The organism is Oryzibacillus soli (assembly GCF_051594765.1).
GTDB lineage: Bacteria > Bacillota > Bacilli > Paenibacillales > NBRC-103111 > Paenibacillus_AR.
Window position 1 is genome coordinate 113,208 of record NZ_JBPPGJ010000014.1, and the last position, 57,671, is coordinate 170,878.

The window sequence follows — 57,671 nt, forward strand, 5'->3', positions numbered from 1 at the left end:
CAGGCCGAATTCTGCTGTCAAGCGCAGCAAGCCCAGGGCCAGCGGCCACCCCACCATCACGATCCCGGCGCAAGCGAGCCAGATCGACCGGGAGGATACCTGCGTCCCGAATTCGAATCCGGAATTCCGGATGATGGAGAAGAAGGCCCCCCATCCGCTCATACTTGGAGCAAACCAAAGTATGGTATAGAGTCCCAGAAGCGCCAGCCACCCCTTGCCGTTGCGGAAGAAGACCGTGGTGAACAGGCTTGCGGCCGCCAGTACGGGAATGGCGGCGGCGCTGATGGCCGCCAGTCCCGCCAGAGAGAGCCCGTTCTCGACCTGGGGAGCACTGCCGGATCCGGTCCACGGGCTGATGCCCCAGGCACTGCCGACACCTGCCCAGCCCACCGCCAGCAGCAGATACCCGAGCCGGCAGTGGCTGCGGAACCGGGCCCATGCCAGCCGGAGCCTGGAAGCCGGAAGCTGCAGCCACCAGATCCGGTTCGGGTCGGCCCGAAGCGTATATTCCGACAGAAACAGGAGGAAGCCCAAGGTTCCGTATATAAACAGCATGGCGGCGGCGAATGCGGATTCCACGGAAACCGGCTCCAAGCGGAAGCAGAAATTCCACACCATGGCCGCGAGAAACAATCCGTACAGGAGAAGAACCGCCGCCGCACCACCCTTCCAGCCGGGCACATAGCTGCGGTACCGGGACCATTCATAACGGACCAGCGCATCGGTTCGCATCCTGTTCATCGCTGGAACACCTCCCGGTATCGTCCCTCCACCGATCGGCCCTCCTGGCGCAGGCGCTCCACATCCTCCTGTCCGACGAGGCGTCCGCCATCGATGAACAGGAGCCGGTCGAAGAGGTTCTCCATCTCCCGGATGTCATGGGTGGCGATGAGAAAGGTCCGGTCCCCGTCCGCCAGAGAGCGGACGACCGAGGAGGCGATCCTCTCCCGGGACAGGAGATCCACCCCGGTGAAGGGCTCGTCGAGGATGACCAGCGGCGCTCTACGGGCCAGACAGGTCAAGAGCTGCAGGCGGGCCTCCTCTCCGCGGGACATGGAAGCGATCTTCGCGGTCCGGTTGATGCCGAGGCTGATCTGAAGCTCCTCGGACGCTGCCGGATCCCAGTCAGGGTAGAGCCCTTCGGCCAGCACCAGCCATTCGCCGGCAGTCAGCCAGCCCGGGAGGCTTCCCCGGTCGGGCAGGGCCGCGATGCGGATCAGCTGCTCCGGACCGGCAGGCTGTCCGAAGACGGACACGCTGCCTGCATCCGGCGGGACCAGACCGCTGATCAGCCGGAACAAGGTGGACTTGCCCGCGCCGTTCGGACCGAGCAAGCCGGTCAGGCTGCCTGCGGGCACCCCGAAGGTAATTCCGTCCAATATGGTTTTCTTCTTGGCCTTCATCGTTACATTGCGGCATTCGATCGCCCATTCCGCCATCCTTCATTCCTCCCATTCCGCGAGCTCCAACAGCCCGCGCACGCTTAACCCGAGGGATTCGGCCACTTCATGAAGCTCTCGGACGGCAGCTTGCGCTATTGCCTTGCGCGCCGCCGCTATCTGCGCCGTATCCCGTGTGACATAAGTGCCTTGACCCCGGAAGGTCTCCAGTAAATGATCCCGCTCCAGCTCCTGGTAGGTCCGGGCGGCGGTGGTCGGATTGATCCGCATCACCGCCGCAAAATCGCGGACCGACGGCAGCCGGGTGCCCGGAAGCAGCTGCCTGCAAGCGATCCGGGCCCGGATCTGCTCCACATACTGCTCGTATAGGGGCCGGGACGGATCAATACGGAACGACTCCGGGTGAAAGACCTGAGAGTCCGATTCGTTCATGAGAACCTCCCTTGCTTCTGTACTGCGTGTATGGATATACGCCATACAGTTTTAATGACTGAAGTGTACCATTCGCCACCATACAATGTCAACAGGCGATTTACATTTTATCCCTGAGCCAGCCCCACCAAATAAAAAGCACCCGCAGCTCCGAAGCCGCAAGTGCCGTTCCCGGCCTTAGGACCGGTCGTCTTCTATTGGATGATCTTCATGAACGTTCCTGCCCTGCACCGGATTCTAACCGAAGAAGCCTCGTGGCCGATACCATCCCTGCGCTTTCCAGCGTCCGTTTGGAAGCGCGGTTGGAATACCCGCAGCCGCAGATCGGCGTCACCCCTATTCCGTAGCAGTGGGCCTTCAGCCTTAGAATAATGTCCCTGCCGACTCCTGCCCTTCGGTACGCTTCCCCGACGAACATGCCGATGCTGGCGACACCGGGCTGCAGGATACTATCCTCCTTCACGCCTATGCCAAGGAGCCGGCCGCCTCTCCGGTAGACAAAAAGCTCCCCTGCCGCAATCCGTTCCCCGTGCCGGTCGATGAAATCTCCCGAGAGCTCCACGAGCTCCGGAATCTCCTCCTCCCGCGCCTCCCGGAACTCCCCGTCCGCCAGCGCCCCATCCGGTTCCATAACCGCCAAGCTGTCCTGGAAGAAGTAAGCCTGCTTACGCACCGTCCACTCCCGGTCCAGAGCCATGCTCAGGAACAATTCGTCGCTGGTCGGAACGAACATCGCGTCAACCCCCGTATTCTCCAGCACTCTCGAGAACAAGGCTTCCGCCTGCCGGCGGTAGGCCCGCCTGACATAGAATTGAGTCAGCAGCTTCCCCCCGTAGACCGCGTAATACCCCGCCTCCTGCTCCTCCACGCGCAGCACGCTGACCTCCGATTGGAGGATGTGTTCCTCCAGGAACGAATCGATCGGCGACGACAAGCTCCCGACATACTCCCGCACCATAGGCTCCACTTGCTCCAGACGACGGAATGATTCTAACATCCGATCCCTCCTCTTTCATGGTCCTCCCTATTGTACGGTCACCCCCCTGAACACCACACGAGAAAAAATGGGTTGTAGCCAAAATCCCCTCCCCGGAGGAGCCCGCCTCCGGGAAGCAACGGCCAAGAAGCCCTGCAGGATCTCTCCTGCAGGGCTTTCATAGCTGCCATAGCCGCATGGCGGTATCGAAGGGATGCGCAGAAGCGGCGGCGGCCAGGCTGCAGCGATGTTCATCCGGGGGATGATCTCCCCGGCGCCTTCGCCAGACTGGCCCGCCGGACGAAGGACATGGGCAGGCGTTCTCCCGTTCGGGGCTCTCCTCCCATCATCCCCACCAGCTTCTCGATAGCCGCGTATGCGGCCTCCACCCGGGGATACTCCAGCGCCGCAATGGGCGGATGGGTCTCCGACACCATCAGGATGTTCTCCGAGCCGATGATGGAGAGCCGACCCGGCACACTCCATCCCCGTTCCCGGCAGGCGGATACTGCCCCGATTGCCGTAAGGTCGTTGACGCACACCAGTGCGGTGAAGATCGGCTCGCCAGGCAGCGCCATGACGGCTTCACGGGCGGACTCGTAGCGGCCGCCCCCCTCCAGGAAGTCGCAGCGGATGGCTTGGAAGCGCTCCTCCGAACGCAGCGCCCGGTCGAAGGCCATCCTCCGAGGGTGCAGCGGATCGGACGGATTCCCATGGCCGATGTAGGCAATATGCCGGTGGCCCAGATGGCAGAGCTCCCCGATAACCTCCCGGTAGCCCGCTTCCCAGTCCACATCGACGGCAACCACCGTTTCCTGAGGCAGGGACGACGCCATGACGGACACCAGCGGAACCTTCCGTTTCTCGAAGAACTCCACCGTTCCTGCCTCCAGGCTCTGCCCCAGAAGCACGATGCCGTCCACCCGGCCGGCCAGAAGAGTCTTCAGCTCGTGCTCCCGATCGGGATGATAGCTGCGGTACGTGACCATATACCCGCTCCTGCGGGCCGCTTCCTCCAGGTGCAGAAGAATCCCCGCCTCGAAGGGGTTCCCGATGAAATTGGTCAGCACCGCAAGCTGGTTGCTCTTCTTGGTCTTCAGACTGCGTGCGGTCAGGTTGGGCAGATACCCCAGCTCCTCCACCGCCTCCAGAACCTTCTTGCGGGTCTCCTCCTTGACGATGCTCTTATTGTTCAATACGTATGAGACGACTGCGACGGAAACCCCCGCGCGCCGGGCTACCTCGTTGCGTGTAACCATATTCGGTCTCCTGACTATGCCATTTATCCCATCCCGCATTTGCAGGCGTATATCCCAAGTCTATCCGTTTTGGGTAAAAATGCAATCGGCGGACCCCGCCGCACAGGAGCTTGCAAGCCCGCCGCCTATTGTCTTCCCGACTCTATACGCTTGTCCGAAAGCAAAAACGGCAGCCCGGACGGATCCCTCCCGTCTGAACTGCCGCTTGTCTATTCACGATGGACTACGCCCGGAGGGCGCGTACGGCTACCAGCTCCGCATGGCGGCTGCCGTTGGTGGACTCGGCCACCACCCGGATGGCGTCGGTGCTGACGGGCTGCGCCAGCTTATGGCTGATCTTGCGCTTGCGGTTGCCGGTGCCGCTTGCAAGGACGATCCATTCGCCTTCGGCCTTGGCCTCTACCCGATAGTCCTTCACCAGCTCCGGCATGATATCGAACGGCGTTCTGTGGTGGTGAAGGTTGATCAGGTCCTCGTTCACATCGTCGTTCCAGATCAGCTCCACCTCGCCGATGTCCGCTTTGTCCGTCCAAGCCAGCTCCAGGTACTCCGCACGGCCCGCTTCCATCGGAGCGGAGAGCCACATGTGTGGTCCGCCGTAAGGTCGCAGGTATCCGTCCACCGCCTTGGCAGGATGATAGACCGTAGAAGCGGCGCCTTCTGCCGCTTGGGAGCGGAAGCAGAAGGGCTTGCGCACCAATCCGCGCATGCTCCACTGTACAACAGGCTGCTCCGGCTGCTGCTCCTCCATGTTGGAGGAAACCCGCGGCTTCTCGCCCTTGGAGAAGGTCAACACGCCGGAGAGCGTATGCTCCGACAGGTGCAGCTTCACGTCCGGGTTGGCCTTCACGACGACAAAAGCGTTCCGTGCCCGCTCCGGCGTCCACTCCAGCCCGAAGGCCGCCCACTGGCGCTCGCCGGCCTCCACTCTGACGCTCTTCGTGTCCAGCAGGTTGGCCGGCACATAGTTCTCGTCCAAGCCGGTATCCCACAGCTCCACCGTAACCTCCGTTGCCTTGGCGGCATCCACCAGGAGCTCGAGGCTTCCGAGGGACGGCTCCACCGGGAACAGCAAGCCGGCGTCACGCTCCAGCGCATAGGTCCCCGCCGAGGTCTCCAGCGCGGGCCGCTGCATGCAGCTGGAGGCGGTAACTGCAGCCAGCGGCGCCAAGTCCCGCGCGTCCGTATGCTTCAGGCCGATGACGGAGGCGTCCTGCTTCAAGAGGGTCATCTGCAGATCCTGCAGATAGTCGGTATACAGCTCCCGCGGCGTCACGCCCTTCTCCACCGCCAGCGCCGCGCCGGTGCCCGCCGCTTCGCCCATGACCGCACAGGTAGCCATGACCCGGATGGTGCCGAAGGCCACGTGGGTGGCGCTGACGTTCCGGCCGGCGAACATCAGGTTGGAGCAGTTGGCCGAGTACAGAGAGCGGAACGGAATGTGGTAGACACCGTCCGAATACAGGTGCTTGGAGCCGCTCTCCGTGGAGTACATGCCTTGCGGCGGGTGCAAGTCGATGGACCAGCCTCCGAAGGCAACCCGGTCCTCGAATGCCTTCTGGGTCACCACGTCCTCCTGCGTCAGCACATAGTCGCCGATGAACCGGCGGTATTCCCGCTTGCCCGGCATGGAGCCCACCCACTCCAGGGCCATGTTGTCCGCGTCGAATTGTCCGGAGTTCTTGATGAAATCCCAGATCCCATAGATGGCGGACCACAGCTCGTCACGGATGCGCTCGTTCTCGTGGACGGTGTCCAGCTCGCCGCCCCACTCGATCCACCAATAATGGCAGCCGGAGTCGCCGCTGCGGATGACCCGCTTCATCGGGATGGTCGTCTTCGTGATGTCCTTGGCGAAGCTGGGAGGAACGAACTTCACCGGTGCGCCCGTGTCCTTCGTATAGAAGAGCAGGGTGCTGCCCAAGGTGATGTCGTCCGCCACCTCGGGGGCCCAGTCCTCGTTGAATTCGTGCCGGGCTTCGCGGCCGATCCGGTATTTGGCTCCCGCCAGGAAACCCACAAGTCCGTCGCCCGTACAGTCCAGGAACATCTTGCTCTCGAAGGTGATCCGGCGCTCGGAGCCCATCATCCAGCCGGTCACCGATTGGATGCTGCGGTTGTCGGCATCCCCTTCGGCCGCCACTTCATGCACGTCCGTATTCAGGAAGAGCCGGATGTTCGGCTCAGCCCGCACGGTTTCCAGCAGGGTCAGATCCCACAGGTACGGGTTCCCCTCAGGGTTGCGGTATTGGTTCTCGACGAACATTTCCCCCATGACACCAGTTTCACGGGCAAACCGATGCGTGCCGTGAGCCGTCGCTCCGCATACCCATACTCGGACCTCACTGCTGGAGTTGCCGCCCAGAACCCCACGGTTATGGACCAGCGATACGGTACGCCCCAGCCGCGCCGCCGATACCGCCGCACAGATTCCGGCCAGACCGCCTCCAATAACCGTCACGTCGGATTGCACCAATTCGTATTTCATCTCATCCACCTCGGTTGTAGGTTTCTTATCCTTGGTTTCATCATAATCCTTGTGAGAATCTTTTTACATGCACCATTTTGACGGATTGCATATCTTTTATTTCACAAAAAAAGACGAGGGAGCCAAGCGGGGACAAACCGCCGCATAGCTCCTTCGTTTCGTGAATTATAATAGCTCCGGAGGCTTCCGGTGGCGGGTCGCCTGCTCATAGCCATAGGCCAACCGAAGCAGAACGGGCTCGCTGTAGGCGGTGCCTACGAAGGTAAAACCTTGGGGTCCCTTGGTGGGGTAGCCCCATCTGCTCGTGCCGCCGGTTTCCGCATAGCCCGCCGGAACGGTAATGACCGGGTAGCCTGCCCGTGCCGCCAGATCTGTGCCCCCCTCCGTGCCCAGGAACACCAAGGCGTCCAACCCGTGCACCTCCAGCGCGTGATCGATGCCCTTCTGCCGGCTCAGCTCCAGGTTCCTGCGTTTGCTGGCCAGGTACGTCTCGTCATTCATGTCGCCGCTTACGGCCTCGCTGTCCATCATCCGGGCCTGTCCGTATTTCAGCGCCCGGTCTGCGTGGCGTTCGTTGAAGGCAATGACCTCCTTCAAGGAGTGAACCGGCACCGATTCGGGCAGCCGGGACAGGTAATCATTCAGATCCTTCTTGAAGTCGTACCTCATCACGATGGGGTCCCACTCGGTGCCTTCGCAGGGGAGCGACACCGGGTCCACGACTTCGGCCCCCGCCTCCCGCAGTACCCGGACGGCTTCCTCGAACATCGCCTGCCGCTCTTCGTCCAGCCCGCTCAGCAATCCTCGCGCAATGCCGATGCGGGCCCCCCGCAGGCCATCCTCCCGGAGGAAGACGGTGTAATCCGGATGGGTCCGGCCCGCGGATGCGGCCGTATCCGCATCCCGCTCATCCGCCCCCGCCAGGGCGCCCAGCAGGATGGCGGTGTCCCTTACCGTCCGGGTAATGGGACCGGCGGAATCCTGACTGTGAGAGATGGGGATGATGCCGTAACGGCTGACGAGACCTACGGTCGGCTTCATCCCTACGCACTGATTCTGGCTGGCCGGGCTGATGATGGAGCCGGAGGTTTCAGTACCGATGGCCGCAGCCGCCAGGTTCGCCGCCACGGACGCCGCCGACCCCGAGCTGGAGCCGCCGACGAAGAGCTCGCCGGGGCCGTACGGGTTGAGCACCTGCCCCCCTCGGGAGCTGTAGCCGGCCCACATGTTGTAGGACATGTAGTTGGCCCACTCCGTCATGTTGGCCTTGCCCAACAGCACGGCCCCGGCCTCCCGCAGCTTGGCCGCGACGAAGGAGTCCTCCGGCGCGATGGAGTCCGTCAGGGCGATGGATCCGGCGCTCGTATGCATCCGGTCATGGGTATCGATATTGTCCTTCAACAGAACCGGGATGCCATGGAGCATGCCGCGTCCGCCCCGGTCCCGCCGTTCACGGTCCAGCTCCCGGGCGATGTCCAGGGCATCCGGATTCACCTCCAGCACCGAGTTGATCAGAGGATCCACCCGGCGAATCCTTTCGAGATACGCCTCTACCAGTTCCTCCGCAGTCAGCTCGCCGGCCTCCATCGCCCTCTGCATGGCGGGTATGTCTTTTTCGATAATCCAGATGTCCAGCTTGGTCATGCCATCAACTCCTCCTCCACCAGCTCCGCTGCCCGCCGGATGCAGACCTCGCAATAGCGGGCGCTCATATTCTCCTTCTTGAAGCGCCGCCGTCCCTCCTCGGTCCGCAGGTCGACGCCCAGAATCTCGCTGCACAGGTCGCTGCCGAACCGGATCTTGAACTGGGCCGCCATCTCCTGAACCTTGGCATAGGTTCGCTCCTGGGCTTCCGTGTCGTCTCCGCGGATCTTCCCATACTTCAGCCCCGCCAGCATGTAAGCTCCCGCCAGCGCCCCGCACGTGCCCTGCAGCCGCCCCATTCCGCCGCCGAAGCCTGCCGCCACGCGGAGAGCCGTATGTTCCTCCAGTCCCAGCTCCTGGCTGTAAGCGGCTACAACCGACTGCGAGCAATTGAAGCCTTCTCTGAACCTCCGAATGGCAAGCTCCACCCGTTGTTCCATCGTTCCTTCCCTCCCTGACGTACCATTTGGCTCTATTATACATCCCGGTGGAGGCGGACGGGAGACGGATTCTTGGGGTACGATGTGCAGGCGAGTTTGTGAGACTGTATGTATTTTGACAGTTACATTCAAAATATATTGACAATTACTTTCACTTTATATAGACTGTCTTTATCAATCCAATATCACTTCTATCAAAAGGTGGTTCGCCGTATGATCCGTTCCGAAAACCGCAAATGGTGGGTGCTCTTCTCTCTGACCTTCGGGCTGCTTGCCGTCGGGCTCGACATGACGGTGCTGAATGTGGCTCTTCCGACGCTGGCTACCGACCTGTCGGCCAGCATCGGCCAGCTCCAATGGATCGTGGACTCCTACAACCTGGTGCTGGCCGCCATGCTTCTGCCTGCCGGCATGCTGGGGGACCGCTTCGGCCGCAAAAAATTCCTGCTCTCCGCCCTCGTCCTCTTCGGCGCCGCTTCGGCGGCTTGTGCCTACTCCGGCATCCCGGCCATGCTGACCGGGATGCGCGCGCTCCTGGGACTGGGAGCGGCCTTCCTGATTCCGCTGTCCATGTCCGTGCTGCCGGTACTGTTCACCGGAGCCGAGCGGACCAAGGCCATGATGATCTGGGCCACCGCCAACATGCTGGGCATTCCCCTTGGCCCCATTCTGGGCGGCTGGCTGCTGAAGCACTATTCCTGGGGCTCCGTATTCCTCATCAACCTGCCGCTGGTGGCGGTTGCCCTGATCGCCGTGGGGCTCCTGATGCCCGATTCCCGCAGCGCCCGGCAGCAGCGGTTGGATCTTCCCGGCGTGGCGGCGTCCAGCATAGGCCTTGTCGGCGTCACCTACGGCGTCATCCGCGCAGGGGAGCAGGGCTGGGGCAACGCCGGAGCGCTGGCTTCCTTGGCGGCGGGACTATTGATGCTGACTGGCTTCGTCCTCTGGCAGCGGAAGTCCCGGCACCCGCTCATCGACCTGTCCCTGTTCCGCTCCGCGAGCTTCACCTGGGGCACCCTCCTGGCCACGTCCGTCTCCTTCGCCTTATTCGGCTTGCTGTTTGCGATGCCGCAGTATTTTCAAGCGGTGAACGGAGCGGACAGTCTGGGAACCGGCATCCGGCTGCTCCCGCTGATCGGCGGGCTTCTGGTCGGCGCCAAGTCGGCCCAGAGCCTGCTCCCCAAGCTGGGCGCCAAGTATGTCGCCGCCCTGGGCTGCGGCTTTATGACTGCGGGTCTTGCGGCGGGTACCTTCACCAGCCTTGGCTCCGGCTACGGCTTCGCCGCATTCTGGATCACTGTCACCGGTCTGGGCCTCGGCCTCGTGCTCCCGACGGCTATGGACTCTGCCTTGGGGGAGCTCTCCGCAGAACGCAGCGGCATCGGCTCCGCCCTCATCATGGCGCTGCGCCAAGTCGGCGGAACCATCGGGGTGGCGCTCCTCGGAGCGGCGCTGAACGCCGCTTACCGCAGCGGGCTCGTCCTCGACGGTCTGCCTCCGCAGGCGGCCGCAGCCGCCAGGATCGGCGTCTCCGCCGGAGCCGCCGCAGCGCGCCGGTTAGGGTCTCCGCAGCTGCTCGGGGCGGTGCAGGACGCTTTTGTCAGTGGAATGGGGAGGATGCTCTGGATCTGCGGAGGCATCGCAGCGGTCAGCACGGTGCTGGCGCTGATCTTCCTTCCCCGGCATACCGTCCAGCCGGAGAAGCCGTCCGGGGCCGAGGCCGGAGGGTTCCACTAAATCAAGGGGTTGTCCCCCTCCCCGCAATCAAGGTAAACTAAGAAGACGAAGTGGTGAGTACGAACATCGTCTTCATTAAGGACCTGCCTGGAGGGAATCATGTCGATGGAAGACCGGATCAAGCTCGGATTGCGTGAACGGAAGAAGATCAAGACCAGGGCCAGCATTCAGCAGCAAGCCCTGCGGCTCTTTCGCGAGCAGGGGTATCAAGCCACCACGGTGGAGCAGATCGCCGAGGCGGCCGAGATTTCGCCCAGCACCTTCTTCCGGTACTTCCCGACCAAGGAAGCGGTTGTCCTGGAGGACGACTACGACCCTATGCTGATCGAGGCCTTCCGCGGACAGCCGCCGGAGCTCACCCCGGTTCAGGCCTTCCGGCGGGCCGCCTGGCAGGGATTCGAGAACATTCCGCAGGAGGACCGGCAGGCCGTGTGGGAGCGGATCTCCCTCTCCATGTCCGTTCCGGAGCTGCGGGCTGCCGCCATGTATCAGGTGGCGAACACCGCCAACATGGTGGCGGAGCTGATGGAGGAGCGAACGGGGCGGAGCGCCGGCGAGCTGCCCGTACGCAACCTGGCCGCGGCCATCATCGGTGCGGTCATCGCCGCGCAGCTCTATTATGCCGAGCATCCCGAGAGGGAGTTTGCGGAGGTGCTGGACGAGGCGCTGTCCCATCTGGAGGCGGGCTTCCCGTTGTAAGATGGGGATGTGCAGGTCAACCGGGATGCTCTGCCCTGTCAGCAGAGTTCGAGCAGAAGCACCATGCGGTATGAAATAGCCCCTTTCGGGGTTATTTCTGCATAAGTGCGCTTGTTCCGGGCGTGCTGAACGGAGAAATAGCCCTTTTCGGAGCTACTTTTGCGGGCGGGCCCCCCACGCTGCGTGAAATAGCTCCTTTCGGGGCTATTTCTGCATAAGTGCGCTTGTTCCGGGCGCGCTGAACGGAGAAATAGCCCTTTTCGGAGCTACTTTTGCGGGCGGGCCCCCCACGCTGCGTGAAATAGCCCCTTTCGGGGCTATTTTTGGATAAGTACGCGTGTTCCGGGCGCGCTGAATAAGAAAAGATGCTGTCCCCCTAAGTAGTTGGGACAGCATCTTTTTACTTGATCATACAAAGACCCACTCGATCGCCTCCCGCTCCCGGAGAAGCCCCGCCAGACCGTCCAGATTCAGCACCGCCGGCGCTGTCTGGCCCTGATCCCGGAAGTACGCCGCGAAGATGAGCTGGATGGCGCACATAACCTGGAAAGCCGAACGGCGCTCGTCCTCCGAGAGGGGACTGACCGATTCGTAGCCCTTCCGCAGGGCGGCCAACAGCCGGAGCCACTGTCCGGGATCCCGGTCCGGGGCGTAGTCCAGTATCCACTGGGAGGTGGCGAGATAGCAGAGGTCGAACAGCCGGATTCCCAGCTTCGTGATCTCAAAATCCAGGAAGCCCAACGCGCCCCCGGGCTCCTCCACCATATTCCCCGGATGGGGATCCCGGTGGATGGGCTGCCTCGGCAGAGTGCGGAGGACCGGGTACCAGGAGACCCGCCATTCCTCCGCAAGCCCCGTGATCCATGCCCGCTCCCGCTCCGACCGCGCCGCCGCGCTGGCTCCGGGAATGGCCCAGTTCTCCAGCTCCCGCTCCAGGTCCATCACCGGGTACTCCGGCATTCCCCGCAGAGCCGACAGCCCCCGGTGAAGCCGCGCCAAACCCTGGCCGTAAGCCGGGCCATCCTCCGGGGTCAGCGCCTGCCGGATCGTTCCCTGCAGCGCCTCCGCCAATACATAGGTCCGGCCCTCCCGCTCCGCCGACCTTCCGCCGCTGCGGACCGGCAGGTAGCGCGGCATCCGGACTCCCGCTTGCTCCAAGGCTCCCTCCACAGCCAGATCCAGGAGAAGCTGGGCAGGGCCCCGGAGCCTCTTCAGGTAGCGGACGGTGCCGTCCGACAGCCGAAGCCGCCACACTTTACCCGGGCTGCCGGGCACCTCCTCGAAGCCGTCGATGAACGCCATCGGCCACTGGACCGCCGCCCATTCCTGCAGCCCCAACGGTCTTGCATGTCCGGAGGCTTCTTCCGCCTCCGCAGCCTCCGTAGGCTTACACACGGCGAATACCGCCGCCTCCCGTTCCAGCTGCCACAGCTTCAGATCCGTAAAACCCGCCTCAGCCAACAGCTCCGACTGGGTCCCGGCCGAGAACGGGATATCCACGTGATATTGCTGCGTCTGCCGGGCGCCTCCTTCCTCAGGCAGGCTGCGTTCACCCGGCTCCGACAGCTCTTGCGCCCTCCGCAGCAGTTCCCGTTCCTTCTCCTCCGGAACTATGCAGTCGCCCTCGATGTAGAGCCCGCCGGGCTTCAGTGCGCCGTGCACCGCCGCGTACAGCTTCCGCTTCTCACCGCTCGTCAGATGGTGCATCGTGTACACGGACACGACATAGTCGTAATCCGCGCCCAGCGGAAGCTCCAGATACGAGCCCTGCACCAGCTCCAGCCGTTCCCCCAGCGCCGCATGCTTCATGCGGAGCCGGGCCAGCATCCCCTCCGACACATCGATGCCGGTTATCCTCGCATTCGGGACCCGGCGGAGCAGAGCCGGCAGCTCGTTGCCCGTGCCGATGCCCAGATCCAGAATGCGGACCGGGCGATCCGTCGTCTCGATCCGGCCGGCCACCGCCTCATAGAATCGTTCATAATCCTCGAACATCTCCCGCATGTGGGCATCATACCCCTCCGCGCTGGCGTCAAAAAACGCACTCATTTCCTCAATCATCCGGCTCTCTTGTCCAGACATGGAGTCATTCCTCCCAAGTTAGGGCCTGTAGCTCGAACCACCCGTCCCTTCGAGAGCCTCCCGACAATCGGCCCGCACTATTCCCCCCAAAAAAGCGTCCCTTCCCGCAGGATGGAACGCTTCGAAGGTACAGACGTCTCATAAGCCCCGGTGTGCGCACACCGTATGCCTAATCCCTCTTCCGGGCGGCATTCCTGCAACGGGTATAAGGGCAGAAGGCCCTCTAATATGCTGCTGCGGTGCGATCCCTTACAGGTTGGCCGGCATACGCGATGCTCCCCTCATTTCCAGATAGCACCACCTTACACCCGGGGCCCCGCCCTTGAATAGGACTATAACCAAACTTTCCGCCCCGCCTCCGCCAAAAAGCAGCCGCCTCTCCCTTCTCCATGAGCCGGGCCTCCCGATCCCCGCGGACCTTCACCTCGACGAGTCCTTCTGCGGCCCGCCTGCCGGCTATGACCCGGTACGGAATACCGATGAGATCCGCGTCCTTGAATTTAACCCCAGCCCGTTCCTGCCGGTCATCGAGCAGTGCCTCCACACCGGCGGAGGTCAGCGCCCGGTAGAGCTCCTCCGCCGTCTCCATCTGGACGGCGTCATGGGCTGCGGCCGGGAGGATATGGACCCGGTACGGCGCTATGGATTCAGGCCACAGGATGCCCTCCGCGTCATGATGCTGCTCGACTACGGCGGACAAGAGGCGCGACAGCCCGATGCCGTAGCAGCCCATTAGGAAATGCTGCTCGCGGCCCTCCGGTTCCTTGTATACGGCGCCCAGCTTGGCGCTGTACTTGGTGCCGAGCTCGAACACGTGGCCGAGCTCCATGCCCCGGCGGAAGAGCAGCCGGCCTTCCCCGCATCGGGGACAGCCTTCCCCTTCCTTGACATTGCGGAAATCCCCGGTCTCCTCCAAGCTGAAGTCCCGGCCCGGGCGAACGCCCCGCAGATGGGTATCCGGCCGATTGGCTCCCGTGACGGCGACCGTCAGGCATGCGGCGCGGAGATCTGCAAGCATCGGAACGTCCAAGCCCACAGGCCCCGCGAAGCCCAGCGGCGCGCCTGTCACCTGCTCGGTTAAGGACGCATCCGCAAGCTCCAGCGTATCCGCCTTCAGATAGGCCTTCACCTTGATCTCGTTCACCTCATCGTCGCCCCGGACCAGCACGGCTACGGGACGGCCATCCGCCACATAGAGCAGCGTCTTGATGATCCTGCCGGCCTCCAGTCCATAAGCGGCAGTCAGCTCTCCGATGGTCCGGATACCGGGCGTAAGGAACGCCTCCGGCCGGTCCAAGATGCCGGTTACGTCCGAGTTCGCCTCGTTCGGGACGGCTGTAACCGCCCTGACGCTTTCCTCGCCTGAATCCGCCTCCGTAATCCCAAGGCCGGCTCCGCCCGCGCCCGCTTCGGCGCTATCTTGGACGGGCTCGACGGTCCGGCTCACCGCTTTTTCCAGATTGGCGGCATAACCGCAGCACTCGCAATACACCACCGTGTCCTCTCCGATGTCGGCCAGCGCCATGAACTCGTGGGTTCGGCCCTCGCCGCCGATGGTCCCCGCATCCGCCTCCACCGCCCGGAACTCCAGCCCGCACCGCTGAAAAATCCGCTCGTATGCTTCGTACATCCTCCGGTACGTTTCGCCAAGGCCCTCCCAGCTCGCGTCGAAGGAATAGGCGTCCTTCATCAGGAATTCCCTGCCTCTCAGAAGGCCGAACCGGGGACGCCGCTCATCCCGGAACTTGGTCTGAATCTGGTACAGGGTCAGGGGCAGCTGCCGGTAGGACGAGAGCTCCCCGGCCGCCAAGGCTGTGATGACCTCCTCGTGGGTGGGACCCAGAGCGAACTCCCGGCCATGCCGGTCCTGGAGACGAATAAGCTCAGGACCGTACTGCCCGTACCGTCCCGACCGCTGCCAGAGCTCCGCTGGCTGCAGGGCCGGCAGCAGGAGCTCCTGGGCCCCGACGGCATCCATCTCGGACCGGACGATGCCCGCAATCTTGTTCAGCACTCTCCAGCCCAGCGGAAGATAGCTGTAGATGCCGGAAGCCAATGGCCGGATGTACCCTCCCTTCAGGAGCAGTCTGTGGCTCGCCGCCTCCGCTTCGGACGGGATCTCCCGCAGGGTGGGCAGGAACAGGTGTTGTTGTCTCATCGGCTCATCATCCTTCCAGATCAGATTAGGGGCAAAAATAAAAACGCATCCGTCCGGGACGAATGCGTTCGTGGTACCACCCGTATTCCACCGCAGGCTGCATCCGGGCGTCCATGACGGTTCATGGGCGCACTCAGGCAGGTACGGTGCTTGATTGAGGTAACGGGAGCCGGCTCCCGGCGGCGGGTTAGGCTCCTTGGGAGGGATGCCGTTCTCCGCCGCAGCTCGCAAGAGGGGAAGGACGAGCCGTGCCGGGAAGCCTCGCAGCCTGGAGCTCCCTCTCTGTTGCGGCCGATGCCGGTCCTTATGGTCTTGGTCAACACTGTTGGAATCTTTTGAATTTTCACTACTTTACAACAGGGCGGCAGCAGTGTCAAGAGGGCTCACATTTCGGATGGGTGAAATGCAACATTTTCCCAAATGCCGCGTTTAATGCTTAGATGATGGGAGGGATATGAACATGTTGACGAAACTGCCCGCTCTCTTGGCCGCCGGAATCTTCCTTCTCCCCTTTGGCGGCATGGCCTCAGCTGAGGAGCAAGCCGTGTCCTTCCACGTGACGTTGATGGAGAACACGCCCTTTTACAGCACGCCTGACGGAGAAGCAGCCCCGGACGGAGCCCTTGCGCCTCAGCGGGTGCGCGTGACTCTGGCCGAGGACCGGTACCAACCGTCCGCCTGGTCCCACAATGCGCCGCATTGGTACCGGTTGGATACCTGGCAGGGTGAGCGATGGATCCAGCTGGTGCCTTATCAGACAGGTGACGTGGAGCAAAAGGACATCTGGCTGTGGCTGCCGGACGTCACGCCGCTGCACGAAAGCGCCTACCCCACAAGCGCAGCCTATCTCCAGCTCTCTCCGCAGGTGGTCCATGCCACGGCCTACTACCGCAGCAAGACGATCGACGCCTTCCAGGTGGACACCTGGGAAGGACCCAAATGGATCACCTCGTTAGCCCAGCCCTTCTTCCCAGTCCGGCAGATCCGCGAATCCGTTCAACTCGCGACCACGGCCTCCCTCTTCGAGAGGCCCCTCCTACCCAGCCGTTCCTCCGAGCTTCCGCCCGGCACCTATACGGCCGATCTGCGGGCTGACGGGGACTGGACCCGAATCGTCACTCCGAACGGGGAGAAAGGCTGGATCAACACGAGGTATGTACAGCCCGAGGGAGCCATTTTGGCGGATGAGCCTGTAGAGGTAACCGTACCCACCCCGCTTGCCAAGTATCCGGACAATTACGACGTGTACATGGGAGAGATCGGGCCGCAGTCCGTCCGTTCCTTCCAAAAGTGGATTCCCCCCCAAGGCGAGACCTGGTACCGCATCCGCACTTGGAAGGGCGATGCCTGGATCCGTCCTCTTCCGGGCGGCTATATCACGAAGGAAACGGCTCTCGAGCTGGGCAAGCGGATGGATCCGGACGGGGATGCGGATTGGAGCGTGGCATTCGAGGAGAATTACCGGCTGGAGCCGTCCCAGAAGGGACGTCCCGTATGGGCGGTAACGGCGGTTTACCCGGCCGGCAACAAGATGATCGTCTGGATCGACGCCGTTACCGGCAAGCAGATCAGCCTGACCGAGATCGAAGGCGGCGGGCTGTAGGAACCGTCACGTTATTTCGCCGCTCACAGCGGGAACAATAGTGACATACTATCCAACCTATAAGGAGCGAATCCATGAACGACATACAAGCGGTCAAGTCTCCGGGCTTGATGGCGAACCGGTTTTTCCAGACCATTCTCTTGTCCAACGTATTGCTGCAAATCGGCATCTGGGTGCGCAACTTCGCCATCCTCATGTACGTGGCTGACAAAACCGGGGAAGATCCCGTGTCCATCTCGCTGATCTCCGTGGCGGAATTCCTGCCGATCTTCATCTTCTCGTTCATCGGCGGCACCTTCGCCGACCGCTGGCAGCCCAAGCGGACCATGATCTGGTGCGACCTGCTGTCGTCGGTGTCCGTCTTCGTCGTCCTGCTGTCCATGCAGCTGCAGATCTGGCAGGCGATCTTCTTCGTGACGCTGGTGTCGGCGATCCTCTCCCAGTTCTCCCAACCCTCCGCCATGCGGCTGTTCAAGGTTCACATCCCCGGGGAGCAGCTGCAGCAGGCCATGGCCTTGTTCCAGTCGCTGGTGGCCATCTTCATGGTCATCGGGCCGTCTATGGGCGTCTTCGTCTATCAGCGCTTCGGAATCGGCTGGGCGGTCATCGTCATGGGCGTGGCGTTCCTCCTCTCCGCGATGGTGCTGTTCCGGCTGCCGGCGGATGAGCCCGTCCAACGGGAAGAGGCGGAATCCCGCAAGGGCCGCTTCCGGCAGGAGCTGGCTGTGGGCTTCCGGTACGTGTACCGGAGCCGGGTGCTCCGCTCGCTGGGGCTGACCTTCATCCTGGCGGGTGTCGCCGTCGGCATCTCTCAGACGCTGGGCTTGTTCGTCGTAACGGAACGTCTCGGGAAGCCCAAGGAGTTCCTGCAGTTCCTCATGATCGTCAACGGCTGCGCCATGCTGTTGGGCGGAGGCGTCGTAGCCGTCATCGCCCGCAAAATCACTCCCCAGCAGCTCCTAGCCCTGGGGATGCTGATCGAAGGCGTCTGCACCATCGGCATCGGCTTCTCCCGAAGCCTGCCGCTGACCTTGTGCCTGCAATTCCTGGCAGGCTTCTTCTTCCCGACCATTCATATCGGCATCAGCACCATGATCCTGAAATGGTCGGAGACCTCCATCGTAGGCCGGGTCAACGGCATCCTGAACCCCATGTTCGTCGGCACGATGACCCTCATGATGCTGGCCGCCGGGCCGTTGAAGAAGGTGCTGCCGCTGGAGGCGATTTTTGCCGCGTCCGGGGTGTTCATGCTGGTGGGAATGACCGTGCTGGTTCCACTCTTCCGCTTGAAGCCTCCGGAGACGGCGGACGTTCCGGCGGAACCGGGCGCTGCGGCTGATCTGCTCGAGGGGTAAGCGGGGAAGGCACATGAACAAAGGCGGCCGTGCAGGGAATCCCCCCTGTTTCGACCGCCTTTTTGCATCATAACCGGCTCAGCACCGAAGTTTCTGCATCCCCGTTTGTTCCGCCCAGTCGCGCTTAAGCTCCCTTTAATCGGACTGGCTCACTCTGCCGTCCGCTCCCGGCTTCTCCCGTCAGGGCCGCCCGGCGCGATGGGGAGATACAGGTCGATGGAGCCCAGGTGCTCGAACTCCTCGTTCACGCCCAAGTGCTCCTCCAGCCACAGATGGCTGCCGTGGACATACTTGCTCTCCGACAGCCACAGGCCGAACCGCTTCCACGCCGCAGGCAGCGCCTCTCCGCCTCCCTTGACATTCATTACGGCGTACAGGCCGCCCGGCGAGGTCATGAAGCGGACGCCTTCCCCTCGCTCCACATAGTCCTCCGGAAGCGTGACCCAGACCACATACCCATATTCCTCCTGCCCTTCCTGCGGATTCGGGTTGTTGAACCCGAAGAAGCGCAGGCCGTCCCGCTCCGTATGCAGGCCGCTGTCCTTCTTCAGCCACTTCGCCAGCCCCCTCCACGCCCCCGTCTCCGGGTCCTTGCCATAATAGCGGCAGGCCGCCACCCGCTGAGGAGGCAGCTCCTTCAGCACCTTGATCTCCGGATACTTCTCCGCCAACCCTGCATCCTGTATGCCGATATAACGTTCCACCACATTCGCCCTCCCGAATTCGAACGCCACCCTCCTGCGCTTCGACTCGCTGGGGAGCATCCCCGCCGCCCTGCGGAAAGCCCGGCTGAACGCCTCGCCGCTCTCGAAGCCGTAGCGCAGTGCCGTCTCCAGGATACCGGCCTGCCCGTCCGCCAGCTCATACGAGGCAACACTTAGCCTCCGGCACCGGACATATTCCTTCACGGTATGGCCGGTCAAGGCGAAGAACAGCCGGTAGAGATTGGCCGGCGACATATAAGCCGCACGCGCCACCTCCTCCAGGACGAGGTCCTCCGTCAGCCGCTCCTCCATATAGTCGATCGCTTGCTGGATCCGTTCGTAATAATTCATGAGGCGCCTCCTTGCGTACCGGTACGAGGATCAGTATAGCCTCCCGGCCCACCCTGCTTCCTGATCTTTTTTCTCAAAAATCCAAGGCCCTGGCCAGCCGGGCAACCCCTTCCCGGATCAGCGCCTCGTCCAGATGGCCGTAGCCCAGCAGCAGCCGGGTCCACCCGCCCTCCAAGGCGGCGGCCCACACCCGCTCCCGGCGGAGCCGCTCCTCCCAGTCCCCGGGCAGAGACCGGTCCAGCTCCGCCACCAGATGAAGGCCTGCCGGCTGGCCGCAGAACCGGAGACCCGCTTCGCCCAGCCGCTCCTGCAGACTTGCGGTCAGCGCATCCCTGCGGCTCCGGTACAGCTTCTTCATCCGCCGGACGTGACGGGCCAGCTGCCCGCCGGCGATATAGCGGGCCAGCGCCCGCTGCTCCACTCCGGGCGTCTGGTAATCGGTCAGCCGCTTCAGACCGATGAAGGGGGCCGTCAGCTCCCGGGGCAGCACTGCATAGCCGATCCGCAGAGCCGGGAACAGGATCTTGCTGAATGTGCCGATATAGATCACCCGCTCCGGCGCCAGGCTCTGCAGGGACTGAACCGGGGCCCCGCCGTAGCGGAACTCGCTGTCGTAATCGTCCTCCAGCACATAGCCGCCCGTTCGCGCCGCATAGCCGATCAGGGCAATCCGGCGCTGGATCGGCAGGATGCCGCCCATGGGAAACTGATGGGACGGCGTGACATAGATGCACTTGGGACGGAGCGCCTCCGGGTCCGGCAGGAGCTCCGTCATCATGCCCCCGTCATCCACCGGGATCTGGCTCAGGCTCGCTCCGGTGGAGGCCAGAATCGTCAGCAGGTCCCCGTTAGTGGGCCCTTCCGCCAACACGCGATCCTCCGGACCCAGCAGCAGGCGGGCGGCCAGCTGCAGCGCCTGCACCGCGCCGGCGGTGACCACGATGCGCTCCGGCTCCGCCGCCACCCCGCGGGTCCGCTGCAGATACAACGCCAGCTCCCGCCGGAGCTCCGGATCTCCGGCGGGCGGCCCGTAGCCCAGCTCCAGGTCCGCTTCCTCGAGGCAGACCCGCTGGAGCAGAGCGCCCCATTGGCGGCGGGGAAATCGGTCCAGTGCAGGCACGCCGGAGCGGAAGGAGATGACCCCATCGCCTTCCCCCGGTCCTCCTGCAGAACCGTCGGCTTGCGGACCGAACGTCGGCTCCAGTGCTACTCTGCCGGGATCCGGCAGACTTGCCCCGCCTCCGCTAATGGCCTCCCGACGAACCGCCGAAGCGCCCTCCGGCATGCTTTTCCGCTGCGCCGGCGACATGCCACCCTCTCCCTGGAGCTGGGCTCCCTCCACCACGTAGGTGCCTGAGCCGGCCCGCCCCTCCACGAAGCCTTCCGCCAGGAGCAGCTCATAGGCTTCCAGCACCACGTTGCGGGACACCCGGAGCTCCTCGGCCAGCTCCCGGGTAGACGGGAGCTTGGCGCCCGCAGCCAGCTCGCCGGACAGCATAGCCGTTCGGAGGGCCCCATAGATCTGGCGGAGCATCGGCTCCTTCTGCCCCTTGTCCACAGAAAACCACATATCACCGGTCCCCTCCTCAAGTGGTACTACCCAAATTGGTTTCAAGCGGATCTACAGCCAACCACTTTCTATTTGCTACAGTATACAATAAATCCCAACTCTGAAGGAGGCCCCCCTCATGAAAAACCGTCCGGGCTTCGCCCACCTGGAATTGACCGCATCCGCCCTCTTGATCGGCAGCTCCGTGGTGGCGGGCAAGCTATCGGCCACCCGTCTGCCGGTATTCCTGTTCCAATCCGCCGCACTGGCTTCCGCCCTCCTGCTCCTCCTGCCCCTCATCCTGCTGCGCCGCAGCCCGCCGGCCAAGCTTACGGCGAAGGACCTGCTGCTCCTGCTGCTGCAAGCCTTCCTCGGCATGTTCCTATTCCGGGTGCTGCTGCTCTATGGGCTGAAGACCGTCTCCGCCGCCGAGGCGGGGGTCATCACCAGCCTGACGCCGGCCATGGTGGCCCTCCTCTCCTTCCTCTTCCTGAAGGAACGGCTCAACTGGCGCCTCGCCGGCGGAGTGGCCCTTTCTCTCGCGGGCGTGCTCGTGCTCGAGGCACCGGGCATGTCCGCCTGGCTTGCCCCCGGCAAGAACCCCACCTCCATGGCCGGCAGCCTCCTGATCCTGCTGGCTGTCCTGGGCGAGGCCATGCTGACGGTCCTGCGCCGCATGTCCTCGCCCCGTGTGACGCCCCTGCTCGGCACCGTCTGGGTCACCGGCTTCTCCTTGATCCTGTTCCTTCCCTTCGCCCTGGCTGAGGGACGGCACTTCGACTGGTCCGGCGCCGGGAGCGGCGATCTGGGGCTGGTGCTCTATTACGGCCTGTTCGTCACTGCGGCCGCCTACGTCCTCTGGTTCAGCGGGGTTAGCTGCACCTCCGCAGGCACCGCCGCCGTCTATACCGGCTTCATTCCGGTCAGCACCCTGCTCCTGTCCTGCGGCATGCTGAAGGAGCCGTTCTCCTATTCCCTTGCGGGTGGAGCGGCTTGTGTCATCGCCGGAATGCTGCTGGTGTCCTTCAGCCGGAATCCGCCGGCTCACCCTAGGGACAGCACGGCACTGACGGCGGCCACCGCAAGCACCCCCACCGAGATGGCGCAGCACACATAGGTACCGGCCGAGCGGCGGTCCCGGCCCCTCCAGGCTGCAGTCAGCTGCCGGACGGCAAAATACGCCCCCAGCACGTTGGCGACCCAGACGGCAGCGATCAAAGCCGCAGGCAGCCACCCGTTGGATGAACCCGAGCCGTGGTGATGGTGGTGGGCCATCTCTGTCGCCGTCCCCAAGAGGACGGGCAGAAGCAGCCAGTGAATGCTGTGCAGGATAATCACAGCCGCCGCAGATATCAGGGAGTAGACGGACCACCTGGACCCCTTGGCCATTACGGCCGCATTACGCTCCATACGAGAACCCCCTCCGTTGTTCATAAGATCATTGTATGCCCCCGCGCGGGGCTCGCAGAACCGGGGATGCCGCCAGGCACACCGGCACTTTCGGAGGTGGGAATATTTATACAGAATAACGGCACGATAATGGGGTAAGTCACCTGAGTCTTCGATGGGAGGTGCGCCGCCATGTCCGCCATCCGAGAGCTGCTGCAGGCCTTCGAGCACTGCTCCGATCTGACGCATGAACGAGCTCCGCAGCTGGAGCTCGATTACCTGTACTTCGAGCATTTGACGGGGAGGGAGGAGCTGGCGCGGGGCATCACCGACCCCTTGAACCGGCTCGGGAAGGAAGAATTGGAGGCCCTTCTGGCCCGATCTGCCTACAAGAAGGCGGAGAGTCCCTCCCATGCGGTCGTCCATATCCTGGACGGCCAGGTCGCCCTTGTGTTCCGGGAGCAGATCTATCTCTACGATGCCGCCGCTCCAAAAGAACGCTCCGTGGAATCCTCCGACACGGAGACCACCATAACCGGCCCGAAGGATTCCTTCACCGAATCCATCTCCGTCAACCTGTCCCAGATCCGGCGCCGGATCAGGAGCACCCGGCTGAAGGTCATCCTCCTGGAGCTTGGCGGGACGATGGCCGTCCGAGTCCGCCTGCTCTATCTGGAGGACGAGGCCGATTCCGATACCGTGGAGGCCATTCGGAAACGGATCGAGGAGGTAACCGGCACCGTTACCGATGTGAACGAGCTGGTCCAGCTTCTGGAGGAGCATCCGTACTCCGTCTTCCCCCAGTTCTATACGACAGAGCGGCCGGACCAGGCCGCCGCCCATCTGCTGGAGGGCAAGATTATCGGGCTGTTGGACGGAAGCCCGCGGGCTTTTTGCGCCCCATCGATGTTCTATGACTTCTTCTCCACCCAGGATGACTATTACCAGCGCCGGATACCCGCCGTCGTGCTGCGGCTTCTCCGTTTCGCCGCCCTGCTGGTAACCTTCACCGCCACGCCGCTCTATGTATCGCTGCTCACGTTCCATTACGAGATGATCCCGAGCACCCTGCTCTTCAATCTGATGGAGTCCCGGAACAAGGTGCCGTTCTCCCCGCTGATCGAGGCCATCGTCATGGAGATGACCATCGAGCTCCTCCGGGAGGCCGGCTCCCGGCTCCCTACCAAGATCGGCCAAACCATCGGCATCGTCGGCGGTATCGTCATCGGCCAAGCCGCCGTTCAAGCCGGCATCACCAGCAATATTCTGATTATTGCGGTGGCGGTGTCCGCCGTGTCCTCCTTCGCCGTTCCCAGCTACATGATGAGCACCTCCATCCGGACTGCACGATACGGCATCATCCTGATGGCCGGTCTGTTGGGCAACTTCGGGATCATCATGGGCATCGGCTTCATGGTGGTCCACCTGTGCTCCCTGTCCTCGTTCGGGGTTCCGTATATGTCCACCACCTTCAGCAAGCTCACGCTCCGGAAGAAATAATGGCTCCCCCTTAGGAGGTGGCGACATGGCCAAACCCGGCATAGCCAGCATGGTCTGCTTGACCTACACGCTGCAGAGCGGCGTCTTCATCTTCATTCTGCCCCGGCTCCTGGCCCAGACCCTCGGGACCAATGCCTGGCTCCTGGTCCCGGTCTGCGGTCTGGCGGCAGCCGGCAACATCGGGCTGATCGCACTGGTCCACCGGCTGGCCAGAGGACGTCCGGTTCCCGAGCTTCTGGAGCGGCTCCTTCCCAGAAGGCTCCTGACTGTCCTATACGGGATTCTGGCTCTGTTCTGGGCTACCCTCGCCGAGCTGGTGTGCAGGGAGCACACTCTGACCGTCCAACTGATTTCCTTCCCGGCCACCTATCCCATCGTCCTATTGGTATTCGTGGAGATCGTCGTCCTTTATCTGGTGATCAAGGGCTTCGAGACCATCTGGAGATCTGCGGTGTTCTTTTTTGTCTTCAACTTCTCGGTGGTCTTCCTCGTGACCCCCATCCTGCCCCAGGTGGAATGGGCCCGGTTCACCTCGTTTTGGGGGAAGGAGGGGCATTACAGCCTGATGGGTCTTCTGGATATCTACAGCGGGTTCCTGGGTTATGAGATGTTCCTGTTCCTGTATCCCCATGTCAAAATGGGCAGGCTGTTCACTGCCGTCCAGCTGGGCAACGGCCTGGTGACCTTCGTCTATACCTGTGTCGCATGGGTCTGTATGGGCTTCTACAGCCTGGAGCAGCTGAAGATCATCAAGTACCCCGTTCTGAACCTGATGGCTTACGTGGAGTTCCCCTTCCTCGTGCGGATTGACGACTTTATCTTCAATCTGCTCTTCCTGAAGATCCTGATCTCCACCTCCACGTTCACCTGGGTCGGAGCCTCCCTTCTGAAGCGAACCGTCGGCACGGGCAAACATCGTGTGGAGGCCCTCCTCATTACCGTCTCTACAGCCGGGGTCCTTCTGCTGGTCCCTCCCACCATCCAGGATACGGCTCGGGTGCTCAGCTGGTTCGCGGCTGCCGAGACAGCCGTCGCCTTTTTGCTGCCCCTTGCCGCACTCTTGTGCGTGGGTCTGGTGCGAAGGAAGGAGAGGCGAGACTCCTATGCATAACAAGAGGATTTCCGTTTGCGCTGCCGGAATGCTGCTGCTTGCCGGTTGCGGAGAGCAGCGGAAGCTGGAGGATCTGGGTATGATCCACGCAGTGGCCCTCGACAGGATCTCCCGCGGCACCCTCCAGGTCGGGGTCAGCATCCCGAAGCCTTCGGAGGGAGGCAAGCTTTTTAGCGAATATCAAACGGTCCAGGCAGATTCGGTCAAGGAGGCCCGGACCAAGATCCAGCGGAGAACCGGGGAGATTCTGGTCTCCGGCCAGCTTCGAACCATCCTCATCGGCAAGGACCTGGCAGAAGGCGGGATATGGCGGTATATGGATGCCTACCAGCGAGATCCCATCATCGGGGAACGGACCCTTATCGCGGTGGTGGATGGACCGGCCAATAATATCCTCTCGTCGGACTATCCGGACAGGCCGTCAGCCGGCGATTACGTGAACAAGCTCCTGCTGCGGGACGCCAAGATTCATGAATCCCCGGATGTAACGGTATACAGCTTCGCCCGGGACTTTTACGACGATGGCATTGACCCCATCGCCCCCCTGCTCAAGCTGGAGAGCCGGAATGTCAGCATCAGCGGCATCGCCCTGTTCCACGGCGACTCCTATGCCGGAAGCGTGGCCGCCCAGGATATTATCCGGTTCCTGCTGCTGTACGGCAATGCCCGTCAGGGAGAGATCGCCATGAAGCTGGACGGGAATGAACAGGTCATGATCAGCGGGCTTCTCTCCCACCGTCGGACGAAGGTCATGCACAGCAAAGGCGGGGAACCGGAGGTGGAGATCCAACTGCGGATCCGGGCCTCCGTATTGGAATATATCGGAGAGAGAGATATCGGCAAGGAGGAGGATCAGGAGTGGATCATTCAGCAGATTACGAAGCATCTGGAAGCCTCGATGCAGGATCTGGTGGCCCAACTGCAGGAGAAGAACGCGGATGCTCTGGGCATCGGCAAGCGGGTCCGCAATGCCATGGGATACGATGAATGGAAGGCTTACGACTGGAACAGCCGGTATCCGAAGCTGAAGATCGGCGTCAAGATCCGACTGCTGATTAAGGATTTTGGCATTAAGGAAGGGTAGGCGGAGAGCACAAGGACGGGCTTGGGCCAACGTCAGGTCAGCAGCCGATACACCGTCAGAACGGTGCCTGCCGCGAAGATAGAGGTGAAGATCGTCTTGTTATGCTTGGCGAGCCACTCGGGCAGATAGATGTCGAAGCCTGGGTGCCGTTCGTCGGTATAGCGGTAGGCCCATACGGTCAGCGGGCATCTCCACTTGAAGGCCAGGAGGACCACGCCCTCCAGCACCACCAGACCGATGGCGGCATACACGGTTCCATCGATCCGGTCCACGATGCCCGCATAGACGATGTAGCCGATGACGGTCACAAAGAAGGCCCAGACTACAGTATGGGCGATTTTCAGGGCCAGCAGCTTTTTGGCGTTCATGGCATTCCCTCCTCCTCTTCTAGCACCATTATACCGGATCCTCATGCCAAAAAGACGCCCTCCAACGAGGACGTCTGATTCGGCCGGATCCCTGCCGGCCGCGCGGTTATGTCTGCAAGAGAAGGAGGATAATGGACGAGAGGCTCAGGCACACGCTTAAGAGGCACAGGAAGGCCACCACTTGCTTGGGGTTCAGGCCCATCCGGAGCAGCCGGTAATGGGCTTGTCCCGCATCCGCCTGGTAGATGGGCTTGCCCTGGAGGAAGCGCTTGACCACGACGAACAGGTTGTCGAATATGGGGACGCCCAAGGCCAGCACCGGCACGAAGAGCGACAGGATGGTGGCCTGCTTGAAGGCGCCGTCCAGCGCGATGACGCCCAGGATGAAGCCCAGGAAGGTGGCGCCCGCATCGCCCATGAACACCTTGGCCGGCGGCTTGTTGTACCGGAGGTAGGCCACGGTCACTCCGACGAGGATGATGGCCATCATGGCCGAAGAGCCCTGCCCCTTGGCCAAGGCTACCACGAAGAGGGTGACGCCCGAGATGCCGGCCAAGCCTCCCGCCAGGCCGTCCATCCCGTCGGAGAAATTGATGACCGTCGTCACGCCGAACAGCCACATGATGGTCAGGACAAATTGCAGCCAAGCCGGAAGCACCTGGAACTCTCCGGTCAGCGGATTGTAGAAGCCTTCGAAGACGATGCCCGAGGTATAGACTAGAACGGCGGCGGACACCTGCACCAAGAGCTTCGGCAGGGCGGGAAAATCCTTCCCCCGGGTCTTGTACCAATCATCCACGGTCCCGATGGCCAAGAGGAGCAGAGAGCCCCCGAGGATGGCCAGGGTCGTCTTGGTGAAGCCGCCGGTAAACAGCGGATAGATGGCGGCGAAGCCGATGAAGATCGCGTAGCTGGCCGTGAGCGGAATGGGCTCGCGGTGGATTTTGCGCTCCACGTCCTTGCGGGGCTTGTCCACAAAGTCGATCCGGAATCCCCACCGTCCGAACGGAGGAATCAAGACATAGACGATGCCAAACGACAGCAGAAATGCGAGCATATACAACAAGCGCCATCAACTCCTCGTTAGGTAGGGGCATTGCACCACTCTTATTATAAGGCACGGTGTCGGACCCCGTCGATTGCTATTATCCAAAAATATCCTCGGGCCCGTACAGCCCGTGGTCCCGGCCCACCGCCCATCCGGCCGCCTGCACGGCGCCCCGGGCAAAGGCCGTCCGGCTCTCGATGCTGTGGCTCAAGTTGATCCGCTCGTTCTCCCCGCTGACGAATTGAACGGTGTGCTCGCCCACGATTCCGCCTGCGCGGATGCTGTGAACCGGAATGTCCCTCTCCTGCGAACCGGCCTGCCGCCTCTCCTCCAGGATGATCTCCCGCAGCCGCTTGGCGGTGCCGCTGGGACGGTCCCTCTTCCCCTTGTGGTGGGACTCGAGAATGTCGATGTCCGTCTCCTCCTCCATAAGCCGGGCCGCCAGCCTTACCAGCTTCAGGAACCGGACCACCCCGGCGCTCAAGTTCGGCGCCAGCACCACCGGCACATGCCCGGCCAGCTCCCGGATCCGGCTCTCTCCCTCGCCGCAGAAGCCCGTCGTGGCCAGAACCAGAGGCTTGCCTGCCTCCCGGTAGGCGGCTACATGCTCCAGGAACGCCTCCGCGCAGGTGCAATCGATATAGACATCACAAGCGCCGAAGGTGTCCCGGATGTCGTCCGTGATGAGCCGGCCGGTTTCCCTGCCGCCGGTCAGGACCGCCAGATCCCGCCCTACATACGGATTTCCCTTGCGGGCCACCACCGCCGCAGCCTCCATCTCCCCATCCCCCTCCAGGACGGCGAGGATATCCCTGCCCAGCTTGCCCGTTCCTCCGATGACCGCTGCTCGTATCATGGTCTCTCTCCTTTGGTATGGTGCATGACCTCTTCCATTAGCTTATTCCGTTCCACCGGGGGGACAGCCCTTATGCGCGTGATGTTCCAGCCGGGCATTCTTCAGAAGGCTGTCCACGCCGCTGGTTCTGTTCCCAAACCGGTCACCGGTCAAGGAGCCGGCCGGTCGGCCGCATCCAGCTCCAGGAGCCGCCGGAGCTCCGCCGTTTCCTTCTCCTGGAGCATCGCCCGCTTCCTCCGTCCCTCGATGGCCAGCTCCAGCTTATCGCCCCGCGGCGTGATCCACATCGCATACACCCGGTGCTCGGCGGGCTCCTCCACCCGGAAGCTCAGCCTATAGTCGGGCTTCCGCTCCATCAGGGCTTCCGCGTCTCTCCAGTCCGCATCGTGCAGCAGCTTGTAGAGGGAGGCCAGTCGCTCCCCCTCGAAGGCCCCGATCTCCCGGAGCTCCCGGTAGGTGCCGTCCGGCTGGCGGCGCTGCAGCACCGCAGGCTCATACCGGTAGGCACCCGGACTCCGGGAGGGCACCTCCATCTCCAGCTCGCCGTACCGGTTGTAGGCCTTCATCTGCAGCTTCTCCATCTCCAGGAAAGCGTGCCAGATCCGATGCCACTCCGGAAGCAGGATATTCGCCTCCACCGTCCGTCCTTCGGAGTCCGTCAGCTCGATCCGGTCGATGTCCGGGTCCCGGATGTACCCGTAGACCAGGTAGGGCCGGCTTCCGTCCTCCTGGTCGATGCCCGTCATATCGACGGTGACGGGCATTTCGGCGGCCTTCGCATGGGAGGAAAGCAGCTTCCAGCCCTCCCGTTCGTTGTGCCGGAAGACCGCCAGTCCAAGGCCCTCCTGCCCGTTGTCGAAGGGAGAGCGGTAGAGGGCGAAGGTTTTGTCCCCCGCCTCGCCCCGATGGAGGATGCTCTGTCCCTGGCGCTTGTGGGTCTTGGCGAACTCCTCTTCCAGCGTTGCGCTCTTGCAGCCTGATGCAGCCAGCCAGCAGCACACCGACAGGAGCAGCAGCCCGTATCGTTTCATGGAGGCGCCTCCCTCCTTGGCCCCATATTTTGCTAATTGGACGGCGGAGGTCCGCAAGAAGTTGCAATTCCCGTCGAAAAAAACTCTGATGCCGCCGGTTCGCTCAGGTGCTGCGGTGTAACCAGGCTCCTTCGCTCCATACAAAAGCCTCCATTCCCGCCCCATGGCGGTTGGAGGCTCTTGCTCAGCGACGCTCTATGATCATCAGCATGATAGAAGGCCCGCCTTATGCAATCGACGTCGGCGTGCCGAAGATGGTCGTGTACCCGGGGATGGAAGCGAGAATCGTTTCTGCCTCCTCCGAGGTCATGGACCCGAAGCGCTCCGCCGCATCCACGATCTTGGGGAACAATCGGGTATCCCCTGCGCTGGCAAAGCCGGCGAGCCCCGGGAAGGACAGCACGAAGTGCACGCAGGCGTCGATGACCCGCTGCTCGTCGAAGGGCTCATACCAAGTGGCATAAGGCCGCTCCGCACCGGGCTCCCAGGGAGCCTTGGCGATGGCCTTGATGGCGCGCACCGCCGTCTCCTGCTTGGCCGCCTCCTCCATCAGGGCGTCGAAGGCCTCCCGGTACTCGGGCAGGGAGTACAGGTAATAATTCAACGGGAGGAGGACGGTAGCGAACGGAAACCGGCGGAGCGCCTCCAGATGGACGGCCGGCGTCTCATGTCCATGGCCCGTAATACCGATGGCCTTCACGATTCCCTCGTCCCGGGCCTCAACGGCCGCTTCCAGGGCGCCGTTCTTGGCGGTGCACTGGTCCAGCTCCTCCATGGTGCCTACGGCGTGCAGCTGGAGGAGGTCCACACTGTCGACCTGCATCCGCTCCAGGGAGCGGTAGATCTCGGCCTTGGCCTTCTCCTTCGTGCGCTCCCCCGTCTTCGTCGCCAGAAAAATGTCCTTCCGTACCTTATGGATCATAGGTCCCATGCGGAGCTCCGCATCCCCGTAGCTGGCCGCCGTGTCGAAATGGTTCACTCCATGCTCCAAAGCGTAAGCGATCGAGGCATCCGCCGTCTCCTGCTGCACGTTCCCCAGGCTGGCGGCGCCGAACATGACCACAGAGCCCTCATAGCCCAAGCGTCCGATCTTCCGTTTCAACATCCTCCCGTACCCCTTCCCTGCGTGTAGAGTCGCTGCCTACCTGTAAAGATTTCCCTGCCCATTGTATTCGATACGGCGGGGTCGTATTCCTGCCCTCCGGGCTGGGGGCCGTCACCACCCTCTTCACCTTCGGGGAGAGAAGACTTGCCCGAATAGCACCTGTATAAGATCGACACAAAATCCGCCCCCTTGGGATCTCCAAGAAGGGCGGATGCATCGTCTCTCTTGCGGCTAGAATTGGAAGTATATAAAATTGCTCTGCTCTCCCTGGCTGGCGAGCACCAGAACCGTCAAAGCCAACGTGTAGACCCCTGCCCGCACCGGAGCCGGCACCTGCTCCTGCCACCATGCGGAAATCTTCCCCGCATGGGTGAACAGCAGGTATTCCAAGAGATGCAGCATGGCCAATCCCAGGATGATGAGCCAGAAGTGGTGCACCCAGCCGGGGAATATGAAAGCGCTTGGCATTAGCATCCTGCGGATCAGCACCAGCGCCTCCTTCAGATGCTCCGTCCGGAACAGCACCCAGCCGATGCAGGTCAGGGCGAAGAAGACGGCGACTGCGGCCCCCTTGTAGAGCCAGTGCTCCGTCAGCCGGGTCCAGCCCGCCGCACGCAGTCCGTTGCGGTACAGCTTATGGGCGATCAGAAGCCCGCCCTGGTACATACCCCAGAAGGCAAAGGTCCAGTTGCTGCCGTGCCAGATGCCGGACAGCGTCATGGCGGCGAACAGTCCGCCGTACTGCCGGATAGGTCCGTGCCGGGAGCCGCCCAGCGGAATGTAGATGTAGTCCCGGATCCACGTGGATAAGGTGATGTGCCAGCGCCGCCAGAATTCGGTGGCATTGGCGCTCACGTACGGTGTCCGGAAGTTGGCCGCCAGCTTCAGGCCGAAGAGGAGTCCCAGCCCGACGGCCAGGTCGCTGTACCCGGAGAAGTCCAGATAGATCTGGAAAGCATACAGGGCCGCCCCCGTCCAGCCCTCGGCCCCCGACAGCCAGCCCGGATGGGTGAAGAAGCTGTCGCAGTAAGGCGCGATGGCGTCCGAGAGAACGTTTTTCTTGAAGAGTCCGAGCAGGATCAGCAGGAGGCCCGACCGGATCAGCTCCGGCTGCCACCGGATGGCGGACAGGTTCCGGACCTGGGGCAGGAACTCGTTGCCCCGCATGATGGGCCCCGCAATCATGTGCGGGAAGAACATGATGAACATCCAGAAGCGGAGGAGATGGCGCTCCGGCTCGATTTTGCGCTTGCGGACATCCACCAGGTAGGAGATCAGCTCGAAGGTATAGAAGGAGATGCCCAGCGGCAGCACCAGATGCAGCCAGGTCTGGTCATGGGAGACGAGATGGAGGTTCAGCACCCGCTCCACCGAACGCAGGAAGAAGTCCGTATACTTGAACAGGAACAGGTTCCCCACCGGAACCGCGATGCCGAGCCATAGCAGGAGCCTCCCGTATCGGCCGCCCATACCCAGGGCGCACAGATACACCACGGTGGACACCGCGCCGAACAAGAGCAGATACCCCGCCCCCGCATAGCCGTAAAAAATCACATTCGCCACCGTCAGCATCCACAGCCGCATGCGGGGAAAGGCGTAATAAAGCGCCAGTGTCGGCAGGAGAAACACGGCGAAATCAAGCGTCGTGAACATCATGGCGGCGTGCCCTCCTTGGCCGAATAAGCTTGCCACACCAGCCGGGCCAGCTCGCGGTAGCCCTCCGGCATCAGGTGCGTATGATCCGTATAGAGCCGGTCCGGCAGCAGGCCGTCCACATTCAGGAATCGGGACGGAAGGCCGGACAGATAAGCATTCAGCCGTTCCGAATTGGCGATGAAGCCGGGCTTCGAAACATAATCCTTCATGAGCTCCCGGTTGATGCCGGAGAGAACCACCAGCGTATCGGCATTCGGACTGCGACGGACGATCTTCTCCAGGAAGAAGACGTCCGGGCTCTTGGCCCCCAGCTCGAACGGCTTGTCATTGAACGCGAACCGGATCTCCTCGCTGGCCAGGTATTCGGTCAGATTGCCGTAATCCTTCTCGTACCAGGCTACCGGAATGGCCAACGCGTCGCTCGGGTCCTCCTTGCGGTTCAGCCGCCGCCATTCCCGGCCGATGCCCTTCGTCAAATAATCCTTGTACGCCACCAGATTGTACCGGAACCAGAGCTCATCCCGGAACCAATCCCGGATGCCCTTGCCCAGGGCGGACGGATGGAAGGGAGGGGTATGGTCCTTCAGCTCCTCCGATTCCTTATATGGCATGGAGCGGTATGTAACCGGGTCCAGCCGCTTCAGCTCCCCCATCCACCAGAAGAGGGGCTTGGTCCAATACGGCCTCTCCACGAAGCTGCCGTAACGGAGGTTCAGAATCAGATGCTCGGTCGAAATATGCCGCTCCTTCAGCATGAGGGTCAGGGCATACATATCCCCCACTTGAACCGCAGGCAGGGACAGATTGAAGATGGCCGGCGGCTCGCCCGTTCCGTACCCGGGCCAGTCCTTCTCGATGAAGGCGTTCATGCTCTGTTCGGATCCGCCAGGGCTTCCATAGAAGACAGAGTCCCCCAGAATGATGACGTAGTGCTCCAGACGCCTCCGCTTGATCTCCCGGCTCAGCTGGTCGAGAGCCTGTCCGATGGAGCCGTGCCGGTTCAGCAGAATGTTGTAGTCCAGCCGGTTATGATAGACCTCCCGGAAGGGGACGGCCATCGGAACGAGCAGATGGACCAGAAGAAGATAGACGATCAGATAGGGAGCGGTTTTTCCGGTCCTTCGCAGCAGCGTATGCATCCATTTCACCCCTCTAATAGACGATCATAGCTGGTAAATGTTTCGTTGCCTACCAAAAAATTCTCGAATTTTGGTGTGGGCATCCGCACCGCTCCATAGCAAACAGGGACCGCCCCCGGACCGTATGATACGATCCGGGGGCGGTCCCTTTCTTATTCGTACGCTGCCGTCTAATCCTCCGGCGGCTCCCACAGGACGGGACGCCCCTGCCGCAGGGAGGCCGGCACATCGAGGAGCCGCTGGTTGGCCGAGCCCCGAAACCGCAGCTCCAGGCTCCGCCGCCCCAGCACGAAGGGGCCGTCCACCAGAACATCCGTCTCCTCCAGCAGCTCCCTCCAGCCCGGATTAGCCTCCGCTCCGGCCAAGAGGCGCTCGTAGGTGTAGCCCGTATAGGTCATGACGTGGTGGCCCAGCCCCTTGGCCCGTCGGGCCAGCTCCGCCATGGCCGGCGCTTGGGCGAAGGGCTCGCCGCCGCTCAGCGTGACGCCGTCCAGCAGCGGGTTGGACCGGAGCTTGGCCAGAATATCGTCGATCCGCCAGACTTGTCCGCCGCCCGCCGCGTGGGTCTGCGGGTTGTGGCAGCCCGGACAGAGGTGCGGGCAGCCTTGGGCGAACACCGCCAGCCTGAGACCCGGCCCGTCGACGATGGAATCCTGCACCACGCCGGACAGCCGGAGCAGGCCTGTTGCGGCGGTGCCGAGGGCTGCAGCCTGCGGGCCAGGGCTGGACGGATTTCTGTCAGGTCCGGCGGCAGCCGCAGCCGGCCGCTCCGCCACCCCGACGCCGCCCGGAGACTCTGCCCGCCAGAAGGGTCCGCTGTGTGTGATGCCCCGCTTACAGGTGCTTGACACGGTCCCGCTCCTCCGCCTTCTTGGCATCGTTGAACCGGTCCAGCGTGCCGACCAGGTAGCCGGTGATTCGGCGGATCCGCTCGAACGGCACCGCTCCCGCATCCTCCGTCCGCCCGCAGGACGGGCAGGAATCTCCGATGACGCCGGAATAGCCGCACAGCGGGTCCCGGTCCACCGGATGGTTGATGGAGCCGTAGCCGACGCCGCTTTCCTTCATAGCCCGGACGATCTTCTCGAAGGCCGCCAGGTTCTTGGCCGGATCGCCGTCCAGCTCCACGTAGGTGATGTGCCCTGCATTGGTCATCGCATGATACGGCGCCTCGAGACGGATCTTCTCATACGCATTCAGCTTATGGTAGACCGGCACATGGAAGCTGTTCGTGTAATATTCCCGGTCCGTGATGTCCGGGATGGAGCCGAAGCGCTGGCGGTCCAGCTTCACGAAGCGGCCGGCCGTTCCCTCCGCCGGCGTGGCCAGCAGGGTGAAGTTCAGCCCCGTCCGCTCCGACTCCCGGTCCATCCGCTCCCGCATGCGGGTGACGATCCGGAGTCCCAGCTCCCGGGCCTCCTCCGATTCCCCGTGGTGGCTGCCGATGAGCGCCTTCAGGCACTCCGCCAGACCGATGAAGCCGACGGACAGGCTGCCGTGCCGGAGCACCTCCCGGATCTCGTCCTCAGGGGAGAGTCCGTCCGAATCGATCCATACCCCTTGTCCCATCAGGAAGGGGAAGTTCTTCACCTTCTTGCGCGCTTGAATCTCGTAGCGCTCCATCAGCTGATCGACCGTCAGGCTGATCAGGCGGTCCAGCTCGGCGAAGAAGCCGTCCGGATCCTGGCGGTGGAGCAGCGCGATGCGAGGCAGATTCAAGGTGGTGAAGCTCAGATTGCCCCGGCCGTGAGTGATCTCCCGCGCAGGATCCGCCACGTTCCCGATGACCCGGGTCCGGCAGCCCATATAGGAAATCTCCGTCTCCGGACGGCCCGGATGGTAATACTGCTTGTTGAACGGCGCATCCTGGAACGAGAAGTTGGGGAACAGCCGCTTCGCGCTGACCCGGCACGCCAGCCGGAACAGATCGTAGTTGGGATCGCCGGGGTTGTAGTTCACGCCCTCCAGCACCCGGAAGATCTGGATCGGGAAGATGGGAGTCTCCCCGATGCCGAAGCCCTTCTCCGTGACCAAGAGGATGTTGCGGATCACCATGCGGCCCTCTGGGCTGGTATCCGTTCCGTAATTGATGGAGCTGAACGGGGTCTGGGCCCCTGCCCGGCTGTGCATCGTGTTCAGGTTGTGGATCAAGGCCTCCATGGCCTGGTGGGTGCTCTCCTCCGTCTCGGCCAGAGCCGCTTGCTCCGCCAGCTCCTGGGCCTGCCGCAGGGAGGCCTCGTCCCAGTCTCCGGCGGCTGCCAGAAGCGCGGCCTCCCGCTCCCGCTCTTCCGGCGGGCGGCTCAGGCTGGGCCGGACATAGCCAGCAGTGGCCTCCAAGCCCTCGAGGTCCCCGCGGAGCTTGTCCGCTCCGGCGGCGTCCAGCCGGCACAGCCAGGTATAGGCCTTGACCAGATTCCCCCGGTAATGCCGCACGTAGGTCTTGGCCACGCCCTCGGCCAGCCCGTAGTCGAAGTTGGGGATGCTCTGGCCGCCATGCTGGTCGTTCTGGTTGGACTGGATGGCGATGCAGGCCAGGGCCGCGTAGCTGCGGATGTCATTGGGCTCCCGCACTCGGCCGTGTCCGGTGCCGAAGCCTCCGTGGAACAGCTTCACCAGGTCGATCTGGCAGCAGGTGGTGGTCAGCGTCAGAAAATCAAGATCGTGAATATGGATGTCGCCCTTGCGGTGGGCCTGGGCATGCTCCGGCTTCAGCACGAACAGCTCGTTGAACTGCTTGGCCCCCTCGGAGCCGTACTTCAGCATCATACCCATGGAGGTATCGCAGTCGATGTTGGCATTCTCGCGCTTGATGTCGCTCTCCGAGGCTTCCTGGAACGTGATGCTCTCATAGGTCTTCATCAGGCGGGTACCCCGCTCCCGGATCTTCGTGCGCTCCTCCCGGTACAGGATGTACGCCTTGGCGGTCCGGACCAGCCCTTCCTTCATGAGCACGCGCTCCACCGTGTCCTGGATCTCCTCCACCTGAGGAGCGCTGCCGGCCCCCTCCCGCTCCAGCGTTGCAACAACCTGCATCGCCAAGAGGGAGGCCCGTACGGCCTCCGCTTCATGGGTGGCCTCCAAGGCCCGCTCCAGGGCTTGCTCAATTTTGGCCAATGAGAATGGCGCTTCCCGTCCGTCCCGTTTCCTGATGCACTCGATCATGCGTCCAACAGCTCCCCATCCAAAATAAAAGTGCGCCTTCCACCGCCTGCGAAGACGACAAAAGACGCACGGCCGCCAGCTACCCTCCGTCCATACAGACCGCAACCGGTCCGCACGGGTCTTCCCGCCGGGTATCTGATTATCCGAACCGTATCGAACACGTCCCCCATCTCCGTAGGTGTCATGTGTCCATGAACGGGCAGGTCTCCTGGCTCTGGCGTCGTCGCCCCATAGGGCCTTCCCGGCTCATGCGCCAGTGGTTCCCCCCTAAGGACTCTTCCATTACAGTGGCGGGACCGCGCCGGCATCGCACCGGACTTCCCTATTAAGCCTGACCGGCGGTCGACGCCGACCGGTGCAGACACCCTGTTCATAACTACATATAGTGACAATGTTACGAGAGTACACCAATATATTGATAGTGTCAATGGAGGAACGATGAACAATGACGAAGATGGGGCTTTGGTCCCCCTCGCCTCAAGCCCGTGTAATCTGCACCCATCCTAGGGTTAAATCTGCCGGGCGGCGAGGGCATAGAACGGAATTCCGAGGGGGGGCCGAGGGGGGGCCGAGGGGTTGTTCTCCTGGGCTCTTGAGATATATCAAGCCAGCCTGCCGGTGACACTTCCACTTGCCAATAAGCAGCAAAGACGGCCGGGCGCCATCGCCCGGCCGTCTTGCCTTGAGAACCACTTACTTTTCGTACCAGTAACCCTTCAGGCCCTTCTCCATCCGGAGGAGCGCTTCCAGGTAGTAGTAGTCGCCCCAGATTACATGGTCGTCGGGGGAGGCGCCGCCGCGAACGGAATAGGAGCCCCGCTTCAGGAGTCCCTGCGGCTGCGGATCCGAGCCGGTGGAGTAGTTCTCCACCAAGGAGCGCATGGATTGGGTCACCTGGCCGGCGAAGTAGCCATAGTCCGGGTGGGAGCTCTCCAGGTGCTCCATCAGCTCCAGCGTACCGGCGGCCGCGATGGCGGAGGCGGAGCTGTCGCGCTTCGTCTCTGCGTTCACCGGAGCGCTGAAGTCCCAGTAAGCGACGCGGTCGCGGGGGAGCTGCTCATAGAAGTAGCGGGCCAGGCGTCTCGAAGCCTCGAGGAACTTCACGTTGTTGGTGTAGCGGTATGAGAGGGCGAAGCCGTAGATGCCCCAGGCTTGGCCGCGGGTCCAGGTGGAGCCGTCCTCGTAGCCTTGAGCCGTGCCGCCGCGGATGGCGTTGCCGTTGGCCGGATCGAAGTAGAAGGTGTGGTAGGAGGAATCGTCGCCCCGCACCAGGAAGCGGCGGCTCTTCTCCGCATGGAGGGCGGCCACTTCCTTGTACTTCGGATCGCCGGTCTGCTCATAAGCCCAATACAGAAGCGGCAGGTTCATGAGACAGTCGATGATGATGCGTCCGCCGTTGACCGGATCCCCCTGCGGTCCCCAAGCCTGGATCAGCTTGGCTTCGGGACGCCAGCGCTTCAGAAGCACGTCGGCGGCTTGAAGGGTCAGCTGCCGGGCGGATTCATCCTGCTCGATGATCCACTGGGCCTTGCTCGACAGGGAGTACAGGAAGCCGATGTCGTGGTGGTCCAGATTGATGTTCTTCTCCAGCCGGTTGCGGAAGCTCTCCACGGTCCCGACGGCGGCCTTCTTGTAGGCTTCATCCCCTGTATATTCATAGCTCAGCCACAGCAGGCCGGACCAGAAGCCTTCGGTCCAATCCGTATTGTGTGTCAGCTGGTAATCTCCGCCGTCGATGCCGACATGGGGGAACTGCCCCTTGTACCGGCCGATGTTCACTTTGACTCTGGAGACCGCCTCGTCGATCGCTTGTTTCCACATAACCTGTATCCTCCCCGGGATCATTCTCTTGATTAATCGATGAATGACTTTAGCTTCATCATATTATTTAAACGTTTAAATTGCAAGGGTCAAAATTGCTCTCACGGCACAAAAAGAAACACGCCACCCTTAGGATGGCGTGTCAGAACGGCCCTTCAAGCCGGTGATCATGTAATCGGATTCCCTTATGCTTCCCCAGCCCGCTCGTCCGACAAGCGGGCGGCCAGCCGGTCCAGCTCCACCAGCAGGCCCTTCAGCTCCAGCACCGAGCCCATGACCCGGTCCATGCTGATCTGCTGGCTCTTCGAGGCGCTGCCGATCCGGTCCACCTCCGCCGACACTTCCGCAGCGGCACGGGCCATCTCCTCTACGGAGGCGGCCACCTCCTCGGAGCCGGCGGAGAGCTCTTCCGAGGCGGAGGAGATGTCGTGAATCTGCCCCGCCACCTCCCGGGTGCCGTTCAGGATGGCGGCGAAGGCGCCGCCGGCTTCTTGGGCCGCCCGGCTTCCTTTTTCCGTCTCCTCGACGTTGTCCTTCGTCAGCTTGGCTACCTGGACCATGGATTGCCGGATCTTGTCTACCAGCCCGCCGATCTCCATGGCCGACTCCCCGCATTGCGTCGCCAGCCGGCGCACCTCCGCTGCCACTACCTGGAAGCCCCGTCCGTGCTCACCAGCCCGCGAGGCCTCGATGGCCGCATTCAAAGCCAGAAGATTGGTCTGCCTTGCGATGTCCGAGATGACCGCCGCTATGGTGCCCACCTCTTCGGAGTGCCCCTCCAGCTGCTCCACCGCGCCGGAAATATCCCGGGTCGAGCTCTGCATGCGGACGAGCTGGCTGACCATCGACTGTACAGCTTCCTCTCCCGCCCCGGATTGACGGAGCATTCCGGCGGATTCTTCGGATACCTGTGAAGCCGCCTCTGCAATCTTGCCCAGCCCCACCGCCATCTCGGCCATGGCCCGTGCGCTCTCCGACGCCCCCCGCGTCTGGGAGGCCGTCGCTTCCCGGGCTACCTCTACCGCCCCGTTGACGGAGCTGCTGGCCGCAAGGGTTGCCTGCGCATTCCCGGACAGATCCTCCGCCAGCTCAAGGAGCTTGCCCGAAGCCTCCGCCAGCTGGCTGACCGTATGTCCGATCAGCCCGTTCTTCCGCTGCTTCTCCTCCTCCAGTCTCCCATTCAGCTTGCGGTTGAACAGGATCTGCTGGATGGTCGCCCCCGAGGTCAGAAGCAGGAAGACCGCGTGCGCCAGCACCATGGAGAAGGAATAATGATGGGTGCCGTAGACCAGCGCGGGAAACCACAGGTAGCCCCCAAGATGCTGGACGGCGAATAAGGCCGTAGAGAGAAGGATCATGTCCACCCGCTGGAAGTATGCTAGCGAGGCCACGACCATGAAGATGGAAAAGTGGAATTCCACCATGCCTTGGGCTCCGGCCACGGTCGACATGCTGAAGAAGGTCAGCGAGCAGGTGATGAGCCACGATACGGCTTCATCCCGCTTCCGCAGATGCATATAGAAAGCAGCGGCCCAGGTAAGAGCAGGGAGAAGCAGCAGCACGATAGACTCCGCCTCCAGCCGGGCGGCGCCAGGATCCTCCCCGTGCCCGTAGAGCAGGAAGCCCGCGTGAACCAGCACGGATAAGACGGCGCCGAGCAGAGCGTAGGTGAGCATCAGCCGGTTTTTTTCTCTAAGCATGAATCCAGTTCCCCCCTGATGAATGTTGTGATCTCTCTAATTATATCGTATTTTGTCGAATAATGTCGATAATCTTTCCAGATGTATGCTACCAAAATGAAACTATCTCCCCCGGCCCAACATGGATATAATGGGATTAACAAAATTTGGGAGGTACGCTCGAATGACTCATTATCAGTCCCTCTTGCCCACGGATGACAGCTGGAAATGGCCGGTTGACCCTGCGGTCCCCGCTCCCCTTCGCTCCATTGCATCCAACATCGACCAAGCCAAAATGTATATCCGCCGGGGAGCCGCCGGCCTCCAGGAGGAGCATCTCTGGAAGCGACTGACCGGCACCTCGCTTTCCATCGGCAATCTGCTGCTTCACTTCCGGGGAACCGAGCACCAGTGGATCGGCCAGAAGCTCGGAGGCCTGCCGCTGGACCGAGACCGCGATCTGGAGATGAACGCGGCCGGCGGGTTCTCCTTGGAGGAGCTCCTGGCCGCTCTGGACGAGACGGACCGGCAGAGCCGGGACATTCTGACCCGGTTGACCGAGGACGATCTGGCCCGAACGTATACGGAGCAGCAGCTGTCCGCCGAGTTCATCCTCCACTACACGGCCCAGCACCTGGCCTACCATGCCGGGCAGCTCATCCTGCTCCGCAAGTGCTTTGAGCCGGGGTTCCTGCTGTTCCCCTAAGCGCCACAGCCGATTAGAAGAAAGCCGGAGGCCTAGGCCTCCGGCTTTCCCCTGCACGCGTTTCTTGTATTCGCTGAAGGCCAGGGCAGAATGATCCGCGCGGCATCATAAGAAAAACCGCCGAGCGGGCTCGGTCCCGTTCGGCGGCTGGTGTATGACACGATTCGATTGGTTAGTGGCCCATGGTAGCGGAAGCCGGCTGGATTGCGGGCTCCTCCCCTTCCTTCAGCTTCGGCTTGCGGAGGAAGATGGCGATGCAGGCGCTGCCGACGGCGATCCATGCCGACAGGAAGAAGGTGTCGCCGAAGGCGGCCACCATCGCAGCGCCCTGGTTCCCTTGTGCGGCCGCCATATGGTCGGTGATCCGCGAGGACAGGTAGCCGGTAAGTCCGGCCACGGCGAACGATACGACCACCTGCTGGGCCGCCGTGGTCAGCGGGGTAACCCGGTTGACCAGCTTGCGGGGAGCGGCCTTCAAGATGTGCGTGTTCACCGGCATCATCGACATGCCCATGCCGGCGCCCATCAGCATGAGCGAGCCGATCACATAGAAGGTGCTGGTGGTTAGGCTGATCTGCGACAGAAGGAACAGGCCGGAGGAGATGAAGGTCAGGCCCACGATAGCCAGGTAGCGGGCGCCGATCTTGTCGAACAGCTTGCCTCCGATGGGGATCATCAGGGCGGACATGAAGACCTGAGGCACGCTCATCAGACCCGACTTCAGCGGGCTGAACTCCTTGACGGTCTGCAGGTACATCGGCACCAGCAGGAACGAGCCGAACAGCGCCATCATGGACAGCCAGGAAATGATGATGCCGCGCGTGAAGTCGGAGGAGCCGAAGACCCGCAGCTCCAGGAGCGGCTCCTTGTGCCGCAGCTCCACGAAGATGAAGAGGATCAGGGCGATGCCCCCTACGATCAGGCCGGTAATGGTCTGCGTGGAGCCCCAGTCCTTGCCGCCCTCGCTGACCGCATAAGCCAGCGTGGCGAACGCCACCGGCGCCAGCAGCATGCCGGCTACGTCCAAGGCCGGGACGGTTTTGCGCTCCACGGTGGGCAGGAACTTCATGCCGACCAGGACGGCTACGATGCCGATGGGCAGGTTGATCAGGAAGATCCAGTGCCAGCTGGCATATTCGACGAGGAAGCCCGACAGCGTCGGCCCGATGGCCGGAGCCAGCATCATAGGCACCCCGAGGAAGCCCATGACGGCTCCCTGCTTGCCGGGAGGCGCCAGCCGGAAGATAATGGCCATGCCGATGGGAGATACCATCCCTCCGCCCAGGCCTTGAAGGACCCGGTACAGAACCAGCTGCTCCGGCGTCTGCGCCAGGGAGCACAGGACGGAACCGAGGGTGAACAGCACGATGGTGACGAGAAAGACCTGCTTAGCGCCGTACCGGTCCGTCAGCCATCCCGCCAGCGGAATGACGGCCGACAGCGCCAGCGTGTACGCCGTGATGGACCACTGCATGGTGGATACTGTCGCATGGAAGTAATTCATCATGTTCGGCATAGCCACGTTGACGACGGTGCTGTCCAAAATGACCATAATCATTCCGACGACCACTGCCATCAGGGGGCCCAGAATCGTCTTGATCGAAAAGGGCTGCTCCGGATGGCCGGTTCCTTGATTGGCTGCATGTGACGCCATGTTATCCCTCCGCTCCTTCACTAACATAATTTATAAATTATACCAAGTGATAATAATTATCGTCAACGGAAAGTTATAGGCTCGTCCGGTTGCTCCGGCGTGGCCCCGCTTTAAGGCGCTCCGCAGCCTTATCCGCCCGGACTTCGGCGTCGGGCGGAGTTTAAGGCGGTGCGGCGTCTTATTGCTCTGGCGCTGGCCGGCTGCTCCGGCCGGAGCAGAATCAGCTTATTGTGCTGCAGCAAAAATTCGGCTATGATAGGGATGGGGAACGTTCCCCACTTACGTTGGCATCATGAAAGGGCGTGCTTGGAATCGCTAGCATCCTGGATATTGCGAAGCTCGCCGGCGTATCCAAAACGACGGTATCCAAAGTATTGAACCACCAGTACGGCGTCCACGAGGAAACCCGGAAGAAGGTCTGGGAGGCGGCCGCCGCGCTGCACTACACCCCCAACATCGCTGCCCGGGCGCTGGTCACCAGCAAGACCGGCGTGATCGGGGTCGTCTACGATTCCTTCAAGTCCCCGATCTACTCGGAGATGGCCGGACAGCTGGAGCGGTGGGCCCGCGGGATGGGCTACCATCTGGTATTCTGCAGCTGCAACCAGCAGCAGGAATCCAAGCAGCATTACATCCACTACTTCATGGGCGGGGCGGCGGACGGCGTCATCCTGTACGGCAGCTCGGAGGATGACTATCCCGTGATCGAGCGTCTGATGGCGGTCGGCTTCCCCTTTGTGGTCATCGAGAACCACTACGAAGAGCTCCGCATCCCGAATGTGCTGGTGGACAACGCAGGCGGGGCCGAACAGGCCGTCCGCTACCTGCACGGACTGGGCCACCGGAGAATCCTCCACGTGACGGGCAACCTGAAGCATCGGGTGGCGGTGGACCGCCGCAACGGCTATATACAGGCGATGCGGGAGCTGATCGGAGAGCCTTCGTCGGAGGACTTCATTGAGACGGACGGCTCCATCGGCTGCGGCGAAAAGGCCGCCCGGCTTCTGCTGGAACGGTCGGATCAGACAGCCCGCCCAACGGCTCTGTTCGTCTTCAACGACCTCATCGCCTATGAGATGATGGACACCCTGCATCAGGCGGGCTGGCGGATTCCCGAGGACATCTCGGTGGTCGGCTTCGACCATCTGGTCGGGCTGTTAAGCTTCAAGCCCGGCGTGCTGGAGCTGACCTCCGTCGAGCAGCCGCTCGGAGAAGTGGCGCGTGCCGCCGTCGAGATGGTGGTGTCCGCCGCATCGGGCACATCCCCGGAGCCGGATTCCCGAGCCTTCGCCCCGGTGCTTCGGGAGGGCAACACCTGCAGGCGGATCTAGCCGGAAAGGGGGCCACTGCCCCGATTTCTTCGCAAGCAGACCGCCAAGACAGAGAGAAGAACCTGATCTTCATGTTTCCGATCGAGCGCTAATTGCGTAAGATCTCTTTTTTTAAATCTAATGGGGAACGTTCCCCATCCGAGGAGGAACACTTTTATGCCAACATTCGGCCATTTTTCTCAGGAGGGTTCAGAGTTTGTCTTCACCACCCCCCGCACGCCCCGCCCCATGCTGAATTACCTCTGGAATCCGTATCTCCTGTCCGGCGTGAACCAGACCGGCGGAGGAACGGGAGCGTACGGAGACCGCGCCGCCGCCTACATCGACCAGGAGGGCAAGGGCCGCGCCGTCATCATCAAGAACGGCAACCGCTACTTCTACATCCGAGACGAGGAGACCGGCGAGTTCTGGAACCCCGGCTGGTACCCCGCCAACCGGGAGCTGGACCATTACTCCTGTGTTCACGGGCTCGGGCATTCGACGATCAGCGGGGCGTATGGGGAGATCACGGCGGAGGCCCGGGTCTTCATCAATCAGGAGGATCCGGCCGAGATCTGGACGCTCACCCTTACGAACCAATCCGGGCGTGCCCGGGAGCTGAAGGTCTACTCCTTCGTCGAATTCTCCTTAAGCGGGTATAAGGTCTACAGCAATTATTATTCGAACCTGTTCACGGAATTCGACTCCTCCCACAACCTGATCATGGCCTATAACACGACCCAGGACCGCACTCATGCCTGGTTCAACGGCTTCATTGCCGCAAGCGCTCCCGTCTCGGGCTTCGATTCGTCCCGCAAGGCCTTCGTCGGCACCTACGGCCACCTGAATGCTCCGGCTGCGGTCGTGGCAGGCCGCTGTTCCGGCAGCCTAGCCTCCAACGAGGATATGGTCGGCGTGCTGGAGCATACCATCACCCTGCAGCCGGGCGAATCGTACCGCTACCATATCCTGATCGGCGCAGCCGACACGGCTGACCGCGCCCGCTCCATCGCCGCCAAGCTGTTTGAACCAGGCGCCATCGAGCGCGACTTCGCCGCCCTGCAGGAGTCCCGGCAGGAGCTGAAGGAAACAATCCGGATCACGACGCCTGACAGCAAGGTGAACAACCTGATCAATGCATGGATCAAGCAGCAGGTCCAGCTCTGCGCCGAGGCCGGCCGCGACACCGGCAAAGGGTTCCGCGACCAGCTCCAGGATGCCTGGGCCATTACCTCCTTCAATCCTGCGCTGGCGAAGGACAAAATTCTCGAGACCCTGCGCTACCAATACTCGGACGGCCGCTGCGTCCGAGGCTGGCTGCCTCTCGATCCCCACATCTACTCCGACGGTCCGACGTGGATCGCGCCTACGGTGAATGCTTATCTGAAGGAGACCGGCGATTACGGCTTCCTGAACATCCGGGTTCCTTATCTGGATGAAGGCGAGGCTACGGTGTGGGAGCATATCCTGACGGCGGTTCGCTATTCCTCCGGAGATACCGGCGAACGCGGCCTGGTCCGGGCCCACGACGGGGACTGGAATGACTCCCTGAACGGCATCGGCATCGGCGGGAAAGGCGAGAGCGTCTGGACCTCCATCGCGCTGTACTACGCACTGCACCAGACGGCGGAGATGGCGGCTATGGTCCTGAAGGACGAAGCGGTCGTCAACGAGATGAACGAGCGCGCCGAGATCATCGCCCGCGCCGTCAACGACAAGGGCTGGGACGGGGAATGGTATCTGGCCGGGTACAACGACGCCGGCGACAAAGTGGGCACCCATACGGAGACGGAAGGCAGCATCTATCTCAACAGCCAGACCTGGGCCCTGATGTCGGGACTCGCGGCCGGCGAACGGATCGGACAGTGCCTGAAGGCCATCGATGAGCGCCTGGATTCACCCTACGGCCCGCTGACCCTCTCCCCCACCTACACGAGCTACAAGCCCGAGATCGGCCGCTTGACCGGCTTCGTGCCGGGCATCTGGGAGAACGGCGCCCCCTACTGCCACGGGGGGACCTTCAAGATCGTATCGGACTGCTGTCTGGGCAGAGGCAATGAGGCCTACCAGACCATGCTCAAAATCATGCCGGACAGCCCCACCAATCCGTCCGAGTATTCCGGCTGCGAGCCCTACGTACTGACCAACATGTACTTCGGGCCGGACAATCCGAGAGCCGGACAGACCATGTTCGCCTGGGTCACCGGAACGGCGGGCTGGATCTTCCGTTCGGCCACCCAATACATGCTGGGCTTCCACCCGGGCTATGACTCCTTCAAGCTGGAGCCGGTTCTTCCGGAGGATTGGAAGGAGTGCCGGATCCGCCGCAGCTACCGCGGCGACATCTACGAGGTTCAGATCCTGAACCCGGATGGCGTTCAAGCCGGCGTGCGCAGCATCACCCTCGACGGCATGCCGGTAGAAGGTACCACCTTGCCCATCCAGGGCGATGGCAAGACCCATCATATTGTCGTCCTCATGGGGTAATCCCACAATTTTCCCCAAAAAAGCTCCTGCCCCAATTTCGGGCAGGAGCTTTTTTTGCGGAGCAAATCCGCGATTCGTTCATATAACGCCCCACAATTCAAATCATCCAGTGGAGACCATACTTGGCCCCACTGGATATCTATTACACCTTATACGCCTTCATGGCCTTGCGCAGCTCCTTCAGGCTCGGGCGCTTGCCGTAGAGGAGCACGCCCGTGCGGTAGATCTTGGCGGAGAGCCAGCCCAGCCCTAGTATGGACGCGATCATGATGGCGATGGAGAGCCATACCTCCCACACCGGCGGATCGATTACGCCCAGGCGGAGGAACATGATGAACGGCGTGAAGAATGGAATGTAGGAGGTCACCGTGATGAAGGTGGCGTCCGGCGTTGCCAGGCCGAAGATGGCCAGATAGAACCCGCCCATGGACAGGAAGGTGACCGGCATGACCGCCTGGCCCAGGTCCTCCGTCCGGCTCACGATGGAGCCCACGGCCGCATATACGGTCGCATACAGGAAGTAGCCCAGCAGATAGAAGAGCAGACCGTAGGCCAAGAGCACGGGGTCGATATCCTCCAGGCGGATGTTCATATCCTTCAGCGTGCTGACGTTATGGGGCAGCAGCGCATTGCCCAAGGCCACGGCGACCAGGAGGGCGATCTGGCTGAGTCCCACCAGCAGCATGCCGATGATCTTGCCGAACATCTGAGCCAAGGGGGAGACGCTGGTCACCAGCACCTCCATGACGCGGGAGCTCTTCTCCGCTGTAATCTCCGTGGCGATGAGCTGGCCGGTGATCATGACGCCCATGAACAGCAGGATGATCATCGCATAGACCAGGCCGGTGGAGAGGCCCACCTCCTCAGCTGTCTTGCCGTTGCCGACGGAGCCCGCCCCGCCTTCGGTGGTCGAGATCTGCACGCTCTCGATGGCTACGGGCGCCAGAATACGCTGCAGCGTCTCCTTCGGCAGATCCTTGGCGATGGACTCGTTCTTCAGATATTGGAGCCCGTTCTGCAGCTTGCCCGTCAAGCCAAAATCCATGGTGGACGTCGACTTGTATGTCACCTTGGGGAAGCCGAGCTCCGTGTTGGCGCCGAACTCCAGATAACCCTTGATCTCGCCGCTCGAGAGCTTATCCTTCAGCAGCTTCTCGTTGGCCTCCTTGGAGCCCTGGTCCGGGAACTGCTTGATGATGACGCCCGGCTCCTCTTGGGATGCGAAATACTGCTCCAGCCTGCCCGGCAGATCGCCCGCCGCGGCGCCCACCTGAGCCGGCTTATCGTCGGTGAAGAGGGAGATGAGATAAGGAAGATTGACCGCTACGCTGACCAATACGGCGATGATGACCGATGTGACGATGAAGGACTTGGACCGGAATTTATTCCGCATCGTGAAGCCCATTACCGTAAACATTCCGTTATTCATGGACGTCCCCTCCTACGGCACGGATGAAAATCTCGTTCAAGGTCGGCTCCATAACCTCGAACCGGTGCACGTCGGCCTGCTCCAGAGCCGCGGACAGGATCCGCCGGGCCGCCCCCGGATGGGTGATCCGGAGCTCATAGCCGTTCTCGCCCCGCTTCACCTCCGATACGCCTTCGAGCTCCGCGAGACCCTCCACTTCCTTGGAGACTCCGAGCATAATGCGTTCCTTGGGGAAGGAGCTCTTGATCTCCTTGATATTCCCCTTCAGCACCGTGTTGGACTTGTGTAGGATGGTCATGTTGCGGCACAGCTCCTCCACGTGCTCCATCCGGTGGGTTGAGAACAGAATGCAGGTGCCCTGGTCCCGAAGCTCCTTCACCGTAGTCTTCAAGAGCTCCACGTTCACCGGATCCAGCCCGCTGAACGCTTCGTCCAGGATAAGGATCTCCGGATTGTGAATCACCGCGGCGATGAATTGGATCTTCTGCTGGTTCCCCTTCGAGAGCTCCTCCACCTTCTTGCCGTAATACTCCGGCACGTTGAACCGGTCCAGCCACCGGCGCAGGCTCTCGTCTGCCGCCTTGCGGGACATCCCCTTCAGCCGGGCCAGATACACGAGCTGATCGCTGATCTTAACCTTCGGATAGAGCCCGCGCTCCTCCGGCAGGTAGCCCAGAAGCCGGGATATCTCCTTGGAGTACGGCCTTCCCTTGTAGAGAATCTGCCCCTCATCCGGGTAGATCAGCCCCAGCACCATCCTCATTGTCGTTGTTTTCCCTGCGCCGTTGGCGCCAAGCAGTCCGTAGATCTCCCCCCGGTCGACCTGGAGCTGGATCCCGTTGACCGCCGTTTTGTCCCCATACTGCTTGCTGACGTTTGCCACTTCCAATACGCTCATGGCAAATCTCCTTTCCGATACACTCCCTCTTCATACGGGACAGACCGGAAAAAAGTTCATTCTGATCCAAACTTTTTCTCCATTTACTTCACATTCCCGATAACGATGCTCTCCACCCAGCGTCCGATCGGCAGAAACAGCCATTCATTGGCCGTCTGCGGCGTGAAGGGAGGCATCCCCAGCCGCTTCGAGAGAAACAAATACACGCACCAGCCGAGGAAAAACGTGAAGCCCAGCTTCTCCCGCATCCGCCCATCTTTCTTAAGCGCGCGAAGACCCAACACCCAACAGCCTGCAAAGAACAATAGAATCACCATGGTGCTTCCCCATACGTCCACCCGATCAGTCCTCCATCATCTTCCGGAATGCCTTGTTGCTTAGTCCGATCCGTTCCAGTGTCACCTGAGCCTTGACCGTCAGCTTCATGGACTTCCAGTCCGTCTTCTTCTCCTGCTTCATCCGCTTCCACTCTTTGGGGTTCTTCCGCTGGATGATCGAGGACAGCCCGATCACATCGGCATCCATCCGGTTGACCGCCTCCCAGGCGGACATGGAGGAACGTTCGATCTCCTTGGCGATACTCTCCTCCATCTTCCGGATCACTCCGGGGTCCAGAAGATCCAGGGCACAGTCCGCTTCGTTCAGCCGCCCCTTGGACTTGATCTCCACCTGAATGTCGAAGGACTTCGTATCGGGATTCAGCTTGGGCTTAATCTCCGTCTTGGAACCCGTCAGGAGGTACGTGGCGTCCAGCTTCTTATCGTCTCCGGTGCAGGAGAACGGCATCTGCGTCCCCTCCACCTTATTCTTCAAGAAAGCCGTTCCCAGCGCCTCCTCCCGGGACAGCCAGCCGATCATCTTGTTCTCCCGGATAACCGCAAGGCGGCCCAGCTTCAGCTTGGCCGGCTGACTGGTACCCTTCAGCTTGTCCTGCTTGGTCAGATCCCCCGAACCGGAGATCATGATCTCGGGCAGGACTCCTGTCTTCGGCTCTCCCAGCAAGTCCATCGTAAGCTGATACAGCCGCACGTTGGCGACGTAGGACAGGTTCTTCTGTTCCTGCTCCAGCAGCCGCTGGATGCCCTGGCCCGGAATCCGCTCGATGCTCATCAGCTGCTCCAGGATGCTCCGGGCCTCCCCGGAGGTGACGACGACGCTGACCGTCTCCCGGGCCTCGTGGTTCCGAAGGTAAATGTCGAGGATCGGACTGACCCCTTCCCTGGCAGCCTTCTCGCTGATGACCAGCGTGCTGTTGTGGCCGATATACAGCTTCCGCGGGGTCTCCAGATGACTCAGCGCCGCTGCCTCCCGGATGGTCTTGCTGGTGACGGAATGGACGATGATGGGCGCTTGACCCGAGGTGGCCCCCCCTCCACCCAGACCGCCTGATCCGGAGATACTTCCGGGAATAATAACTTGATAAGAAACCTTCCAATTGTCCTTTTCCTTGTCGATGGCCGTAGCGGAGGTGATGGACAGCTCGTTCAGCTCCGACCGGTCCCAGCAGCCGGCCAGCAGGAGCAGGACCGGCAGCCAGACCAGCCTCCTTATCTTGATGGGCCTCATACGGCGGATTCCCCCTTTGGCTTGGGCGGACGGTCCCGGCGGAGCCAGAGGCCGATGCCGATCAGGAGTGGCAGGAGCAGGTTGAAGGACAGGAGCTCATAGGGCGTTCCCCACCGGTTCACCTGTCCGAAATGCACGTCGTCCCGGTAGGAGGACACCGACGACAGCATGATGAACAAGAGCAGTGCGCCCAATAACGTCTTGGACGGGCGGAGGTGCAGCGCCTCCAGCAGGCAGTGATAGGCCCCGAACAGAAAAATCGCCATCTTGATGTAGATGGTGCAGATCCAGAAGGCAGAGAACAGGATGTCGATCCGTTCCAATGTAGTCCCGATACGGATAACCTCGATCATGCTGAAGCTGGGGTATTGATAGAGCTGGGGCAGATTCGGGCCAAAGACCAGAATGGCCAGAATCACGGTGACCGTCAGATGAAAGCCTGATAGCCCCACGCCCCACAGCGCGATCTTCCTCGCCTTGCTGCGGTGTTTCAGGTATGGCGCGAGGATCAAGAGCACAGCGATCTCGGAGAACCAGCCTGCCGGAAGGAGGCCGCTATAAGCCAATACTCCCGGCGGGTGCTGGAAGAAGGGCCATAGCCGGCCGAAATCGATCAGCTTCTGGAACAGCAGCAGGCTGAAGAAATAAGGCACCATAGAGATCGCCGTGACGAAGACATTCGAACGGGCGATGGCCTCCAAGCCCGACACCACGGCATAGCCCGTTACGATCAGAATGATGATCATGACGATGAAGATCGGGGTATGCGGCAGGATCTGACTGGTCATGATGCCGGTGAACTCCCGCAAAATAATGGTGGAGATGGTGATGTAGTAATAGGCCAGCAGCAGGCTGACCGCCGTACCGGCGAACCGTCCCAGGCGCCGGGTCACCCAGGCCTGAACGGTGATGCCGGGATTGTGTGCCACAATCGTTCCGACGAGCAGCGCTGCGCAGACGCCCAACAAGGTCGCCATCAGAATGGAGATCCAGGCATCCTGCTTGGCGTGGGTCATCACCACCCCCGGAATCGTCAGAATCGCAGTGGGCGTCACGGTGGTGTACAACAGGACGATCGCTTGGATATTGGTTATCATCGGCTTCATGGTGGCGATCCCCCTTCCGCGTTGTCCCCCGGTTTGGGCGGCTTTTTGGGCTTCCCCTGTCTTCTGCGGTCGGAAGGCTTCGTAAGGAAGGTCGGACGCAGGCTCATGCGGTTCAGCGGGAATCGGATCAGAATATCCTTCATATCCTTGAACCTTGTCGGTGTAAGCGGGGAGAGATAGGGCACTCCCATGGACCGAAGGCCGGTCATGTGGATCAGAATGATCATGAGCCCGGACATGATGCCGAACAAGCCGAAGGTACCGGCCAGGATCATCATCGTGAACCGGAGGAGGCGGGCCGAGATAGACATGCTGATGGAAGGGATGACGAAGTTCGAGATGGCCGTAAACGAAACTACGATGACCATCGCCGCCGACACCAAGCCCGCCGATACCGCCGCTTGCCCCAGCACCAGCGCGCCGACGATGGAGATGGCGGGACCGATGGCCCGGGGCATCCGGACCCCCGCTTCCCGGAGCACCTCGAAGGTCAGCTCCATCAGCAGCGCCTCGATGATGGCGGGGAACGGCACCCCCTCCCGCTGAGCGGCCAAGCTGATCAGCAGCGGGGTGGGCAGCATCTCTTGATGGAATGTGGTGGTCGCAATATATACGGCCGGCAGCATCATGGAGATGAAGTACGAGGCAAACCGGATCACGCGAAGGAAGGTGGCGATATCGGGTCTCGCGTAATAATCCTCGCTGGCTTGGAAGAAGCTGACGAAGGGCACCGGAGCCAGAAGCACGAAGGGGGAGCCGTCTACGATCACAACGACCTGACCCTCTAAGAGCCCCGCCGCCGCCGCATCCGGGCGCTCCGTATTGATGATGGTGGGAAAGGGAGAGAGGGTGGAATCCTGAATGAACTCCTCGATATAGTTACTCTCCAGGATGCTGTCCGTGTCGATGCTCCCGAGACGGCGGCGGACCTCATCCACCGTCTCCTCCTTCGCAATCCCCTTGATGTAGACCAAGGCAATGTCCGTCTGGGTCACATTCCCGATCCGCATCAGCTCCGACGAGAGCTGGGGAGACTTGATCCTGCGCCGGATCAGGGACAGGTTCACCCGCAGGCTCTCCGCGAAGCCCTCCTTGGGCCCGCGGATGACGGTCTGGGAGCTGGGCTCCTCCACGTTGCGCTTCTCGCCGCCGGTCGTATTGGCCGCCAGTCCCCTGCCATACCCGTCCAAGAGGACGATGGTGAAGCCGCGGAACAAATATTCCAGCAGCATGTCGAAGGTGTCAACCTGAATAATCCCTCCTACCGGAAGGTATTCCTCGGTCAGATAGCAGATCAGATCGACGGATGGGAGCCCGTCCGGATCGTCCTTCGGCAGGCCGAAGCCGGGCGCCAGCAGCGGCTGGATCACGTCGCGGTTCATGATCCGATGATCGACGATCCCCTGAATGTAGATCGCAGCCAGCCGGAGCCCAGCCCCCCGGTTGACCATCTTTTTGACGATGATATCGGTGTTCTCGACGAATTGGTCCTTAAGGGCCTCCAGATTCCGCTCCAGCTGCGGGTACAGGGCTTCCCCCATGGGATGTCCCTCCTCTGTCATTTGGCCTGCTCCGGCTTCGGCTTGCCTCTAATTCTCATGACCAGCCACAGAACGATCGGCAGAAGGATCGTGAAGATTGGGAAATGGTACTTGGTGTTCAGCTTGAAGCCCACCCACACATGCTGCATCAGACTCCGGAAGGCGAAGGAGGAGAGGTAGAGCATCACCCCCATGGGAAACACCAGCCGCCTCCAAGGAATCCGGGTCATGGTCGACACGGCCAGCACCGCTCCGAAAAAATAGAGGGTCTGCTTCATGATCACCCCCGTATAAAGCAGCAGGACCACCAGCGGGTCCATCCGCTCCACTACCCGGGAGAGCTCGATCATGCTGGCTGCCAGCATCATCGGGATGCCTCCCGTGCCGGCCAGCGGCCCCAGCACAGCGATGAGCACCACCGTCGTTCCGACCAAGAACACGCCCGCCAGGACATAGGCCAGCACGGAGACGGAGACCAAACGTTTCTTGTCGGACGAATACTTCCAGAACATCAGGAAGACCGCCACCTCTCCAAAGGGAAAGGAGATGACCTCCGGGAGTCCGGCGTCGGCGATGGTCAGCAGATCTTGGTTCAATACAGGCAAAAGCCGCTCCAGCTTGAACAAGCCCGTAACCGCAAAAGCTGCGAATAGAAGAAAATAGATGAGGAAGACCAACGGAAGCAGGAATTCCGACACCCGGAAGAGCACCTCCACCCCCTTGTAGACCGCGTAGGAGGTGGTGAACACCAAGACGAACATGATGAAGCCGAGAGGCGTTCCGGGAAGCAGATAGAGAATGGTCAGATCCCCGAATTCCCTGACGTTGCGCATGGAGGAATACATGAAATACAACACGAAGGCGCCCGAAAAGACGTATCCGAGATACGGCCCCATGTAGCGCCGGCTGATCTCTACCAGGTTCCGGTCCGGCTCCTGCTTCTGGATGGCAAGGAAGACAAAGCGAAGAAGGGCCAATCCGGCCAGCATGGCCATGGATACGGCGATCCATGCGTCCTGCTTCGCCTCGCTGGCCAACAAGAAGAGCGGGGAGCTGCCGACTTCGAACAGGATGATCATGGAAGCTAACTGCCGCTTGCTGATCCGCACCATAGGAAGACCCTCTCCGTCCGTATCATTGGAAGATATTCTTTTCCAAAGCTTACATCACTATGCATTGACCGCCAATTTCCCGTACAGCAACAAAAAAACGGGTGCGCGGCTTAAGTGCCGTACACCCGTCTGGGGCTTCATTCCTTATGTCCGTACCTTATCGACCAGCTTCTGCTTGCGGTAATCCCCTGGAGTCATGCCAGACCACTTCTTGAACATCCGGATGAAGGAAATCGAATGGTTATAACCGACCCGGAGCGCAATGTCCTGAATCGGATCATCGGTTTCGAGCAGGAGCTGCTGCGCCTGCTCCATCCGGATCCGGACCAGATAATCCACGAACTTCTCTCCGAACTCTTCCTTGAACATGGTGCTGAGGTAGGCCGTGCTGTATTGGAATTCGTCGCTCAGGTGGTTCAAGGAGAGATCCGGGTTGGCATAATGGACCTGGAGATACTGCTTCACCTTGTGGATCAGAAGAGAGTTCACCTTCCGCTTCCGGAAGGCGGACACCTGACCCATAATCTCGGTCAGCTCTTCGGTCCAGGCCGACTCCAGCTCCTCCAGCGATTCGGAGGTCTCCAGCGCCTTATCCAGCCTGGGAGCCGCCGTGGCCTGCCAATACTGCTGCATCTCCTGGGACTGGGTGGACATCTCCTGGCTCAGGTTGAACAGCAGGAACCGGAACAGTCCGTTCAGATCCTCCTTGGACAGGAAGCCGGAACGCACGGCTTCGAACAGCTGCGTGAGCGGTCCCTCCCATTCCTCGCCCTTGCGCAGCGCCTGGACGAGCGGTCGGATCAGCTGCAGCGGACGGGACAGGTCGCCCCCCTTATCCTCCGGAACCTCCCGGTAGGTGATCAGCCGGTTGCCTCCGTAGGTGATCTTAAGCTGCAGCGCCTTCTCTCCGTTCTGCCGGAGGACAGCCAGCTCCTCCATACGCAGGGAAACCGGACTTAGTCCCACTGTAATGGTATGGCTCAGATTCTTGCGTACCCAATCCACCGCTTTCCGGCAGACCGCAGCGTAGAGGGCCTCCGCCTCCACGGTGCTACCGGCATCGGAGAGAAACAAGAGGCTGAGCCGGTCCGGAGACAGCCACTCCGCCATCACCCGCAGCTTGGCCTCCTGGGCCAGCTCCTGGAAGACGCTGGCGATGACATACTTCAGGAGGACCTGGTCGCGGTTGGTGTAAGCGGACGTGAAGGCGGAATACTGGTCAACTTCCACGACCCCCACAGCAAGCTCCCGGTATTCGCCGGGGAGGCCCAGCTTCTCCATCTCCTCCTCCCACTCTTCGCGGGAGAGGGTCTGTTCCCCCTCCATAAGCCGGAGGAGCAGCACCTTCTTGCGGTAGATCAGATTCTCGCCGTACTTGGCCTCGAAGGAATTGGCGACCTCCACCAGGTTCTCGAAGGCCGAATCGATGAATTGATAATCGTCCACGCCCTTGCCGGACAAGAGCTCGCCCTTCTTCTTGTTCGTGTAGGTCTGGATCCGGTTCAGGATCAGCTCAATGGGCTTGTAATTCCGCTGGCTCGTGATGGTCAGCATCACCACACCCAGCACCACCGCCAGGAAGCCCAGCAGGAAGTAGATCCGGGACATGGTGGAGATGACCCCGAACAGACTGTCCGAACGGATGCCTCCGGTGAAGGTCCAGCCGGTGTAGGCGGACTTCAGCACGGTGACCTCCTTGCCGCTGGCCTTCACCCCATGGTCGAACAAGGGATGGCCGTAACGGTCCGCCACACTGATGTAGCTCAGGCGGTTGCTCTCGAAGGGCTCGATGATGCGGTACAGGTCCTCGATCTTAATATTGGACACGATGACGCCCTCCGCTCCGTTGAAGAACGGGTACGGGGTCACCAGGGAAATCACTTTCTTGCTTCCGTCCATCCGCTGGAGATCCGTATACATCCGGGGGTCGTACCAGGACAGGGTCGTCGGCAGCCCCTCCACCCGCTTGATGAATTCCTGATCCCCGAAGCCGGACAAGGCGGTCACCCGGTCCTCATTCAGGACAGTGCCGTCCTTGAAGCGGACCATATAGATGGAGTCCAAGAGAGGCATCGTGCTCTTCAGCGCCTCCAGCTGCTTCCATAATCCGAACTTCTCGAAGGTGCTGGGCTCCTGGGAGGAACGGAAGAAGCTCTGGAGCTCCGTATTGTTCTCCCCCTCCTTCTTTAACGAGTAGGCGATGGAGGACAAGGACTGCTCCAGGGTCTGGACGACCTGCCCGGTGACCAGGCGGTTCGCTTCCTCCGTCTGTTTCCGTGTCAGCTCGCTGATCGCCAGGAAGAAGGTCGCCACCAGGATCAGCACGACCAGGAAGAAGATCGGGATGTAGGACAGCAGCAAGCGATAGTAGCCTTTTCTTCTCATGGGATTCTCTCCTTCCGGGCCAAGACGGCTCGTTCGGGTCCGGTTATACCGTTCACGTTACCGGAATTGCTCCGGATGGGCAATATACATTTTGCCGGAAAATCAACCATTCCGTAACCGGAACGCCCAAATAGCCGGTCCCCGCAGGGGCCGGCCGCATACCGCATTATTTGGGCATCTTCTTCATGGCTTCATAGATGTCCTTGGTCAACAGAGCCTTGTCTTTGTTCTCAGCGTACCAGGTCTTGTAGAATTCTTCGACCTTGGCGCCGCCGGCCTTGCTCCAGAGTTCCTTCGCATCGGCGATGGCCTGCTCCGGCGAATACTTGGCGCCGTCGACGATGGCGCGGGCTTCCAGGTCATACAGCTTGCTGTTGCTCATGTTGTTGAAGCTGCCTACGTTGTCGACGATCAGCTGCAGATCCTTCGGCAGCGTCGGCATCCATTCCGGATGGGTGACGTGCGGCATCTGGAAGCTCGGGTTCATATACACATCTTCCGCTGCCTGCCAAGCCTTGTAGATCTTCGGCTCCTTGTCCTTATCCACCGCTGCGCCGCGGGAGTTGCACTTGCCGCCGAACATGAGAGCGTCGGAGGCCAATGTCCGCAGAGCCGAGGTGTAGTACTTCTTGGCGTAGGAGGCGGAGTCGATATTCACCGGACAGCCGTTGGCGTTCAGGTTGTAGACGGTGCCCTTGCTGGCTTCGTCATAGCCGCGCAGCACCTTGGAGGTATTCTCCTTGATCAGGAAGTCGAGGAACTCGATGGCGGCTTCCGGATTTTTGGCGCTGCGGTTGATCATGGTGGTCAGCTGGTACGGCGGATTCACGATCATGTTGAATTGTCCGGCCGGGGACTTGGGCAGCGGCAGAATGTTCACGTCCGCCGTCGGCACATTCTTGAAGAGGGTGTTCAGCATGGTGGTGTCGTTGTTCAGCGCGTAGATGCCCAGACGGCCGTTCATGAAGTCCTGCTTGGCACGGTCGCCGTTCTTGTCGGTCAGGTAGTCCTTGTCGACCAAGCCCTCCTCGAACAGCTTCTTCTTGAACTTGATCAGCTGCAGGGCGTTGTCCCAATCGCGGACCATCTGGCCGTCCTTCAGCGCCCACTCCACATTGCCGAAGGTGGTATCCAGCGCGATGTGGCTGTGCGCGTTGCTGAAGGCCATGCCCAGGGTATCCTTCTTGCCGTTGCCGTCCGGATCGTTCTCCACGAAGGCCTTGGCCACCTTGTACAGGTCGTCGGTGGTCTTCGGCATTTCCAGGTTCAGCTTCTTCAGCCAATCCTCCCGAATAAACCAGTAGATGGAGGGCAGCGGGGCGGAGATCCGGCCCATCTCGTACATCTTGCCGTCAGGACGGGTAGCCAGCTTCTTCAGGCCCGGATACTGCTCCAGCAGCTTCTTGTATTCGGTGCTGTTCTTGGCGATCAGATCATCCAGCGCAAGCGCTTGCTTCTGGGTGTACAGCTGGTTGCGGAAGTTGGCGTTGGTCTCGTTCAGGATGTCCGGCGCGCTGCCCGAGGCCAGCAGCACGTTAACCTTGTCTGCGGAGCCCGAGAACGGGATCGGAACGAAGGTGATCTTGTGTGGGCCGTTGGCATTGATCCATTCGGTCCAGCGGTTCTTGTCGATGGTGCCTTCCTCCGGCGG

45 protein-coding genes and 1 riboswitch (2 of these 46 cut by a window edge) are annotated in these 57,671 nt (G+C 61.7%); of the genes, 11 read left to right on the forward strand and 34 right to left on the reverse strand.

The window, feature by feature from the left end:
• The 8 genes from ACSEXW_RS19270 to ACSEXW_RS19305 all read right to left on the reverse strand — a co-directional run.
• Positions 1 to 741: the beginning of a hypothetical protein gene (locus ACSEXW_RS19270; RefSeq protein WP_438447800.1), read on the reverse strand. Its footprint begins 861 nt before the window's first position; 741 of the gene's 1,602 nt are visible here — the first part of the coding sequence; the start codon lies at positions 739 to 741; its stop codon lies beyond the left edge, outside the window.
• Positions 738 to 1,439, reverse strand: a complete 702-nt coding sequence (locus ACSEXW_RS19275; RefSeq protein WP_438447801.1) for an ABC transporter ATP-binding protein — start codon at positions 1,437 to 1,439, stop codon at positions 738 to 740. The genes ACSEXW_RS19270 and ACSEXW_RS19275 overlap by 4 nt, the downstream gene beginning before the upstream one ends.
• Positions 1,440 to 1,442: 3 nt before the next feature.
• Complete coding sequence (locus ACSEXW_RS19280) at positions 1,443 to 1,832, reverse strand: GntR family transcriptional regulator (RefSeq protein WP_438447802.1); 390 nt, start codon at positions 1,830 to 1,832, stop codon at positions 1,443 to 1,445.
• A gap of 208 nt (positions 1,833 to 2,040) precedes the next feature.
• Positions 2,041 to 2,829, reverse strand: a complete 789-nt coding sequence (locus ACSEXW_RS19285) for a GNAT family N-acetyltransferase (RefSeq protein ID WP_438447803.1) — start codon at positions 2,827 to 2,829, stop codon at positions 2,041 to 2,043.
• Between the two features lie 230 nt (positions 2,830 to 3,059).
• Complete coding sequence (locus ACSEXW_RS19290; RefSeq protein WP_438447804.1) at positions 3,060 to 4,067, reverse strand: LacI family DNA-binding transcriptional regulator; 1,008 nt, start codon at positions 4,065 to 4,067, stop codon at positions 3,060 to 3,062.
• 223 nt (positions 4,068 to 4,290) lie between these two features.
• The gene (locus tag ACSEXW_RS19295) at positions 4,291 to 6,555 is read right to left on the reverse strand and encodes an FAD-dependent oxidoreductase (protein WP_438447805.1); all 2,265 of its coding nucleotides are present in this window, start codon (positions 6,553 to 6,555) and stop codon (positions 4,291 to 4,293) included.
• A 165-nt stretch (positions 6,556 to 6,720) separates the two neighbouring features.
• The gene (locus tag ACSEXW_RS19300) at positions 6,721 to 8,199 is read right to left on the reverse strand and encodes an amidase family protein (RefSeq protein WP_438447806.1); all 1,479 of its coding nucleotides are present in this window, start codon (positions 8,197 to 8,199) and stop codon (positions 6,721 to 6,723) included.
• A complete protein-coding gene (locus ACSEXW_RS19305; RefSeq protein ID WP_438447807.1) occupies positions 8,196 to 8,639 on the reverse strand; it encodes a C-GCAxxG-C-C family protein in 444 nt (147 codons plus the stop codon). Before ACSEXW_RS19305 ends, ACSEXW_RS19300 begins: the two co-directional genes overlap by 4 nt.
• A 213-nt stretch (positions 8,640 to 8,852) precedes the next feature.
• Between ACSEXW_RS19305 and ACSEXW_RS19310 the strand changes: the two genes are divergently transcribed.
• Together ACSEXW_RS19310 and ACSEXW_RS19315 are read left to right on the forward strand one after the other, a co-directional pair.
• A complete protein-coding gene (locus ACSEXW_RS19310; RefSeq protein ID WP_438447808.1) occupies positions 8,853 to 10,376 on the forward strand; it encodes an MFS transporter in 1,524 nt (507 codons plus the stop codon).
• A 99-nt stretch (positions 10,377 to 10,475) separates the two neighbouring features.
• Positions 10,476 to 11,075 (forward strand): acyl-CoA-like ligand-binding transcription factor, encoded by a 600-nt coding sequence (locus ACSEXW_RS19315; RefSeq protein WP_438447809.1) that lies wholly within the window; start codon positions 10,476 to 10,478, stop codon positions 11,073 to 11,075.
• 408 nt (positions 11,076 to 11,483) lie between these two features.
• Here the strand turns inward: ACSEXW_RS19315 and ACSEXW_RS19320 are convergent, their stop codons facing one another.
• The gene (locus ACSEXW_RS19320) at positions 11,484 to 13,157 is read right to left on the reverse strand and encodes a methyltransferase domain-containing protein (RefSeq protein WP_438447810.1); all 1,674 of its coding nucleotides are present in this window, start codon (positions 13,155 to 13,157) and stop codon (positions 11,484 to 11,486) included.
• Between the two features lie 223 nt (positions 13,158 to 13,380).
• Positions 13,381 to 15,315 (reverse strand): proline--tRNA ligase, encoded by a 1,935-nt coding sequence (locus ACSEXW_RS19325; RefSeq protein WP_438447811.1) that lies wholly within the window; start codon positions 15,313 to 15,315, stop codon positions 13,381 to 13,383.
• Between the two features lie 460 nt (positions 15,316 to 15,775).
• Here ACSEXW_RS19325 and ACSEXW_RS19330 point away from each other — a divergent pair, with 460 nt between their 5' ends.
• Both ACSEXW_RS19330 and ACSEXW_RS19335 read left to right on the forward strand, forming a co-directional pair.
• The gene (locus tag ACSEXW_RS19330; RefSeq protein ID WP_438447812.1) at positions 15,776 to 16,918 is read left to right on the forward strand and encodes a PepSY domain-containing protein; all 1,143 of its coding nucleotides are present in this window, start codon (positions 15,776 to 15,778) and stop codon (positions 16,916 to 16,918) included.
• A gap of 74 nt (positions 16,919 to 16,992) precedes the next feature.
• Positions 16,993 to 18,273 carry an MFS transporter gene (locus ACSEXW_RS19335; RefSeq protein WP_438447813.1) on the forward strand — a complete coding sequence of 427 codons (1,281 nt, stop codon included), beginning with the start codon at positions 16,993 to 16,995 and terminating at the stop codon, positions 18,271 to 18,273.
• A gap of 149 nt (positions 18,274 to 18,422) precedes the next feature.
• Here the strand turns inward: ACSEXW_RS19335 and ACSEXW_RS19340 are convergent, their stop codons facing one another.
• The gene (locus ACSEXW_RS19340; protein WP_438447814.1) at positions 18,423 to 19,328 is read right to left on the reverse strand and encodes an AraC family transcriptional regulator; all 906 of its coding nucleotides are present in this window, start codon (positions 19,326 to 19,328) and stop codon (positions 18,423 to 18,425) included.
• 73 nt (positions 19,329 to 19,401) lie between these two features.
• Positions 19,402 to 20,898, reverse strand: coding sequence for a MocR-like pyridoxine biosynthesis transcription factor PdxR (gene pdxR / locus ACSEXW_RS19345; protein WP_438447815.1), 1,497 nt, complete (start codon positions 20,896 to 20,898; stop codon positions 19,402 to 19,404).
• Positions 20,899 to 21,016: 118 nt separating this feature from the next.
• On the opposite strand from pdxR, the gene ACSEXW_RS19350 reads away from it, so the two are divergent.
• The gene (locus ACSEXW_RS19350) at positions 21,017 to 21,994 is read left to right on the forward strand and encodes a DMT family transporter (RefSeq protein ID WP_438447816.1); all 978 of its coding nucleotides are present in this window, start codon (positions 21,017 to 21,019) and stop codon (positions 21,992 to 21,994) included.
• On the opposite strand, the gene ACSEXW_RS19355 is transcribed toward ACSEXW_RS19350, so the two are convergent.
• Complete coding sequence (locus ACSEXW_RS19355) at positions 21,922 to 22,287, reverse strand: hypothetical protein (protein WP_438447817.1); 366 nt, start codon at positions 22,285 to 22,287, stop codon at positions 21,922 to 21,924. The two genes, ACSEXW_RS19350 and ACSEXW_RS19355, sit on opposite strands and share 73 nt — an antisense overlap.
• Positions 22,288 to 22,458: 171 nt before the next feature.
• On the opposite strand from ACSEXW_RS19355, the gene ACSEXW_RS19360 reads away from it, so the two are divergent.
• From ACSEXW_RS19360 to ACSEXW_RS19370, 3 genes are read left to right on the forward strand one after another with little or no spacing between them, the layout of a single operon-like run.
• Entirely contained in the window at positions 22,459 to 23,766 is a 1,308-nt protein-coding gene (locus ACSEXW_RS19360) for a spore germination protein (RefSeq protein WP_438447818.1), read from the forward strand.
• Between the two features lie 25 nt (positions 23,767 to 23,791).
• Positions 23,792 to 24,877, forward strand: coding sequence for a GerAB/ArcD/ProY family transporter (locus tag ACSEXW_RS19365; RefSeq protein WP_438447819.1), 1,086 nt, complete (start codon positions 23,792 to 23,794; stop codon positions 24,875 to 24,877).
• On the forward strand, positions 24,870 to 25,961 hold the full coding sequence (locus ACSEXW_RS19370) for a Ger(x)C family spore germination protein (protein WP_438447820.1): 1,092 nt from the start codon (positions 24,870 to 24,872) through the stop codon (positions 25,959 to 25,961). Before ACSEXW_RS19365 ends, ACSEXW_RS19370 begins: the two co-directional genes overlap by 8 nt.
• Positions 25,962 to 25,993: 32 nt before the next feature.
• Here ACSEXW_RS19370 and ACSEXW_RS19375 read toward each other — a convergent pair whose 3' ends face one another.
• From ACSEXW_RS19375 to ACSEXW_RS19425, 11 genes are all read right to left on the reverse strand, one after another.
• Complete coding sequence (locus ACSEXW_RS19375) at positions 25,994 to 26,329, reverse strand: hypothetical protein (protein ID WP_438447821.1); 336 nt, start codon at positions 26,327 to 26,329, stop codon at positions 25,994 to 25,996.
• 106 nt (positions 26,330 to 26,435) lie between these two features.
• Positions 26,436 to 27,386, reverse strand: a complete 951-nt coding sequence (locus ACSEXW_RS19380) for an MraY family glycosyltransferase (protein ID WP_438447857.1) — start codon at positions 27,384 to 27,386, stop codon at positions 26,436 to 26,438.
• An 88-nt stretch (positions 27,387 to 27,474) separates the two neighbouring features.
• On the reverse strand, positions 27,475 to 28,233 hold the full coding sequence (gene dapB, locus ACSEXW_RS19385; protein ID WP_438447822.1) for a 4-hydroxy-tetrahydrodipicolinate reductase: 759 nt from the start codon (positions 28,231 to 28,233) through the stop codon (positions 27,475 to 27,477).
• A 149-nt stretch (positions 28,234 to 28,382) separates the two neighbouring features.
• Positions 28,383 to 29,264 (reverse strand): hypothetical protein, encoded by an 882-nt coding sequence (locus tag ACSEXW_RS19390; protein WP_438447823.1) that lies wholly within the window; start codon positions 29,262 to 29,264, stop codon positions 28,383 to 28,385.
• A gap of 226 nt (positions 29,265 to 29,490) precedes the next feature.
• Positions 29,491 to 30,369, reverse strand: coding sequence for an aldo/keto reductase (locus tag ACSEXW_RS19395; protein WP_438447824.1), 879 nt, complete (start codon positions 30,367 to 30,369; stop codon positions 29,491 to 29,493).
• Positions 30,370 to 30,600: 231 nt separating this feature from the next.
• Positions 30,601 to 32,025, reverse strand: coding sequence for an MBOAT family O-acyltransferase (locus ACSEXW_RS19400; RefSeq protein ID WP_438447825.1), 1,425 nt, complete (start codon positions 32,023 to 32,025; stop codon positions 30,601 to 30,603).
• Complete coding sequence (locus tag ACSEXW_RS19405; protein WP_438447826.1) at positions 32,022 to 33,164, reverse strand: SGNH/GDSL hydrolase family protein; 1,143 nt, start codon at positions 33,162 to 33,164, stop codon at positions 32,022 to 32,024. Before ACSEXW_RS19405 ends, ACSEXW_RS19400 begins: the two co-directional genes overlap by 4 nt.
• Positions 33,165 to 33,334: 170 nt before the next feature.
• On the reverse strand, positions 33,335 to 34,015 hold the full coding sequence (nrdG, locus tag ACSEXW_RS19410; RefSeq protein WP_438447827.1) for an anaerobic ribonucleoside-triphosphate reductase activating protein: 681 nt from the start codon (positions 34,013 to 34,015) through the stop codon (positions 33,335 to 33,337).
• Complete coding sequence (locus tag ACSEXW_RS19415; protein WP_438447828.1) at positions 33,999 to 36,326, reverse strand: anaerobic ribonucleoside triphosphate reductase; 2,328 nt, start codon at positions 36,324 to 36,326, stop codon at positions 33,999 to 34,001. Before ACSEXW_RS19415 ends, nrdG begins: the two co-directional genes overlap by 17 nt.
• Positions 36,327 to 36,507: 181 nt before the next feature.
• Positions 36,508 to 36,711: riboswitch (cobalamin riboswitch) on the reverse strand.
• Between the two features lie 308 nt (positions 36,712 to 37,019).
• Complete coding sequence (locus ACSEXW_RS19420) at positions 37,020 to 38,147, reverse strand: glycoside hydrolase family 88 protein (RefSeq protein ID WP_438447829.1); 1,128 nt, start codon at positions 38,145 to 38,147, stop codon at positions 37,020 to 37,022.
• A gap of 185 nt (positions 38,148 to 38,332) precedes the next feature.
• Positions 38,333 to 39,847, reverse strand: coding sequence for a methyl-accepting chemotaxis protein (locus ACSEXW_RS19425; protein WP_438447830.1), 1,515 nt, complete (start codon positions 39,845 to 39,847; stop codon positions 38,333 to 38,335).
• A gap of 163 nt (positions 39,848 to 40,010) precedes the next feature.
• Here ACSEXW_RS19425 and ACSEXW_RS19430 point away from each other — a divergent pair, with 163 nt between their 5' ends.
• Positions 40,011 to 40,532 carry a DinB family protein gene (locus ACSEXW_RS19430; RefSeq protein WP_438447831.1) on the forward strand — a complete coding sequence of 174 codons (522 nt, stop codon included), beginning with the start codon at positions 40,011 to 40,013 and terminating at the stop codon, positions 40,530 to 40,532.
• A 172-nt stretch (positions 40,533 to 40,704) separates the two neighbouring features.
• Here ACSEXW_RS19430 and ACSEXW_RS19435 read toward each other — a convergent pair whose 3' ends face one another.
• On the reverse strand, positions 40,705 to 42,186 hold the full coding sequence (locus ACSEXW_RS19435) for an MDR family MFS transporter (RefSeq protein WP_438447832.1): 1,482 nt from the start codon (positions 42,184 to 42,186) through the stop codon (positions 40,705 to 40,707).
• A 302-nt stretch (positions 42,187 to 42,488) separates the two neighbouring features.
• Here ACSEXW_RS19435 and ACSEXW_RS19440 point away from each other — a divergent pair, with 302 nt between their 5' ends.
• Positions 42,489 to 43,517 (forward strand): LacI family DNA-binding transcriptional regulator, encoded by a 1,029-nt coding sequence (locus ACSEXW_RS19440; protein WP_438447833.1) that lies wholly within the window; start codon positions 42,489 to 42,491, stop codon positions 43,515 to 43,517.
• A gap of 156 nt (positions 43,518 to 43,673) precedes the next feature.
• On the forward strand, positions 43,674 to 45,983 hold the full coding sequence (locus ACSEXW_RS19445; RefSeq protein ID WP_438447834.1) for a GH36-type glycosyl hydrolase domain-containing protein: 2,310 nt from the start codon (positions 43,674 to 43,676) through the stop codon (positions 45,981 to 45,983).
• A gap of 142 nt (positions 45,984 to 46,125) precedes the next feature.
• On the opposite strand, the gene ACSEXW_RS19450 is transcribed toward ACSEXW_RS19445, so the two are convergent.
• The 9 genes from ACSEXW_RS19450 to ACSEXW_RS19490 all read right to left on the reverse strand — a co-directional run.
• Complete coding sequence (locus tag ACSEXW_RS19450) at positions 46,126 to 47,412, reverse strand: ABC transporter permease (protein ID WP_438447835.1); 1,287 nt, start codon at positions 47,410 to 47,412, stop codon at positions 46,126 to 46,128.
• Positions 47,405 to 48,310 (reverse strand): ABC transporter ATP-binding protein, encoded by a 906-nt coding sequence (locus ACSEXW_RS19455; RefSeq protein WP_438447836.1) that lies wholly within the window; start codon positions 48,308 to 48,310, stop codon positions 47,405 to 47,407. Before ACSEXW_RS19455 ends, ACSEXW_RS19450 begins: the two co-directional genes overlap by 8 nt.
• A gap of 83 nt (positions 48,311 to 48,393) precedes the next feature.
• Complete coding sequence (locus tag ACSEXW_RS19460) at positions 48,394 to 48,648, reverse strand: hypothetical protein (RefSeq protein ID WP_438447837.1); 255 nt, start codon at positions 48,646 to 48,648, stop codon at positions 48,394 to 48,396.
• Positions 48,649 to 48,652: 4 nt separating this feature from the next.
• Positions 48,653 to 49,876 carry a Ger(x)C family spore germination protein gene (locus ACSEXW_RS19465; RefSeq protein WP_438447838.1) on the reverse strand — a complete coding sequence of 408 codons (1,224 nt, stop codon included), beginning with the start codon at positions 49,874 to 49,876 and terminating at the stop codon, positions 48,653 to 48,655.
• Complete coding sequence (locus ACSEXW_RS19470; RefSeq protein WP_438447839.1) at positions 49,873 to 50,982, reverse strand: GerAB/ArcD/ProY family transporter; 1,110 nt, start codon at positions 50,980 to 50,982, stop codon at positions 49,873 to 49,875. The genes ACSEXW_RS19465 and ACSEXW_RS19470 overlap by 4 nt, the downstream gene beginning before the upstream one ends.
• Entirely contained in the window at positions 50,979 to 52,523 is a 1,545-nt protein-coding gene (locus tag ACSEXW_RS19475; RefSeq protein WP_438447840.1) for a spore germination protein, read from the reverse strand. Before ACSEXW_RS19475 ends, ACSEXW_RS19470 begins: the two co-directional genes overlap by 4 nt.
• A gap of 17 nt (positions 52,524 to 52,540) precedes the next feature.
• Complete coding sequence (locus tag ACSEXW_RS19480) at positions 52,541 to 53,635, reverse strand: GerAB/ArcD/ProY family transporter (RefSeq protein WP_438447841.1); 1,095 nt, start codon at positions 53,633 to 53,635, stop codon at positions 52,541 to 52,543.
• Between the two features lie 144 nt (positions 53,636 to 53,779).
• Positions 53,780 to 56,020 carry a helix-turn-helix domain-containing protein gene (locus tag ACSEXW_RS19485; protein WP_438447842.1) on the reverse strand — a complete coding sequence of 747 codons (2,241 nt, stop codon included), beginning with the start codon at positions 56,018 to 56,020 and terminating at the stop codon, positions 53,780 to 53,782.
• A gap of 166 nt (positions 56,021 to 56,186) precedes the next feature.
• Positions 56,187 to 57,671, reverse strand: the 3' portion of a protein-coding gene (locus tag ACSEXW_RS19490; protein ID WP_438447843.1) for an extracellular solute-binding protein. It continues 201 nt past the right edge of the window; only the last 1,485 of its 1,686 coding nucleotides appear in the window; its start codon lies beyond the right edge, outside the window; its stop codon occupies positions 56,187 to 56,189.

What these genes read in the sequence shown, in the direction of transcription:
- ACSEXW_RS19275 (WP_438447801.1), bottom strand. Translation starts at nt 1,439, where the DNA reads ATGGCGGAATGGGCGATCGAATGCCGCAATGTAACGATGAAGGCCAAG.
- ACSEXW_RS19280 (WP_438447802.1), bottom strand. Translation starts at nt 1,832, where the DNA reads ATGAACGAATCGGACTCTCAGGTCTTTCACCCGGAGTCGTTCCGTATT.
- ACSEXW_RS19285 (WP_438447803.1), bottom strand. Translation starts at nt 2,829, where the DNA reads ATGTTAGAATCATTCCGTCGTCTGGAGCAAGTGGAGCCTATGGTGCGG.
- ACSEXW_RS19290 (WP_438447804.1), bottom strand. Translation starts at nt 4,067, where the DNA reads ATGGTTACACGCAACGAGGTAGCCCGGCGCGCGGGGGTTTCCGTCGCA.
- ACSEXW_RS19295 (WP_438447805.1), bottom strand. Translation starts at nt 6,555, where the DNA reads ATGAAATACGAATTGGTGCAATCCGACGTGACGGTTATTGGAGGCGGT.
- ACSEXW_RS19300 (WP_438447806.1), bottom strand. Translation starts at nt 8,199, where the DNA reads ATGACCAAGCTGGACATCTGGATTATCGAAAAAGACATACCCGCCATG.
- ACSEXW_RS19305 (WP_438447807.1), bottom strand. Translation starts at nt 8,639, where the DNA reads ATGGAACAACGGGTGGAGCTTGCCATTCGGAGGTTCAGAGAAGGCTTC.
- ACSEXW_RS19310 (WP_438447808.1), top strand. Translation starts at nt 8,853, where the DNA reads ATGATCCGTTCCGAAAACCGCAAATGGTGGGTGCTCTTCTCTCTGACC.
- ACSEXW_RS19315 (WP_438447809.1), top strand. Translation starts at nt 10,476, where the DNA reads ATGTCGATGGAAGACCGGATCAAGCTCGGATTGCGTGAACGGAAGAAG.
- ACSEXW_RS19320 (WP_438447810.1), bottom strand. Translation starts at nt 13,157, where the DNA reads ATGTCTGGACAAGAGAGCCGGATGATTGAGGAAATGAGTGCGTTTTTT.
- ACSEXW_RS19325 (WP_438447811.1), bottom strand. Translation starts at nt 15,315, where the DNA reads ATGAGACAACAACACCTGTTCCTGCCCACCCTGCGGGAGATCCCGTCC.
- ACSEXW_RS19330 (WP_438447812.1), top strand. Translation starts at nt 15,776, where the DNA reads ATGTTGACGAAACTGCCCGCTCTCTTGGCCGCCGGAATCTTCCTTCTC.
- ACSEXW_RS19335 (WP_438447813.1), top strand. Translation starts at nt 16,993, where the DNA reads ATGAACGACATACAAGCGGTCAAGTCTCCGGGCTTGATGGCGAACCGG.
- ACSEXW_RS19340 (WP_438447814.1), bottom strand. Translation starts at nt 19,328, where the DNA reads ATGAATTATTACGAACGGATCCAGCAAGCGATCGACTATATGGAGGAG.
- pdxR (WP_438447815.1), bottom strand. Translation starts at nt 20,898, where the DNA reads ATGTGGTTTTCTGTGGACAAGGGGCAGAAGGAGCCGATGCTCCGCCAG.
- ACSEXW_RS19350 (WP_438447816.1), top strand. Translation starts at nt 21,017, where the DNA reads ATGAAAAACCGTCCGGGCTTCGCCCACCTGGAATTGACCGCATCCGCC.
- ACSEXW_RS19355 (WP_438447817.1), bottom strand. Translation starts at nt 22,287, where the DNA reads ATGGAGCGTAATGCGGCCGTAATGGCCAAGGGGTCCAGGTGGTCCGTC.
- ACSEXW_RS19360 (WP_438447818.1), top strand. Translation starts at nt 22,459, where the DNA reads ATGTCCGCCATCCGAGAGCTGCTGCAGGCCTTCGAGCACTGCTCCGAT.
- ACSEXW_RS19365 (WP_438447819.1), top strand. Translation starts at nt 23,792, where the DNA reads ATGGCCAAACCCGGCATAGCCAGCATGGTCTGCTTGACCTACACGCTG.
- ACSEXW_RS19370 (WP_438447820.1), top strand. Translation starts at nt 24,870, where the DNA reads ATGCATAACAAGAGGATTTCCGTTTGCGCTGCCGGAATGCTGCTGCTT.
- ACSEXW_RS19375 (WP_438447821.1), bottom strand. Translation starts at nt 26,329, where the DNA reads ATGAACGCCAAAAAGCTGCTGGCCCTGAAAATCGCCCATACTGTAGTC.
- ACSEXW_RS19380 (WP_438447857.1), bottom strand. Translation starts at nt 27,386, where the DNA reads ATGCTCGCATTTCTGCTGTCGTTTGGCATCGTCTATGTCTTGATTCCT.
- dapB (WP_438447822.1), bottom strand. Translation starts at nt 28,233, where the DNA reads ATGATACGAGCAGCGGTCATCGGAGGAACGGGCAAGCTGGGCAGGGAT.
- ACSEXW_RS19390 (WP_438447823.1), bottom strand. Translation starts at nt 29,264, where the DNA reads ATGAAACGATACGGGCTGCTGCTCCTGTCGGTGTGCTGCTGGCTGGCT.
- ACSEXW_RS19395 (WP_438447824.1), bottom strand. Translation starts at nt 30,369, where the DNA reads ATGTTGAAACGGAAGATCGGACGCTTGGGCTATGAGGGCTCTGTGGTC.
- ACSEXW_RS19400 (WP_438447825.1), bottom strand. Translation starts at nt 32,025, where the DNA reads ATGATGTTCACGACGCTTGATTTCGCCGTGTTTCTCCTGCCGACACTG.
- ACSEXW_RS19405 (WP_438447826.1), bottom strand. Translation starts at nt 33,164, where the DNA reads ATGCATACGCTGCTGCGAAGGACCGGAAAAACCGCTCCCTATCTGATC.
- ACSEXW_RS19415 (WP_438447828.1), bottom strand. Translation starts at nt 36,326, where the DNA reads ATGATCGAGTGCATCAGGAAACGGGACGGACGGGAAGCGCCATTCTCA.
- ACSEXW_RS19420 (WP_438447829.1), bottom strand. Translation starts at nt 38,147, where the DNA reads ATGTGGAAACAAGCGATCGACGAGGCGGTCTCCAGAGTCAAAGTGAAC.
- ACSEXW_RS19425 (WP_438447830.1), bottom strand. Translation starts at nt 39,847, where the DNA reads ATGCTTAGAGAAAAAAACCGGCTGATGCTCACCTACGCTCTGCTCGGC.
- ACSEXW_RS19430 (WP_438447831.1), top strand. Translation starts at nt 40,011, where the DNA reads ATGACTCATTATCAGTCCCTCTTGCCCACGGATGACAGCTGGAAATGG.
- ACSEXW_RS19435 (WP_438447832.1), bottom strand. Translation starts at nt 42,186, where the DNA reads ATGGCGTCACATGCAGCCAATCAAGGAACCGGCCATCCGGAGCAGCCC.
- ACSEXW_RS19445 (WP_438447834.1), top strand. Translation starts at nt 43,674, where the DNA reads ATGCCAACATTCGGCCATTTTTCTCAGGAGGGTTCAGAGTTTGTCTTC.
- ACSEXW_RS19450 (WP_438447835.1), bottom strand. Translation starts at nt 47,412, where the DNA reads ATGAATAACGGAATGTTTACGGTAATGGGCTTCACGATGCGGAATAAA.
- ACSEXW_RS19455 (WP_438447836.1), bottom strand. Translation starts at nt 48,310, where the DNA reads ATGAGCGTATTGGAAGTGGCAAACGTCAGCAAGCAGTATGGGGACAAA.
- ACSEXW_RS19465 (WP_438447838.1), bottom strand. Translation starts at nt 49,876, where the DNA reads ATGAGGCCCATCAAGATAAGGAGGCTGGTCTGGCTGCCGGTCCTGCTC.
- ACSEXW_RS19470 (WP_438447839.1), bottom strand. Translation starts at nt 50,982, where the DNA reads ATGAAGCCGATGATAACCAATATCCAAGCGATCGTCCTGTTGTACACC.
- ACSEXW_RS19475 (WP_438447840.1), bottom strand. Translation starts at nt 52,523, where the DNA reads ATGGGGGAAGCCCTGTACCCGCAGCTGGAGCGGAATCTGGAGGCCCTT.
- ACSEXW_RS19480 (WP_438447841.1), bottom strand. Translation starts at nt 53,635, where the DNA reads ATGGTGCGGATCAGCAAGCGGCAGTTAGCTTCCATGATCATCCTGTTC.
- ACSEXW_RS19485 (WP_438447842.1), bottom strand. Translation starts at nt 56,020, where the DNA reads ATGAGAAGAAAAGGCTACTATCGCTTGCTGCTGTCCTACATCCCGATC.